The organism is Streptomyces sp. NPDC047000 (assembly GCF_040644295.1).
Lineage (GTDB): Bacteria > Actinomycetota > Actinomycetes > Streptomycetales > Streptomycetaceae > Streptomyces.
The window spans coordinates 1-57,671 of the sequence record NZ_JBEYWE010000033.1 but is presented as its reverse complement, the minus strand read 5'-3'; the positions used below and the strand labels follow the sequence as shown (position 1 = coordinate 57,671).

Here is a 57,671-nt window from a genome sequence, read left to right as displayed (position 1 = left end):
CTCCTTCGCGGTCGCGGCCACCGTCCAGAAGAGGATCAGCCCGACGATCGCGTACAGGGTGACCGTGAGCAGGAAGCCGCGGCGCTGGTTTCCGCCGCCGAGGGCGTCGACCAGCGGGGTGGTGGCGGTGGACACGACGATCAGGCCGATGCTCGCCCCGAAGAAGCGGAACGCGGACAGCTTCATCCTCATCCCGGAGTCCCGGGTCATCATCGGCATCAGCGAGCCGTACGGCACGTTCACCGCGGAGTACGCGAGGCCGACGAGGATGAAGGTGACGTACGCCCACACGATGTCGGCGCTGCCGCCGGAGCCGGGCGTGACGAAGGTCAGGACCGTCAGGACGGCGAGGACCGGCGCGCCGAACATCAGGAACGGCCGGGCCCGTCCGAAACGGGTGCGGGTACGGTCCAGCAGCATGCCGATCGACGGGTCGAACACGGCGTCGAGCACCCGGGCCACCAGCATCAGCGTGCCCGCCGTCGCCGCCGCGATCACCGCGACGTCGGTGTAGAAGAACAGCAGATAACTGGAGACGGTGGTCCAGGTGAGGTTGGACGCCAGGTCGCCGAGGCTGTAGCCGAGCCGCTCGCCGAGACCCGGCTGGTCGTGGTGCGGCGGCTGCGCCACCGGCCCGTCCGGCGCGGGCGTGGACCCGGCCGACCCGGCTGTGTCCATGACGGGGGAATCACTCATCGTTGAGATCTCCTTGATGGGTATGACCTTGCAGGTCATAGGGGGTGCCCGGCAGGCAGGAGGCAGGGCGGCGCGCCGCACGCGTAACGGGAGGTACGTACTCATAGGTCCGTATCTTCTCCGATCGCCCCTCGCGGCCTCTTCGCCGCCCTGCCCTGCCCGGTGCCGGTGCGGGTCGCGGTCAGAACGCGACCGGCTTGCCCGAGGCCGCCGACGTGTAGACGGCCTCGAGGATCTCGGTGACACGGCACGCCTGCTCCGGCAGGACCACCGGGTCCCGGTCGAATTCGATGGCGTCCAGCCAGGTACGGACCTCCCCGGCGCCCGGGTTGTCGGACGCGCCGGAGACTCCGAAGTAGCCGGCCTTCGCCTCCGGCGCGGTCTCGGTGAGCTCGCCGCCGACGACGCCGTTGATGCTGGCCACGTACGTCCCGTCGACCGAGGCGATCTCCGCGCCGCCCTCGGTGCCGCACAGGGTGGTGCAGCCCTCACGGTTGTCCGGCACGTTCAGCGCCCAGGACGCGTCGAGGGTCACCACGGCGCCGTCCTTCATCCGGACGAACCCGAAGGCCGAGTCCTCGACGGTGATCGTCGCCGGGTCCCAGGGACCGCCGAGGTTGCCGGCCGGCTTGTCGCGCAGCTTGTCGAAGGTCTGGCCGACGACGTAGTCGACCTCGTAGTTGTCCATGTACCAGAGGGTGAGGTCGAGGGCGTGGCCGCCGAGGTCGATCAGCGGGCCGCCGCCCTGCTTCTCCTTGTCACGAAAGACACCCCAGGTCGGCACACCGCGGCGGCGCACCGCGTAGGCGCGGCCCACGTAGATCTCGCCGAGGCGGCCCTCGTCGACGGCGTGCCGGACGAACTGGGCGTCCTTGCGGAAACGGTTCTGGTAGCCGACGGTCAGCTTCTTGCCGGTGCGCCGCGCCGCCTCGGTCATCGCGCGGGCGTCCTCGCCGGTGATCGCCATCGGCTTCTCGACGAGGACGTGCTTGCCGCCCTCCAGCGCCGCGACGGTGATCTCGCGGTGGGAGTTGTTCGGGGTGCAGACGTGGATGACGTCGATGTCCGGGTCGTCGACCAGGCGCTTGTAGTCGGCGGTGACGTACGCCGCCTCCAGGCCGTACTTCTCCTTCGCCCGCTCCGCGCGGCCGGGTTCGATGTCGCACACGGCGGTGATCACGGCGCGCTCCGGGACGTCGAGGAGCGAGGGGAAGTGCTTGAGGTCGGCGATGAAGCCGCATCCGACGATGCCTACGCGGAGTGTCATGGGGGTCTTCCGATCTTCGTACAGGGGGGTGGGGGTGGGGCGGGAGGCCGAGGGGTGGGCCGGGGAGGGAGGAGTCAGGCGCCTGCGGCCACAGGCCGGACAGCAGACCCGGCAGCGGTCTCGGCAGCGGTCTCGGCAGCAGGCTCGAAGACGACGGCCGTGCCGGTCTCGTGGGACTCGCGGATCGCCTCCAGCACCCGCAGCGTGCGGATCACCTGGTCGTTGCGGACGGTCTGCCCGACCACGACCGTGCCGTCTATGCCGTCGATGCCGTCGATCACGGCGAGGGCGTTGCGGTACCAGTCGTCGATGTCCGGGGCGACGTCCGGCAGCGGCAGCACGCTGACGGAGTCCTGGATCCGGGCGAGCGCCTTGAAGTCGATCAGGCGGGGCGCCATCGTCTTCGTCATCCCGGCGCCGGCCTGGATCGGGGTCGCGTCGGCCTCGTCCTCGTCCTCCAGGACGACGACCTTGCCGTGCATCTCCCAGTCCTCGACCACGGCCGTACCGCGGGCGGACTGGAGGTACCACTTGGGCAGGGTGACGAAGCTGGACGTACTGACGTCGACCAGTGCCCGTACACCGTTGGCGAAGGTGAGGTACGCCTTGACGCCGTCCTCGACCTCCTTGCCGAGGTCGTGGCTGAGCGAGCCGTAGACGGTGGTCAGCGGGGCGCCGACCATGAGGAGCAGCCGGTCGACGAGGTGGACGCCCCAGTCGAGCAGCATGCCGCCGCCGCGGGCGGCCTCGCCGCGCCAGTCGCCGGGGATGCCGCGCGAGCCGTGGATGCGCGTCTCGACGTAGGTGACCGGGCCGATGGTGCCCTCGTCGTAGACGCGCTTCATGGCGGCGTAGTCGGGGTCCCAGCGGCGGTTCTGGTGAACCATGAACAACCGGCCCTGGCGTTCCGCCAGTTCGGCGACCTTGGTCATCTCCTGGCTGTCGAGCATGGCCGGCTTCTCGCACAGCACGTGCTTGCCGGCCCCGAGCGCGGCGACGGCGATCGGGAAGTGGTCGTCGTTGGGGGTGGCGATCAGGACGATGTCCACGGTGTCGTCGGCCAGTGCCGCGGCGAGGTCCGGGTAGACGTGCAGTCCGTCCTCGCGGGCCGCCTCCTGCCGATAGGAGTTGGTGTCCACCGCGCCGGTCACGTCGAGACCTTCGACACCGGTGATCTTGCGGGTGTGGGTCACGCCCATCGTGCCGTAGCCGACCACCACTACTGACTTGCTGCTGCTCATGCTGCTTGTTCCTCCGGATCACCAGGCTCGACGTCGGGCCTGGGAAGGCCGGCCGTCCGCGCATCCGCCTTCGAGATGCGCTTCGCCCTGCCGACGCCGGGGACGATACGCACGGATAATGCAAAACACAAGAGGTTCGACAGAAGCCCCACGACGGCAACTCCCACCCCAGCAGCCGCCGCCACCATCACCTCATCCATCACCGACCAAAGGTTTGACTAATGCACATCGCGGGCTAAAGTGCGGGAGGACGTTCGGGGGAGCGAGCCGCGCGCACCGCACAGCCCCGCGCAGCGGGCGGCCCGCTCCCCCGGCATCCGCCACCGCCCGTCCCGGTCACCGGGCCGGCACGTCATCGCACGAAGGAGTGTTCGGTGCTCGAGCGCGACATCATCCAGAACTGGGGCTTCGCCAACGTCGCGGAGAACGGCCGCACGACCGGCTTCCGCATCCACCTGCGCAACCCCAACTACCGCGGCCTGTCGAGCAGTCTCGTCGACGGCGTCGGAGTGACGGTCGACGGGCGCAGCTGGTCGTACGAGGAGACCGCCGTCGAGTTGCAGGGCAGGCGCTTCCCGCTCGCCGAGCTGCGCGCGTCGACCGGTGCCCGCTGGAACCTCGACGAGCCGGCGTCGGTGTTCGTCCCGCTGGAAGGCGGGCTCGAGCGCGGCGTGCACCGGGTCGCGGTCGACGTACGGCTGCGTGCCCCGTACTACCCCGTCGAGTTCCAGCCCAACGTGTTCCGTGCCGAACGCCCGCTGACCCTCGTCGGCGGCACGGACGGCACCTTCAAGTACGGCGTGTCGACGTACTCGTACACCGGGGACATGAACACCTCCATGACCCTCGAGGACGTCATGGCAGAGATCCACGACATCGGCGCGACGGGCATCGAGATCCTCGGCGAGGGCAACATCCCCGGATATCCGGCGCCTTCCGCGGAGTGGATCGACTCCTGGCACCGGAACATCGCCAAGTACGGCCTGACGCCCACGAATTACGGCTCCTGGATCGACAGCCGCATGTGGCTGGACCGCGATCTGACCGCGCAGGAGGGCCACGAGGCACTGGCCCGCGACATCCGGCTGGCCGCCGAACTCGGCTTCTCCTTCGTCCGTCCGAAGATCGGCGTCGTGTCCCTCGACCTCCAGCCCCACCCCATCTGGGAGGAGGCGGTGGAGCGCACCCTCGACCTGGCGGCCGAGAAGAACATCGTCATCTGCCCGGAGATCCATGCCCCGACGCCGATCAGGCACCCCGTCGTCGACGACTACATCTCCTTCGTCGAGCGCACCGGCACGAAGAACTTCGGCCTGCTGATCGACACCGGCGTCTTCATGACGAAGCCGTCCCTGGACGGCCTGGACGGCAAGGTCCCGGAGTCCGAGGAGGACCTCCCGGTCCCGCTGCGCCCGCTGCGCGTACCGGCGTCCGACCTGCTCGACGTCCTGCCGTACGTGGTCTTCGTCCAGGCCAAGTTCTACGAGGTCGACGAGCACCTCGAGGACCTGCACATCCCGTGGACCGACGTGCTGCGCACCCTCAAGCAGGGCGGCTACGAGGGCTGGCTGTCCTCGGAGTACGAGGGCCGCCGCGAGCCGTACCGGGGCAGCGTGATGGTCCGCCGCCAGCACGCCATGTTCCGCCGTCTGGAGGCCGGGCTGTGAGCGCCGGCAGCAGCACGGGCACAGAGAACACAGAGAGCGCAGCGAGCGCCGTGCGGAACCGGTCGTCGCGTCTGCCGGTGACCCTCTTCACCGGCCAGTGGGCGGACCTGCCCTTCGAGGAGGTGGCGCGCCACGCGGCCGAATGGGGCTACGACGGCCTGGAGATCGCCGCCTCCGGTGACCACCTGGACCTGAAGCGCGCCGACGAGGACCCGGCGTACCTGCGGTCCCGCCTCGACGTCCTGGACCGCCACGGCCTGCGGGTGTTCGCGATCTCCAACCACCTCACCGGCCAGGCGGTCTGCGACGACCCGATCGACTTCCGCCACGAGGCGATCGTGCGCCCGTACACCTGGGGCGACGGCGACCCGGAGGGGGTACGCCGCCGCGCCGCCGAGGACATGAAGCGCTCGGCGCGGGTGGCCCGCAAGCTGGGCGCCGACACGGTCGTGGGCTTCACGGGCTCCTCCATCTGGCAGTACGTGGCGATGTTCCCGCCGGTCCCGGCGAAGGTGATCGAGGCGGGCTACGAGGACTTCGCGGCCCGCTGGAACCCGATCCTCGACGTCTTCGCCGCGGAGGGCGTGCGCTTCGCCCACGAGGTCCACCCGAGCGAGATCGCGTACGACTACTGGACCAGCGTCCGGGCGGTCGAAGCACTGGGCGGGCGGCCGGAGTTCGGCTTCAACTGGGACCCGTCGCACATGATGTGGCAGGGCGTGGACCCGGTCGGCTTCATCTGGGACTTCAAGGACCGCATCCACCACGTCGACTGCAAGGACACCCGGCTGCGTCCCGGCAACGGCCGCGCCGGCGTCCTCGGTTCCCACCTTCCCTGGGGCGACCCGCGCCGCGGCTGGGACTTCGTGTCGACCGGCCGGGGCGACGTCCCCTGGGAGGACGGCTTCCGCGCCCTCGCCGCGATCGGCTACGACGGCCCGGTGTCGGTCGAGTGGGAGGACGCCGGCATGGACCGCCTGCGCGGCGCGGCGGAGGCGGCGGCGTACGTCCGCGGCCTGCTGTGGCCGCTCCCGTCCGCGTCCTTCGACTCGGCGTTCTCGCACCAGGAGTAGAGCCGGCCGGCGGCGGGGCGGGACACCGGAAGTTCACCCTCGTGGAGGTCCGTCCTCGTGGAGGTCCCGCCCCGCCGCCGTGCACGGCAGACTGCCGCCATGACGACGACGTACGACCCGAAGGCCGACCTCCACCGTTATCTCCAGTCCGCCCGGGACGCCCTGCTGTGGAAGCTGGGGGGGCTCCCGGAGTACGACATCCGCCGCCCGCACACACCGACCGGGACGAATCTGCTGGGCCTGGTCAAGCACGTGGCGAGCATCGAACTCGGTTATCTGGGCGACACGTTCGGGCGCCCTTCCGGGGAACCGCTGCCGTGGTTCGAGGAGGGCGCCGAGGACAACGCGGACATGTGGGCCACGGCCGACGAGTCCCGTTCGTCCGTCGTCGGCCTCTACCGCCGCGCCTGGGCGCACTCGGACGCGACCCTCGCCGCACTGCCGCTGGACACGGTCGGCAGGGTGCCCTGGTGGCCCGGCGGCAAGGACGAGGTGACCCTGCACCATGCCGTCGTACGCGTCATCGCCGACACCCAGCGCCACGCCGGGCACGCCGACATCATCCGCGAACTCACCGACGGCGGGGTGGGGATGGCCCAGGACAACGACAGCATGGTGCCGGCCGACGATGCCTGGTGGGAGGCATACCGGGCCCGTCTGGAGCACGCGGCCCGGGAGGCCGGCGAACGGAACGAGTGACCACCGCCGACCGACCGAGGACGGCGGTGACGGCGGTGACGGCGGTGACGGCGGTGCAGGGCCTCAGCAGGCTTCCGGAGAACTCACCGGACGGCGCACCGGGCGGCGAAACCGGTCCGCCAGGTCGGCCACTCGGGCTGCCAGCCCCGACCGCGGGCCAGTGCGTTGAGAGCGCCGCGCTCCCACTCCTGCCGGCCCGCCACCGGGGTGGGTGCGGGCACGCCGAGGGCTTCGGCCAGGGCCGGAAGCCACTCACGGGCGGGGGCGGGCTCGTCGTCCACGATGTTGACCGGTCCCCCCGGCCAGTCGAGCGCGGCCAGCGCGGCGCCCGCCGCGTCGGAGACGTGGACGAACGAGCTCACCGCGTCGTTCGCCACGGTGCTCCCCAGGAAGGGCGCCGACGGCTCGCCCGCCAGGGCAGCCGCGAGAGCGCCGTCCGGTGCGTACCAGGTGCCGGGCCCGTACAGCAGGCCGTAGCGCAGCAGGACCGCTGTCTCCAGCTCCGCCGCCGTCTCCTCCAGGGCCCTGACAGCGGCCACCGTCCCGGCGCGGGGCTGAGCGGCCGTGCCGTCGAGCGGTACCGCCTCCCCGGCCGGACCGTCGCCCGGCGCGTACGCCCAGGAGATCGACTGGGCGACGATCCGGCCGACCCCGGCCGCCTTCGCGGCCTCCACCAGGTTCCGGGTGCCCTCCCGGCGGATGCGGCCGTTGGCGGCCCCGTCCGCGCCGGAGAGATCGGTGAGCTGGTGGATCACCACCTCCGGTGCCGCCGCGCGGACCGCGTGCCGCAGTCCCTCCGCGTCGAGCGCGTCCGCCCGGACTCCCGTGGCTCCGAGGCTTCTGATCCGCTCGGTCCCGGCCGGGGACCGGGAGGTACCGGTGACCTCGTGCCCGGCCGCGACCAGCATCGGGACGAGCAGACTGCCGACAGCGCCGGTGGCACCGGCGACGAAGACACGCATGACAACTCCAGTTCCAGAGGGAGCGGCGGTGCGAACCCAGCCTAGATCCGGAGCGATCGGGAACGACCCGCGCCTCGTCGGAACCGATGTCGGAACCGATGAGGGCCCAGGCCGTGCCGCCGCCGGAGCGGAAACCCGCGCCGGCCCGCCTGCTTCGACATATGTGAACATAGACGCATGTCGAACACGAAGGCACTACCGCTCCTCGGACCCGAGAAGCCCGAGGAGCTCAAGGAGCCCGAGACGGCCGAGACGGCCGGGGGCGGTGCGGTCTGCTGCCCACCGCTGACCGAGCGCCCCTTCACGGCGGAGGAGGCCGAGACGGCGGCGCGGATGTTCAGGGCGCTGGGCGACCCGGTACGGCTGCGCCTGTTCTCCTCGGTGGCCTCCCACGAGGGTGGCGAGGCGTGCGTGTGCGACATCTCCGACGTCGGCGTCTCCCAGCCGACGGTCTCCCACCACCTGAAGAAACTCAAGGAGGCCGGCCTGCTCTCCTCCGAGCGGCGCGGCACCTGGGTGTACTACCGGGTCGAGCCGTCGGCACTCACGGCGATGCGCGCACTCCTGTCAACCGCCTGACAGGCACCGGGGCGGCATGCCCGATCCGGGACGAGACCGGCAGCCCGGCCGAGTCCCCGATCCAGAACTCCTGCCGCGCCTAGGCCCACTTCTGGTGGTGTGTGTCCTTGCACGGCAGCACGCGCAGGCCGGCAGTGCTGTCGTCCAGACATCTCCCGGTGGCTTTGTTCCTCAGGCCGACAGCCTCGTCGTCCCCCGACGTGAAGACCCACTTCTGGGACGTGGTCCTGTCGCAGGGCAGGGCACGCAGACCGGCGCCGCCGTCGGCCAGGCAGCGTCCCGTGGCGTGCCCGCGGAGCCGGCGGGTGCCGTCGGCGGACTGACGGACGGTCCACCACTGGTAGGACATCCCGTTGCATCCGTAGGAACGCAGCCCTTGGTCGAGACTGTCGTCCAGGCATCTCCCCGTGGCCCGGCTGACGAAGATCCGTGACGACTGGGCGAGCGCCGGCGCGTTCTTGGGGATCTCACCGCCCTGCACGGACGGGTCGGGAGCCTTGGCGTCGCCCGCGGAATCGGCGGACACGGTCCACAGGCCGGGCAAGGTGAGCAGGACACCCATGAGCAGCCCGGCCGAGGTTCCGGCGGCGGCGCACACCCAGCGACCGCGGAGGCGACCGCGCGTCCTGCGCCACCACCTGAAGCCGGAGGAACCCTGCGTGTCCTCACACAGCGTGCCCACAGCCGGTTCGGGGTGTTCGGGAAGTTCGGGACCGTCGGGCTGCCCGCGGTCGGCTGCTTCCCACAGGGCCCGGTAGCCGGCGGGGTCGGCCCCCAGCGCCTGGCACAGGTCGCGGACCACGGGCCAGGGCGGGACGGTGTCGCCACGGAAGTAGCGGGACAGCGACGAGTCGCTGACGCGTACCCGCTCTTCCAGAGCCCGCAGCGTACGGCCCGACCGCTGTTGCAGACCCCGCAGTGCGGCACCCAGTTGTCGAGCCGCTGCGACATGTCCCGCTCGCCCGCGCTCGGTCATCGAGGACGTCTCCCTGCGGTCCGGCCACGGCGTCCCGCGGGCTGCTTCGCGTCCCGGGACAAGCACGTCCCAGCAGGTCAGGAATCTATTTATCCCGACATGGGCGAAGCAAGCGGGATCCGGTTGTGAAAGGTCATCAACCACCGCAAAATCGGCCCACCGACGCCGTGAATCACCTTTGCGGGTGAGCACATCGGCGTCCACGGCCGCGTCGTACCACGACTCCCGGCCGGTTCCCGTCCTTCGCCGAAAGGGCCTTCTCCATGAACCGCATGAACCGCATGAACCGAGCGAACCGAGCGAATCGCAGGAATCGCGTACGCACTGCCGCCCTGCCCGTACTCGTGGCGATCGCCATGGCCGGGCTCCGTCTGACCGCGGTGGCATCTGCCGTCTTCCTGTCCCCCGCGACACCTCCTCAGCCCCCGCCGGTGTCCGCCGCCGTCCAGCAGCCGACGGCCGACGGTCTCGATGTCCACCGCGGCTGGTACCTCAGCGTGACCAGCTGCGGGGTTGCCGACGCCGTCGGCATCGAGAGCGGACCCCAGGACCGCCGCCGCTGCACCCCACACAGCGGCGGTCTCCTGTGGCACCTGTGGAACGCCCGCTGACGACGTCGGCTCCCCATAATTCGGGGGAGGTCACCAGACCTCCCCCGCTGTCATGGCACGGCTGTACCGGCGCCCGCCACTGTTGCGGTGACCGGACACGCGCGACGCGCCTCCACGGGCCCGTCGCCGCCCGGCGCACCCGTCAGCCGTCGGTGATGCAGCCGACCCAGCCCCAAGGGACGCACCCATGCGCTCAGCAATCAAGACCGTTGCCCCCAGGACGGTTGTCGCGAAGGCCGTTTCCTTACTGACCGTGACCGCCTCGGCCGTGATCCTCACCGTCTTCCCCGGCACCGCCGCCCAGGCGTCCACCGCCTCCGTCAGCCAGGTCGACTGCGACATGATCGGGCTCGGCGGGGTCCTCCAGGCTCTGCAGACCAAGTTCATCGTGTGGTCCGGGGCCACCACGACCGATCTCAACACCGGGACACCGGCGTGCGTCCAGGGTGACGGCGCGCTCGCCGTCACCTACCCCGGCACCCTGTGGGTCTACGTCAACGCCACCGACGTACCGGCCACCATCACGTACGACTACAACGGGGTCTCGCACTCCGCCGTCCTCACCGCACAGGGGTCGTACGACTTCCTGCCCACGGGCGGGATCGTCGCCAGTGTCGTCGAGGACGGCCACGAGAAGGTACTGGTGACCCTGCGGTCCGTCACCCTCAGCTGAGCCGACCGGTGCCCGGACCGCCCCGTCGTCAGCCGACCTCCGGCGCTGACGTGCCGTACGTGAAGTCGTACAGGACCCAGTCGGTGACCCGGCGGTAACCGAGGCGCTGGTAGAGGGCGTTGCTGGTGGGGTTGGCCGCGTTCGTGTACAGCACGACCTCCTTGGCGCCCGCCGCCCGCGCGGCCCGGCTCACCTCGACCGTCACGGCAGCCGCGTAGCCGCGACCGCGCAGGTGGGCCGGGGTGTAGACGGGGTCCACCCGGACCTGGCCGCCGACCAGCGGGTTCACGCCCGCCATGGACACGGGGGTGCCGTCCGGGGTCTCCCAGAAGGTGTAGCGCTTCTCCGCGAAGCGTGTCCCGGCCCAGGAAGCGGCGTCGACGACCACGTCCTCCTCGACGTCCGCTGCGAACTCCCGGCACCACCGCATGAGGTGCTCGTGGTCCCGTTCGCCCAGCAGCCGGCCCCGGCCTTCGGGGAACGGATCCGGCGGGGTGAGCGTGCCGAGGCGGTACAGGTGGAGCCGGACGCGGAGCGCCGACGTCGCGCCGGTGTGCCGCCGCCATGCCTCGGCGAAGACGCCGGCGGTCTCGTGGTCCGCGCTGACGGCGGGAAGGACGCAGCCGCCGGCGACCAGGTGGGCGGCGAGCGAGTCGGCCTCGTCGGCCGTGAGAGAGGTGACGCTCAGGCTGCCGGACGGGAAGCGGTAGAAGGCGGCGCGCACCTCGCCCCCGCGCTCCAGCCGGCCGAGCACCGGGCCTCCGGCACCGTTCGCCCCCGCCCCGCCGGTCCGCAGTTTCTCGATCAACGTCAGCAAAGTGGTGTGCAGGGCAGGCCGTGAACACAGGAAGTCTCCGGCCCGGGCGAGGAATTCGTCGACGTCTTCGGTGAGGTGCCAGCCGTCCGATCGCATGCTGCATGATCTCCGACGTGGTGTGCCTGCGGGGACACTTTCAAAGACACCAGCCGCAGCCGGGCCGTCGCACGCGGAAAATACAGTGACCCGCACGGTCCTTCGAAGAAATCATGGAACATGCACCCCGACGGCTGGCGCCTGACCGAAGACCTCGATGCTTTCCTGACCCGGACCACCCCCTTCCTCCGCTCCCGCCCGGCCCTGCACACCGTCCCGCTGACGGTGACCGGGACGCTGCGGACGCACGGGCCGAAGGCGTACGGCACCGAGGCGCCCCTCTTCGGCTGGCTGGAGCAAGGAGGCCAGGTGGAAGCCGTCCTCTTCCACACCCCGCCCCACCGGCTCAATCTCACCCCGCTCACCCCCGGGGACGCCGGTTCCCTCGCCGTCCGCCTGGCGGCCGCCGGCCACCACGTCCCCGGCGTCAGCGCGGAACACATGACCGCCACCGCGTTCGCCGCCGCATGGCGGCGTCACACCGCCGCGGCACCGGTCCTCCACGAATGCCAGCGCCTCTACCGCCTCGACGCCCTCACCCCGCCCGCACCGCTCCCACCGGGCCGCCCGAGGACCACCGGTGCCGACGACCACGAGCGACTACGGCGCTGGAAGCACGAGTTCGGCGTCGCCGTCGGAGACGTCCCGCCGACGCACAGCGCCTCCGTCTCCGCCTCGGCCTCCGCCGCCGTCTCCTGGGCCGACACGTACTTCGCGGACAGGTTCTTCACCTTCTGGGAGACCGACGACGGTACCCCCGTCTCCATGGCGGGCGTGTCCCCGATGCTCGCCGGCCAGGTCCGGGTGGCCCCCGTCTACACCCCGCCCGGACTCCGGGGCCACGGCTACGCGGGAGCGGTGACGGCCGAGGTGAGCCGGGCCGCGCGGACGGCGGGCGCGAAGGAGGTCGTCCTCTTCGCGGACCTGGCCAACCCCACCAGCAACGCCCTCTACCAGCGCATCGGCTACCGCCCGGTCACCGACTTCGCCCTGTACGACTTCCCGTCCGCGGCACCGTGACCGGGGTGGCCGGGGTGGCCATCGCGGCTTCCGCGAGGTGAGCCGCGCCGCAGGTCGCCTGAGGTGGCCTGAAATCACGCATTGAAAAATTCCTTCGCGAAGGTATTCTCCATGCTCTCGGCCTTGGTGGCGTGGTCTCTCGGAAGGACCCTGGGCGTGGACGACGTGATGGATGCTCTGCGTGACCGGTTCGGCGGCGGCGAAGGCGCCCCGTCGGAGGAGGAGTTGGTCGCCGCGCTCGCCGTCGTGGTGCACCGGCGGACGGGTGCCCGGGAGGTCGAGCTGGACGGCGCCGGGGCGCTGAGCCTGGACCCCGGGACGACGTTCCGCGAGGTCACCGCGCGGGTGAGGGCGCTCGGAGCGGGACTCGGGGTGGTCGCGGCGGCCGACCTCGACCTCGATCCCCGGCTCGGCCCCGACCGGTTCGCCTCGCTCGTCGAGCAGCTCGTCGCACGTCCCGACGAGCCCGTGGGCTCCGGCAGGCCCGCGGATCCCACAGATCCCACAGATCCCACAGATCCCACAGATCCCGCGGATCCCGCGGGGCAGTCCTCCCCGGCCGCGCCCAAGGAGCTGGAGCAGCTGCGCGCCTGGAACGACACCGCGCATCCCCTGCCCGCGACCACCCTGGTGCGCCTCGCCGAGGAGCAGGCCGCGCGCACCCCCGACGCCCCCGCCCTGCGGGACGAGCACACCACGCTGACCTTCGCCGACGTCGAGCGGGAGGCCGGCCGGCTCGCCGGGCTGCTGGCCGCCCGGGGCGCCGGTCGCGGGCGCATGGTCGCGGTGGCACTGCACCGGTCCGTACGGCTCCCGGTGGCACTGCTCGCCGTCCTGAAGACGGGGGCCGCCTACGTACCCCTCGACCTCGACCACCCGGTGGGACGGCTGACCGCGGTCCTGGAGGACACCCGGCCCGTCGCCGTGATCACCGAATCGCGCCCCGGAAGCGGAGAGGAGCAGGACACCGAGCGCCACGGCGGAACCGTCCTGGACGCCGTCCACGCGGCCGGTCTCACCAGCTCCTGCGGCCTCCTCGACCTCTCCTCCGCGGCCACGGCCCTCTCCCGTCTCACGGACCCCGCCCCCTCCATCCCCACCGCCCCCTCCGACGCCTCCCGGCTCGTCCCGCCCACCCCGCAGGACCCCGCCTACGTCATCCACACCTCCGGCACCACCGGCCGCCCCAAGGGCGTCGTCGTCCCGCACTCGGCGATCTGCAACCGGCTGCTGTGGATGCGGGACGCGTTCGGTGCCGACGGCCGGGAGCGGGTGCTGCACAAGACGCCGGTCGGTTTCGACGTGTCCGTGTGGGAACTGTTCCTGCCCCTGATCAGCGGCGCGCTGATGGTGGTCGCCCCGCCCGGCGCGCACCGGGACCCGGGCCGGCTGGCCGCGCTGGTGCGGCGCGAGCGCGTCACGCTGGCGCACTTCGTGCCGTCGGTGCTGCGGGCCTGCCTGGACGACCCGGCGCCCTGGCGGGCCACGGGGCTGCGCCGGATCGTGTGCAGCGGCGAGGCCCTGCCCACCGCCCTCGCCGCACGGACGGTCGAGGTGACCGGCGCCGAGGTGCACAACCTGTACGGCCCGACCGAGGCGGCGGTGGACGTCACCGCCTGGGCGTACTCGCCGCACGACACCACTCCCACGGTGCCCATCGGCCGACCGGTGTGGAACACCCGCACACATGTGCTGGACGAGGCGCTGCGGCCGGTACCGCCGGGTGCGGTCGGCGAGCTGTACCTGGCGGGCGACCAGCTGGCGCTGGGCTACCTGGGGCGGCCGGAGCTGACGGCCGAACGGTTCGTCGACGACCCGTTCGGCGAACCCGGCGCGCGGATGTACCGGACCGGTGATCTCGTACGTCATCTGCCGGGCGGCGAGCTGGAGTTCCTGGGCCGCGCCGACACGCAGATCAAGGTGAACGGGGTACGCGTCGAACCGGCCGAGATCGAGACCGCGCTGACCGGCCACCCCGGGGTACGGGCCGCGGCCGTACTGCTGCGCGAGGACCGGCCGGGACACCCCTGCCTCACCGCGTACGTCGTCCCGGCGACGGACCACGGCACAGGCGACGGCGACGGCGACGGCGACGGCGACGGCGACGGCGACGGCGACAACAGCAAAAACGCCAGTGGTCCGGGAGACGCCACCGGCCCCGCCGACTGGCGCGCGCACCTCGCCCGTCTGCTGCCCGAAGCCATGGTCCCCGCCGCCTTCGTCACCGTGGACCGGCTGCCGACCACCGTCAACGGCAAGCTGGACCGTGCCGCCCTGCCCGCCCCCGGCCTCCGTGCGGGCGGCGGCCGCGCACCCGGCAGCGCCGCCGAGCGCACCCTGTGCGAACTGTTCGCGCGCTGCCTCGGGTTGACCCGCGTCGGACCCGACGACGACTTCCTCGCCCTCGGCGGCCATTCGCTGACCGCGGTCCGCCTCACCGCGCTGGTGCGCGGAGCACTGGGCGTCGAACTGTCCGTCCGTGAGGTGTACGCGCACCCCACCCCGGCCGCGCTCGCCGAGCGGGTCGCCGCCGCCCCGGCGGCCCGGCCCGCGCTGACCGCGCGGCAGCGGCCCGCGCGGGTGCCGCTGTCCGCGGCGCAGTCGAGCCTGTGGTTCCTGGACCGGCTGGAGGGCGGCGGGGCGACGTACAACATGCCGCTCGTACTCCGGCCCGAACGCCCGCTGGACGTCGGTACGTTACGGGCGGCGCTCACCGATCTCGCCGACCGGCACGAGGTGCTGCGCACCCGGCTGCCGCTGGGCGGCGACGGCAGGCCGTACCAGGAGATCGGCGCGGTGGGTTCCGTACGGCCCCCGCTGACCGTGCTCGCCTGCCCCGAGGCGGAGACCGAGGCCCAGGTCGCGGCGCTCGCCCATCACCGCTTCGACCTCGCGCGGGACACCCCGTTGTGGGGTGCCGTCGTCGCCGGGCCCGAGCGGCAGACCGTCGTCCTCGTACTGCATCATGTCGCCGGGGACGGCTGGTCGTTGCTGCCGCTGGCCCGGGACCTGGGGCACGCGTACGCCGCGCGGGCGGCGGGACGGGCCCCGGAGTGGGAGCCGCTGCCCGTCCAGTACGCCGACTACGCACTCCAGCAGCAGCAGCTGCTCGCCGACCCCCAGCTCACCGAACGCCAACTCGCCTTCTGGCGGGAGACACTGCTCGGCCTGCCCGCCGAACTGCCCCTGCCCTACGACCGGCCGCGCACCGCGAGCCACGGGGTCCGAGCGCAGGCCGGCCCCGCCGCGGGCAGCCTCACCGTGCACGTGGACACCGAACTGCACTCCGCCCTGAGGCAGTTCACCGAACGTAGCGGCACAAGCCTGTTCATGCTGCTGCACGCGGCGCTCGCGGCGCTGCTCACCCGGCTCGGCGCGGGCACCGACATCGCCGTCGGCACCCCCGTCGCCGGCCGTACGGACACCGCGCTGGACGGGCTGATCGGGCACTTCGCCAACACCCTCGTGCTGCGCCTGGACACCTCGGGCGACCCCGCCTTCGACGCTCTGCTCGCCCGCGCCAAGGAGGCGGACCTCGCCGCCTACGACCACCAGGACATGCCGTTCGAGCGGGTGGTCGAAGAGGTCAACCCCGCCCGGGTGCCCGGACGTCACCCCCTGTTCCAGGTGATGCTCGCCCTCCAGAACAACGCCGAGGCAGAACTGCGGCTCGGCGACGAGACACTGCGGCTGGCGCCCCGGGCCACCGACACGACCAAGTTCGACCTGTACGTCGACGCGGTCGAGCGGCACACGGACACCGGCGCACCGGACGGCATCGGCTTCCGCTTCGACTACGACGCCGCCCTGTTCGACGCGGGCACGGTCGAGCGGCTGGCGGCGGCCTGGTGCGCGCTGCTGGCGGCCGTGGCCGCCGACCCGGGGACACGGCTCGGCGCACTGCCCGGGCCCGCGCCCCGCGAACGGTCCCGCGCCTACGCCGGGTGCGAGCGGATCGTGGCCGCCGTGGACGGCATCCGCGAGGCCGCCGCTGTCGACGGGCCCGACTACGGGCCCGAAGGACCCGGCGGCTCCGGCGACCCTCACGGCGGCCCGGTCGTCCTGGCCGTACCGGAGCGGGAGGGCGCGGTCCGCGCCGCGGTGGCGGCACTGCGCGAGGCGTACGGCGCTCCCAGCGCACCCCGGGTCGTCGCCGTATCGGCACTGCCCCGCACACCGGACGGCACCCTCGACCGCCCGGCCCTGGCGGCGCTGCCCCTCGTCGACGACGTGCTGGCCCGGCGCTGGCGCGAGGCGCTCACCGCGCAGCCCGGGGTGCTGGACGCCGAGGTGACGACCGAGGCGGCCGCCCCGAAGCGGGAGCCCCTGCGGTTCGCCCCGCCCACCAGAACCCCACGCACCACGGAAATCACAGAGACCGCACAGACCGCACAGACCCCGCGGACCGCAGGAGACCCACCCGCCGCACCGCCCTCCCTCAGCGAAGGCCCCCGCCTCGCCGAACCCGTCGTCACCACACTCCCCGACGCCCTGCGCCGGGCCGCCCGCTCCGGTGCGCGTGCCGAGATCGTGCACGTCCGGGCCGACGGCACCGAGGTGCGCCGCAGCTGCGCGAGCCTGTACGCGGAGGCCACCCGGGTACTGGGCGGTCTGCGCGCCCGGGGGCTGGTCCCCGGGGACAGCGTGATCCTCCAGTGCGACGACAACGAGGACTTCCTCGCCGCGCTCTGGGGCTGCCTGCTCGGCGGCTTCGTCACCGTCCCGCTGACCGTCCCGCCGTCGTACGACGCTCCGTCCGCGGCCCGCGCCAAGCTGGCCGGGGTCCACGGAATGCTCGGCCGCCCCTGGGTGATCGCCTCCGGGCACCGTCTGGACGGACTGCGCAAAGTACTCGGCACCGACCCCGCGGACACCGGTGCCCACAGCCGGACCCGCACCGATACCGCCCACGCCCCCGCCCCCGCCCCCGTCCGGCTGGTGTCGGCGCAGGCGCTGCGCGAGGCCGAGCCGGACACCGACGTCCATCCGGCCCGCCCCGAGGACGTCGCGCTGATGCTGCTGACCTCCGGCAGCACCGGCCTGCCCAAGGCGGTACGGCTGACCCACCGCAACATCCTCACCCGCTCCGCCGCCACCGCCCAGGTCAACTCCCTCACCCCGGACGACGTCACGCTCAACTGGATCCCGATGGACCATGTCACCGGCGTGGTGATGTTCCATCTGCGGGACGTGTACGTCGGCTGCCGGCAGGTGCACGCGCCCACCGGGTGGGTGCTCGCCGACCCGCTGCGCTGGCTGGACCTCGCCGACCGGCACCGGGCCACCGTCAGCTGGGCGCCGAACTTCGCCTTCGGACTGGTCGCCGAGCACGCGCACCGGATGCGGGAGCGCGGCTGGGACCTGTCGCCGCTGCGGTTGTTCACCAACGCGGGCGAGGTCGTCGTGGCGGCCGTCGCGCGCCGCTTCCTGGAGCTGCTCGCGCCGTACGGGCTGCCGCAGTCGGCCATGCACCCCGGCTGGGGCATGTCGGAGACGTCCTCGGTGGTCACCGACGCCGAACTGCCCGCGCGGCCGGACCCGGACGAGGGACCGGTCGTCAGCTGCGGGCTGCCCTACCCCGGGTTCGCCATGCGGGTCGTCGACGCGGACGACGAGGTCGTGCCCGAGGGCGTCCAGGGACGGCTCCAGGTGCGCGGCACCTCGGTGACCGGCGGATACCACGACAACCCGGAGCACAACGCGGAGGCGTTCACCGCCGAGGGCTGGTTCGAGACCGGCGATCTGGCCTTCCTGCGCGGCGGCGAGCTGTATCTGACCGGGCGCGCCAAGGACGTCATCATCGTCAACGGCGTCAACCACTACAGCCATGAGATCGAGGCCGTCGCCGAGGAACTCCCCTTTGTGGAGCGGTCGTTCACCGCGGCTTGCGCGGTGCGCACCGATCCGGCGGCGACCACCGACTCCCTCGCGCTGTTCGTCAGCCTCGTTCCCGGCACCGACGAGGCGGCGGCGCTGCGCGAACTGCGCGGCAAGATCACCCGCGAGACCGGTGTCGCGCCCGCCCATGTACTGCCCCTCGCACCCGGTGACATCCCCAAGACCGAGATCGGCAAGATCCAGCGCACCCTGCTGCGCCGCCGCTTCGAGGAGGGCGCGTACGACGCCGTCGTGGAGCGGACGGAGCAACTGCTGGGCAGCGCGCGGACGGTGCCCGACTGGTTCCTGCGGCCGGTGTGGCGCCGGACGGCGCCGCCAAAGGGCGAGCCACACCGCCCGGTGCCCACCGCGCTGGTCGTCGCCGGGCGGTCGGCCGCGGCGGGCGAGCGGTTCGCCGAGCTGTGGCGGGCCGCGGGCGGGATGTGCACGGTGGTGGCCTGGGGCGAGGGGTACGAGCGGCACGGCGCCGCCGGCCACCGGGTGCGCCCGGACTCCGAGGCGGACTGGACACGGCTGCTGGAGCTGCTGGCCGCGGACGAGCGGACACCCGACGTCGTCGTCCACCTCGCACCGTGCGCCACCGACCCGCACCACTCCCACGAGGTAGCGCAACTCGACGGCGCCGAGAGCCTGTTGCTGCTGACGAAGGCGCTCGCCGGACGAGCGCGGCCGGTCGCCGTCCATCTGGTGACGGCGAACGCCTGGGCGGTACGGGACGAGGACCGCCCCCGCACCACCCACGCGACGGCGGGCCCGCTCCTCAAGAGCCTGCGGGAGGAACTGCCCTGGCTCGGCGGACGCCACATCGATCTGGAGCAGCCGGACGACGTCTCCCTCCTGCTGCCCGAACTCCTCGGCCACACCGCCGATTCCGGGGGCGCCGATCCCGAGGTCGCCTACCGCGACGGGCGGCGTCTGGTGCGGCGCCTCGCCCCCGTCACCGGACCGCTGCCGTCCGCCCCGGGCCGACCGCCCGGTGTGCCGGGGATGCCCGGGGTGCCCGGCGGGTTCCAGGTCGTGAGCGGCGGGCTCGGCGGGCTGGCCTGCGAGGTCGCGGCGCATCTGCTGACCGTGCCCGGCACCCGGCTGCTGCTCCTGGGCCGCACCCGACTGCCGGACGCCGCCGAGTGGGACGCGCACATCGCCGCGGGCTCCCCGCTGGGCCGCCGACTGGCCGCGCACCGGCGGCTGAGCGCGCTCGGCACGGTGCGCTACGAGAGCGCCGACGTCACCGACGAGGCGCAGGTGCGCGCCGCCGTCGAGCGGGCGGCGCTGGACTGGGGCGCGCCGCTCGGCGGTGTCCTCCATCTCGCCGGCGGCTTCGACCAGCGGCCCGCGCTGGAGTACGACCTGCCCGCCTGGCGGGCCGCGCTCGCCGCGGAGGTCACCGGCGGGCTGGTGCTGGCACGGCTGGCGGCGGGGCAGGCGGGGGCGTCGTTCGTGGCGTTCTCCTCCGTGAACGGCACCTTCGGCGGGGCGCTGAGCGGGGCGTACTCGGCGGCCAACGGCTTCCTCGACGCGCTCGCCGTGCACCTGCGCCGGTCCGCCGGCATCGATGCGCGCAGCCTCGCCTGGAGCCGCTGGGACGAACTGGGCATGAGCCGCGGCTACGGTCTCGCGGCGCTCACCGAGGCACGCGGCTACCGCACGGTGGGGCTGGAGGCCGGGCTGCGCAGCCTGGACGCGGCCCTGGCACTGGCCGAGCCGCATCTGCTGATCGGCGCGGACCGTGACGCGCCGTGGGTCGGCAGCCACGTGGACGACACCGCCCGCCCGTTGCGCCGGCTAGCGGCCCGGGTCGCCCTCGCCGAGGGCACCGACCTGGGCGCGCTGCACCACGCCGCCGCCGGGGCGGCGAGCCGGCTGGGCGCCGGGGACGCGTGGGTACTGCGGTCGGCGGGCACCGCACGCTCCGCCCCCACGCCGGCACCGGCCACCGCCGACGCCCCGGACGAGACACGGCAGCGCGGGCTGGAGGAACAGCTCTCCGCCATCTGGCGCGAGGTGCTGGGCACGGACGTGGTCGGCCCGCTCGACAGCTTCTTCGACCTCGGCGGCACGTCGCTGCTGCTGGTCCGGGTGCAGGCGCTGACCGCGCAGCGGCTGGGCCACGAACTGACGGTCGTGGACCTCTTCGACCACCCCACCGTACGGGCCCTCGCCACCCACCTGACAACCCGCCCCGCACCCGATCCCGCCACCCCCGCCGCCTGCGCAGCCTCCGACACCGCGTCCCCCGCCCTGCTCCGCGCCCGGGCCCGAGCCGCCGCCCAGCGCCGCACCGGCCGCCCGGCCCGGCCGGCCCGCCACCCGCTGACGGCCCCCGAAGGAGCCCCCCGCCATGCCTGAGCCCTACCGGAACGACAGCACCGCGGACGACGCGGGCACCGAGTCGTTCGACATAGCCGTCGTGGGGATGGCCGGGCGGTTTCCCGGAGCCGCGGACATCGAGGAGTTCTGGCGGCTGCTCGCCGAGGGGCGGGAAGGGGTCCGGGACGTCGGCGAGGAGGAGTTCCTCGCCGCCGGCGGTGACCGGACCGACCTCGCCGACCCCTCCCTGGTGCGGAAGGTCGCCGCGCCCGACGGTATCGACCTGTTCGACGCTGCCTTCTTCGGCTACAGCCCCGCCGACGCCGAACTCCTCGACCCGCAGCAGCGGTTGCTCCTCGAGTGCGCCTACCACGCCCTGGAGGACGCGGGCTGCGCCGTACTGCCCGAGGGACATGTCGTGGGGGTCTACGCGGGGGCGGACGACAGCCAGTACTACCCCGGGCACATCCACCCGCGGTTCGCCGGCGTGCCGTACTCCATGGCCCAGACCCACGCCGCCGTCAGCAACTCGCTGGGCGCGGTCGCCACCCGCATCTCCTACGAACTGGGGCTGACCGGGCCGAGTGTGAGCGTGCAGACGACCTGCTCCACCGGGCTCGTCGCCGTGCACACCGCCTGCCAGGAACTGCTCGGCCTCAAGTGCGACATCGCGCTGGCCGCCGCCGCGAGCATCAACCCGGCCGGCCCGCTGGGCTACCGCCACGTGCCCGACGGGCCGTTCGCGCCGGACGGCCGGATCAGGGCCTTCGACGCGGACGCCGGGGGCACGGTGTCCGGGAGCGGCGCGGGTGTCGTCGTCCTGAAGCGGCTCGAGGACGCGCTGGCCGCGGGCGACCGGATCCGGGCCGTGGTCAAGGGCACCGCGATCAACAACGACGGCCGCCGCAAGATGGGCTTCACCGCGCCCAGTGCCGAGGGGCAGACGGAGGTGATCCTGGAGGCGCAGGCGGCGGCCGGGGTGGCCGCGGACTCCGTCACCTACGTCGAGGCGCACGGCACCGGCACCCGGATCGGCGACCCCATCGAGGTCGCCGCGCTGACCAGGGCGTTCCGCGAGACCACCGGCCGGCGGCAGTACTGCGCCCTGGGTTCCGTGAAGACCAACGTCGGCCATCTGGGCGCCGCCGCGGGCATCACCGGGTTCATCAAGACGGTGCTGGCCCTGGAGCACCGGGCGATCCCGGCGAACCTGCACTTCGACACCCCGAACCCGCTGATCGACTTCGCGTCGAGCCCGTTCCGGGTGCCGACCCGGCTCGAACCGTGGGTGAGCCCGCACGGCCCGCGCCGGGCGGCGGTGAGCGCCTTCGGGGTGGGCGGCACGAACGCGCACGCCGTACTGGAGGAAGCACCGGAACCGGCCGCCGCACCCCCGGCACCGGAGGCGGACCGCCCCGTCGTCCTCCCCCTCTCCGCCCGCACCCCCGACGCCCTCGACAGCCTGCGCACCCGCCTCGGCACCCACCTCACCGACACCGGGGCCGGAGCCGACTCCGCAACCGAAAACAGCTCCCCCGCCCTCACCGACGTCGCCCACACCCTGGTCACCGAGCGGCCCGCGATGCCGTACCGGGGCTTCGTGGTCGCCTCCGACCGCGCGGAGGCGGCGTCCGTGCTCGCGGCTCCCGGCCCGGACGCGGAGCACGTGGCACCCGGGCAGGTGCCGTCCGTCGCGTTCCTGCTGCCGGGCGGCGGAACGCAGTACGTCGGCATGGGCGCCGGTCTCTACCGGGCCCTGCCCGTCTACCGCGACGCCATCGACGCCTGCGCCCGCGTCCTGCGTCCGCACCTCGGCCACGATCTGCGGACCGACCTGTACGAGCGCACCGAGCCGGGCGGTGCGGGCGAGTTCCTGGCCCTGGTCGCCACGCAGTACGCGCTGGCGGCCACCCTGCGCGAGCACGGGGTGCGGCCCGCCGCGTTCATCGGGCACTCGCTCGGCGAGTACACCGCCGCCTGCCTGGCCGGGGCGCTGACCCTGGAGGAGATGCTGCCGCTGGTCGCCCTGCGGGTGCGGCTGATCATCGCCGCCGGGGGCGCCACCACGGGCGTCGCGCTCGGGGAGGCGGAGCTGCGCGGACGGCTCGGCGACGACGTGTCGCTGGCCGCCGTCAACGGCCCCGCCGCCTGCACCGTCGCGGGCCCGACCGGTGCCGTCGCGGCGCTGGAGGCGCGGCTCGCCGCCGACGGGGTGTCCTTCCGGCGGCTGCGGATGCCCGCCGCCGCGCACTCGGCGGTGCTCGATCCGGTGCTGGACACCTTCGCCGCCGCGCTGAAGGAGGTCTCCTTCCGGTCCCCGCACACCCCGTACGTCACCAACGTCACCGGCACCTGGATCACCGGCGAGCAGGTCACCGACCCCGCGCACTGGCTCGCCCAGACCCGGCGGACGGTGCGTTTCGCCGACGGCGTCAGGACGCTGTGGGAGCGCGGCGCCCCGCTGCTGGTGGAGGTCGGGCCCGGCCGGGTCCTCGGCACGCTCGCCGAGAGCGTCCTCACCGCATCCGAGGCCGAGGCACCACGCCCCGGCACCGCCCCCCGCATGCCCCACGCCCCCCGTACGGTCCCCACCCTGCGCCACGCGAAGGCCGCCCAGCCCGACATCCCGCTGTTCGCGCACACCCTCGGGCAGCTGTGGAGCGCGGGCGTGCCGGCCGATCTGGCCCGCTGGAACGGCCCCTCCGCCACCGGCCGCGGGGTGCCGCTGCCGCCGTACCCCTTCGAACGGCAGCGCCACTGGATCCCGGCGCCCGGTGCCACCGCCCCCTCCCCCGGCTCGGCGTCGCCGCGGCCCGTACGGCGCCCCGCCCGCACCCCGCGGCCCCGGCAGGCGGCGCCGTACACGGCGCCGCGCACCGAGCTGGAGCGGACCGTGACGGCGTACTGGGAGGAGGCGCTCGGCATCGACGGCATCGGGGTCGAGGACAACTTCTTCGACCTCGGCGGCGACTCCCTGCGCGCGGTGCTGCTCACCGCCCGGCTGCGTACGGCCGGGGTGCTGGACGTGCCGGTGACCCGGCTGCTGGCCGCGCCGACCGTCGCCGCGCTGGTGGCCGACGCCGCCGTGGACGCCCTCGCCCCGCTGCTCACCCTGCGCGCGGGCACCGCACGGCGGCCGCTGTTCTGTGTGCACCCCAGCATCGGTACCGCTTGGTGCTACACCGCGCTGCTGCCCCGGCTGGGGGCCGGCCAGCCGGTCTACGGCCTCCAGGCGGACGGACTCGACGGACGGCCCGTCGCCGCCGACGCCGCCCGGATGACCGCCGCCTGCCTCGAGCGGGTGCGCGCCGTGCAGCCGCACGGGCCGTACCGCCTGCTCGGCGGGTCGTACGGCGGCATGGTCGTGCACGCCATGGCCACCGAACTGCGACGCGCGGGCGAGGAGGTGGAGTTGCTGGCGATGCTCGACTCGCCGCTGCCCGCCCAGCTGGCGGACCTTCCGGTACCGGACGCGCGGCAGGCCGAGCGGCAGGTCGCAGCGATCCTGCGGGGCGACGGCTCCGACGTGCCGGTGACCGACGACGACATGCGCGCGATGGGCCGGGTCTTCGCCAACAACCTCCGGATCGCGCCCGGTTTCCGGCTCGGCCGCTTCGACGGCGACCTGCTGTTCTTCACCGCCGACGGCCCGGGAACCGTCCCGGAGGGCCTGCCGCGCCCGGCGGACGGCGGCCCGCTGACCGCACGCTGGCAGCCGCACATCGGCGGCACCGTGCGCGAGCACCGACTGCCCTGCGGCCACTACGAGATGACCCGCCCCGAACACATCGCACACGTCGGCGACGTACTCGCCGAAACCCTCACCGCCCTGGACGCCCGGGACGCTCCGCACGCCCGACCGACGCCCGAAGCAACGCAGTTCGAGACCCCGGTCCCGGTCCCGGTCCCGGTGCCGTGACCCACTCTGCCCCCGCTCCCCGCCCCCATTCCCCGAAGGGAACCCCACGATGACCGTGACGACGATGCCGCCCGCCCCGGCCGGAGGACTCCGCGGACTCCAGGTCCCGCGCGGCCCGCAGGAGCCGTACGCCCTCGGGGACGCGCCGCCGCTCGGCGAGATCCCGGCACTGATGCACGCCTCGCTGATCCGCCCGGAGCGCTACGGCCGCCCCGCCGACGCGTTCCGCACGGAGACCGTGGCGACCCCGCGGCCGGGCCGCGGCCAGGTACTGATCAAGATGATGGCGGCCGGGGTCAACTACAACAACGTGTGGGCGGCGCTCGGCCGTCCGCTGGACGTGATCGCCGCACGGCGGCGGCGCGGCGCGGCGGAGGACTTCCACATCGGGGGCTCCGACGGCGCGGGCGTGGTGTGGGCGGTCGGCGAGGACGTCCGCACCCTGCGGCCGGGCGACGAGGTGGTGGTGCTCGGCAACCAGTGGGACGAGCACGCCGAGGACATCCGGCTGGGCGCCGACCCGGCGACCTCGTCGTCGCAGTCGGTGTGGGGGTACGAGGAGAACTTCGGCTCGTTCGCGCAGTTCGCGGTGGCCGACGAGTACATGTGTCACCCCAAGCCGGCCCGGCTGAGCTGGGCGGAGGCCGCCTGCTACATGGTCACGGCGGCCACCGCCTACCGGCAGCTGTTCGGCTGGGAGCCGCACACCGTGCGCCCCGGCGACCCGGTGCTGATCTGGGGCGGGGCGGGCGGTCTGGGCTGCATGGCGATCCAGCTGGTGCGCTGGGCGGGCGGTACGCCGGTCGCGGTGGTCTCCAGCGAGGAGCGCGGCGCGGAGTGCGTACGGCTCGGCGCGAAAGGGTGGATCGACCGGCGGGAATTCGGCCACTGGGGGCGGCTGCCGCACACGGACGACCAGGAGGCGATGGCGCGCTGGACGGAGGGGGCGCGGGGGTTCGGGCGGCGGCTGTGGGAGGTGCTCGGGGAGCGCCGGGCGCCGCGGCTGGTGCTGGAGCACTCGGGCGCGGACACCGTCCCGACGTCGATGTACGTCTGCGACAACGCGGGGATGGTCGTCATCTGCGGCGGCAGCACCGGCTACAACGGCGATGTCGACCTGCGGTTCCTGTGGATGCGGCAGAAACGTCTCCAGGGTTCCCACGCGGCCAACGCCCGCCAGGCCCGCGAGGTGACGGAGCTGATCGCCCGGGGTGTCCTGGACCCCTGCCTCTCCCGGACCTACCCCTTCGACCGCATCGGCGAGGCCCATCAGCTCCTGCACGACAACGAGCACCCGCCCGGCAACCTGGCGGTACTGATCGGGGCACGGACGCCGCGGGAGGGAACGGTCTGACCGCACCGGGGCGGTCTGGAACCCGGCGGATGACCCGCCGGATTCCGGACCGCCCCGCCGGATCCGCACCACGGCACACCAGGCGCTACGCCGGGACCAGCGCCGTGAGGATCTCCTGCACCCGGTCCGCCACATCGGCACGGTCGTTGAGGACCCAGGAGATGTGCTGGGCGCCGAAGAAGGCGGAGACCAGCACCCGGGCGGTGGCCTCGGGCGACGGGCCAGCGAGGAGGACTCCCTCCTCCTGGGCCTGCCGCAGCCACCTGGTCAGGGCCTCGGTGTAGCCCAGGTACGGCATCGGCATCTCGGCGCCGATCAGGGAGCGCTCGATCTGGAGCCGGGCCCCGGCCTGGATCATCGTGTTGTCGCGGAAGGCCACCGCGGTGCGCACCAGCAGCTCGGTCACCGACTCCAGCGGAGGCAGCCCGGCCTCCTCGACCTCCTGCCCGACGGCCCCGATGAGGTGGTAGAACTCCTCGGCGACGGCCTGGGCGAGGGCCTCCTTGTTGGCGAAGTGGAAGTAGACGGCGCCCTTGGTCACCCCGGCGAGCGCGGCCACGTCCTGCACGGTCACGGCGGGGAAGCCCCTGGTGGCGAACGCCTCCGCCGCCGCGTCGAGCACCTGCTCCCGAGTGCGGACGGCACGCTCCTGCTTGAGGCCCGTGTCCCGGTGACGGGGGGCGGTGCCGCGGCCGAGCCGGGGCGTCGTAGGGGCGCTGCGTTCGACGGCCATGCTGTCCATCCTCTGGCACTCCTTGAAATATACCTTCGGGAATGTATTGTAAGTGGCGGCTCGAGCGGAAGCCTCTCGTGCCGGTGTTGCTGTCTGCGTGAATACATTCACTGGGGGTTCAGACCATGCATCTGCCTGCCGCCACATCTGCTGACACGGCCAAGGCCTCCGTCAGGAGCACGAGCACCGCCCCGCGCCTCCTCGCCGCCGTCCCCGCGCCCCCCGTACGCGCCGGGCACCCGCAGCTCAGCTATCTCCAGCCCGTGCCGCGGCACATGGTGCACCGCGCCGCGATCACCGAGGTCTTCCTGACCGATGCCGTCCGCACGGACGAGGACAGCTTCCTGGTCGCCGCCCAGTGGCCGCGCGACCACGCGCTCTACTCCCCCGGCAGCGACGGCACCACCGACCCGCTCCTCTTCATGGAGACGATCCGCCAGGCCCTGGTCTATCTGGCACACGCCTACTACGACGTGCCGCTCACCCACCGCTTCATCGGCTTCGGCTCGGAGTTCGAGATAACCGATCCGGCCGCGCTGCGCATCGGCGGCGAGCCGGTCCCGGTGGTGCTGGAGGCCCGGTGGGTGTGGGTCGGCAACCGTCCGCCGAATCGGTTCGGCATGCGTCTGGACGTGGTGCTCACGGTCGCCGGCCGGCCCTGCGGCCACGGCTCGCTGCATGTGGTCGCCGTGGACGACAAGCGGTACGCGATGCTGCGCGGCCGGGGGGCCAAGCCGCGCGGTGTCGCCGTCACCGGTCCCGAACCGCGCCCGGTGGAGCGGGTGCACGCCTCGGCGGTCGGCAGACTGCGTGCCAAGGACAGCGTGCTGGTGCGCGAACGCACCGACGGCCCCTGGCAGCTGCTCATCGACGTGGCGCACCCGATCTTCTTCGACCACCCCAGCGACCATGTGCCGCTGATGGTCACCCTGGAAGGCTTCCGCCAGCTCGGCCATCTGCTGCTGCACCCCGGCACCGACCCGCTGGCCACCGAGCACACCCTGCTCGGGATGCAGGTCGACTGCCTGGCCTTCGGCGAACTCGACGCACCGATCGACCTGACCGTGCGCGAGCGGCACCCCGGCCCGGTCCCCGGAACCGAACTGCTGACCCTGGACGCCGTGCAGAACGGCACCGTGCTCGCCTCCTGCCGGACCACCTGGGCCACCGCGGGACCGGCCGCGGCCACCGGCGGAGCGCCGACGGGGGCCGTCACCAGGGCCGGGGCCGGGGCCAGGGCCCTGGCCGGGGCCGGGGCGGGTCACCGGGTCACCGTGCCGCGTACGGCCTGACCGGCGTCCGGCATCGCGTCCCACAGATCACGCACCCGCCCCGCCAGACCCCGCCGCTCCAGATCGGGCGCCGTGTAGTAGGCACCCACCAGGATCACGGTGGCCAGGTCGGCGAGCGACGCGGTCGGCGGCCGCTCCCCCAGGGCGCCCTCGGTCCTGGCGCTCTCCACCACCTCGGCGGCCAGGGTGCGCAGCCCCGCCAGCAGCTTCGGCGGCTCGGCGGCCGTGGGGGCCTCGTCCATCACCAGCCGGAGCGCGGCGTTGATGCGTACGTCCGACTCGATGTGCTCGGCCAGCGCGCAGCACAGGGCGCGCAGCCGCTGCAAGGCCGGCAGGTCCGCCGCGGCCCGCTCCGCGAAGAGCTTGTCCACCACGGTGTCGAGATGCTCGGTCAGCGCTCTGGCCAGGTGTTCCTTGGAGGCGAAGTGGCCGTACAGGGCCCCCTTGGTCAGCCCGGTACGGGCCGCCACGTGCTGGAGGTTGGCACGCGGATAGCCGTGCTCGACGAACTCGGCGGCGGCGGCGTCGAGGACCAAATCGTGAGTGCGGCGGGAGCGCGCCTGCTTCGCCATCGGGTGTCCCTTCCGGTGGTGGCCGAGAACGGGGAACGGCCACTCTCCAAATAATACCTTCTTGAACGCACTTTTTTACCTCCCGGATGCGGCTTCCGTTCCGCTCACGTTTCACACGAACGGCAAATCAACCCCTTCCACCCATTTCCCTTTGCCTCTCGGGCAATCGGACAAGGAGCAGCCCCGTGCAGACCACGCTCACCCCCGGCACGCTCGCCCCCGCCCCGGCCGAAAACCGCACAACCGGCACCCGTGCGCCCGGCGTTCCCGCGCCGGGCACCCCTGCCCCCAGCGGTTCCACTCCGTCGCCGTCGTTACCCGGCACGTTCCCCGCGGCCGCCGAGCACGCCCCCGCCGCCGACCGCGACCGCGGGCTCGCCGGGGCGGTCGTGGCCGAGGTGACCTCCGCCGGGTTCGCCCGGCACTTCGTGCCCCGCCGCCACGGCGGCGCGGAGGGCGGCTTCGAGGCCCTGCTCACCGGGGTCACGGCGCTCGGGGAGGCGTGCACCTCGGCCGCCTGGCTCGGCATGCTCTGGGCGGCGCACGGGCGGTTCGCCGCGCTGCTGCCCGAGGAGGGGCAGCGGGACCTGTGGGGCGGCTCGCCCGACGTACGGATCTCGGCCGCGCTGATGCCGCCCGCCGGGCTCGCCGAACCGGCCGAGGACGGCTGGCGGGTGACCGGCACCTGGGGCTGCGTCAGCGGCGTCGAGTGCGCCGACTGGCTGCTGGTCGCCGCTCCGGAGGCGGGCGGGGACAACCGCCGGGTACGGGTGTTCGCGCTGCCGGCCGGGGCGGCGGAGGTGACGGACACCTGGGACGCCACGGGGCTGCGCGGCACCGGCAGCCACACCGCCGCGGTGCACGACGTGTTCGTACCGCACCACCGCACCTTCGACCGGGCGACGCTGCTGCACGGCAGCGACACGCCCGGCCTGGCCCGCTGCCACACCGCGCCCGCCCAGCTGGTCGGCGGCCTGCTGTTCTGTGCCCCCGCGCTGGGCGCCGCCCGCCGGGCACTGGAGGTGTGGTCCGGCTGGGCGGCGTCGAAGGCACCCCACGGGCGCCCCCCGTACGACAGCGCGGCGGTGCGCGAGACGCTCGCGGTGGCCTCGGCGCACATCGACGCGGCGGGGCTGCTGCTGCACCGGGCGGCCCGCCGCGCCGACTCCGACCCCGTCACCGCGGACCTGGTGGCCGTCAACCAGCGGGACGCCGCCGTGGCGGCCGGGCTGCTCGCCGACGCGGTGGACCGCATGTTCCGCACCGGCGGCGCGCACCTGCGTGAGGGCGGCGGCACGCTCGCCCGCCTGTGGCGGGACGTGCACACCGCCGCCTCCCACGGAGTGCTGCGGCTGGAACCGGTGGCCGCCGCCTACGCCTCGGCCGTGCTCGGCGAGGGTACGGCGGCCCGCGCCAGCGCGGTCTCCCGCTCCAGGTAGAAGCCGATCTTCCAGTCCAGGTAGCGCAGTGTGGCACCGCAGTCCCGGGCCAGCTCACGCACCCGCTCCCGGTGCGCCTCGAGCAGTTCGCGGCGGGCGGCGACGGTCGAGTCGCCCGCCCGGTACAGCTCGACGTAGCGGTTCATCTCGGCCGGGGACATCCCGGTGCTGCGCAGGTGGTTGAGGAACTCCAGCCAGCGCAGATGGACGGGGCTGTACGCGCGGACGCCGTAGGGGTCCTCCCCGGCGCTCTCGATCAGCCCCTGGTCCTCGTACCAACCCAGGGTGTCGGCGTCGAGGCCGCTGATACGGACGACCTCCTCGAGCGAGTAGGTCTCCACACGGGGCGTCCGGGGCACCCCGGTCGGCGGGCGCTCCGGCGGCGCGGTCGCCGGGGTGTCGTGGGTCGTGGTTCCGGTCACGGGCATGGTGATCCTCGCTGTCGGCGGGAAGACGGTGGGAAATCGTCCGACCGGGCCGGGTCGGGCCGGCCGGGTCAGCCGCGCCACGAGGTGGCGGCGCGGTGCGTGGTCAGGGCGGGGCGGTGCCAGGTGGCGGTGCGCCGGGCGGGAGCGGCCCCGCCGTCCTCGGGGACGCGGCGGACCAGCTCCAGCAGGACCGCCGTGGCCGCCGCGAGTTCCTCCGGGGTCGGCGCGCCGCGCAGGACGCGCAGCAGGACCCCCTCGTCGTCGTTCCCGGCGCTCACAGCGGCGGGTTCCCGTGCTTGCGGGAGGGCACGTCGGCGTGTTTGGCGCGCAGCATGGCCAGTGAGCGGATGAGCACGGCCCGGGTGTCGCGCGGGTCGACGACGTCGTCGACCAGGCCCCGCTCGGCCGCGTAGTAGGGGTGCATCAGCTCGGACCGGTACTGCTCGATACGCCGGGCGCGGACCGCCCCAGGGTCGTCGGCGGCGGCGATCTCCCGCCGGAAGACGACGTTCGCGGCACCCTCCGCGCCCATCACGGCGATCTCGTTGGTGGGCCAGGCCAGTGCCAGGTCGGCGCCGATCGAGCGGGAGTCCATCACGATGTACGCGCCGCCGTACGCCTTGCGCAGCACCACGGAGACACGCGGGACGGTCGCCTCGCAGTACGCGTACAGGAGCTTGGCGCCGTGCCGGATGATCCCGGCGTGCTCCTGGCCGACGCCGGGCAGGAAGCCGGGTACGTCGACGAGGGTCACCAGCGGGATGTTGAAGGCGTCGCAGAACCGCACGAACCGGGCGCCCTTCTCCGCGGCGTCGATGTCGAGCACGCCCGCCATGGCCGCGGGCTGGTTGGCGACCACGCCCGTGACATGGCCGTCGAGCCGGACCAGCGCACACACGAGGTTGGCCGCCCAGTCCGGCTGCACCTCGAAGTACTCGCCGTCGTCGGCGATCTCCTCGATCACCCGGCGTATGTCGTACGAGCGGTTCGGCTCGGCCGGCACCAGGTCGAGCAGGGCCTCGCAGCGCCGCTCCGGATCGTCCGACGGGGTTTCGTGGGGCGGCAGTTCGCGGTTGTTGGACGGCAGCAGGGACAGCAGGTGCCGTACGTCCTCCAGGCAGGCCGCCTCGTCGTCGTAGGCCGCGGCGGCCACGCCGGAGACGGCGGCGTGCACGTCGGCGCCGCCGAGCGCCTCGTGCGTGACCTGCTCGCCGGTCACCGTCCGGACCACGTCGGGGCCGGTGACGAACATCTGGGAGATGCCGCGCACCATGAAGACGAAGTCGGTGAGCGCGGGCGAGTAGGCGGCGCCGCCCGCGCAGGGGCCGAGCATCACGCTGATCTGCGGGGTGACCCCGGAGGCGGCGACGTTGCGGGTGAAGATCCCGCCGTAGCCGGCGAGCGCGGAGACGCCTTCCTGGATCCGGGCGCCGGCCCCGTCGTTCAGGCTGACCAGCGGCGCTCCGGCGGCCAGCGCGAGATCCATCACCTTGTGGATCTTGGCCGCGTGGGCCTCGCCGAGGGCGCCGCCGAAGATGCGGAAGTCATGGGCGTAGGTGAAGACCGTACGGCCGTGGACGGTTCCCCAGCCGGTGACCACACCGTCGGTGTACGGCCGCCTCGCCTCCAGGCCGAAGCCGGTGGCGCGGTGCCGGCGCAGCGGCTCGATCTCGGTGAACGAGCCCGCGTCCAGCAGGAGTTCGATGCGTTCCCGGGCGGTGAGACGGCCACGGGCGTGCTGCTGCGCGGTGGCGCCGGGCGCGGGCCCGTCATGGGCAAGCCGCCGGATCGCGCCGAGTTCCGCGAGCCGGGAGCGGGTGGTGACGGAAGGCGGGGCGGCGGGCGGGACTGCGGGCGGGGGGTGCGCGGAGGTGCGTTCTTCCAGAACAGTCATGACAGACACCGGCTTTCGGTGTGGTGGACAACGGCAGAGGAACGGATGTTCACGACCATCATGGACCTTTTACATTCCTTCGTGAAGGTATTTTATGTGCTCTTTGCCGAGTGCGTGGTGCCCGGTACCCGGTGCCGAGTGCCGGGCACCACGCACCGGGTACGGAGCCGGGCAGCCGGAAGGCCCGGGGACCGGGTCTCCCCCGGCCTCCGGGCCTTGTGCCCCCGGACCTCGCTCCCGCCCCGCCTCAGTCGGCGGACCGCGCCGGGCGCGGCAGCAGGAACGCCGTGGTGAGGGCGGTCGCCAGCAGCATCACGACACTGATCACGAAGCTGGTGTCCATGCCGTGCCGGAAGTGCGCGGTGTCCGCGATCATCGCGCCGAACGCCGCCACCGCGATGCAACTGCCGACCTGACGCGAGGTGTTGAGTACCGCGGCTGCGGTCCCCGCCCGCTCGGCGTCGACGTTCTCCAGGATCGCGGCCGTCAGCGACGGCACCGCGAACCCGCCGCCCAGGCCGATCGGGACCAGCAGCAGCACCGGGATCAGATACGCCGTGTGCGAGGAGACCGTGAGCATCAGCAGCGAACCGCCCGCCATCACGAGCTGGCCGATGGTCATCGGCAGCCAGGCCCCGCGGCGCGCCGCGAGCTTGACACCTGCCATGTTGACGATGGAGATGAGCGCGCACATCGGGATGAACATCGCGCCGGTGCTCACCGGGGAGGCCCCGCGCACCTGCTGGAAGTACATGCCGAGGACGAAGATGGCGCCGTAGAAGACCGCGTTGATGGTGAAGCCGGCCGCCAGGCAGACCAGCACGGTACGGGACTTGAAGACGCTCAGCGGCACCATCGGGTGCTCGCGCCGCGACTGTGTGAAGACGAAGACCACCGCCGCGACGGCGGCGAGGACCAGCGTGCCCAGCACGTTCGTGCTGCCCCAGCCCGCGCGGCCGCCCTCGATGACGGCGTACGTGAGACCGGCCAGGGCCGCGACCACCGACAGCTGGCCGAGCAGGTCGACGGGAGCCGCCCGGCGCGCCGAGGGGGCGATACGGGTCAGCAGGGCGAGGCCGATCGCGCCCACCGGGAGGTTCAGGTAGAACACGGCCCGCCAGCTCAGCCCGCTGGTGAGCATGCCGCCGATCACGGGGCCGACGGCGACGGCGACGGAACCGGCGGCGGTCCAGATGGCGATGGCCCGCGCCCGCTTGCCGGGGTCGTTGTAGTTCTGCCGGATCAGCGCCAGCGAGGCCGGCACCATCAGCGCGGCGGCACCGCCCTGCACCATGCGGGCGCCGATCAGCGTGCCCAGGTTGGGGGCGACACCGCAGGCCAGGGAGGCCACGGTGAAGGCGGCGAGTCCCCAGGCGTAGGCCCGGCTGGCCCCGATCCGGTCGGAGAAGGTGCCGGCCGACAGCATGAACGCCGCGAACATCAGCGTGTAACCGTCGACGATCCACTGGAGGTCGGCCATCGAGCCGCTGAGGCTGTGGGAGATGGCCGGCAGGGCCACGTTGACGACCGAGCCGTCGAGGGAGATGACGAAGAAGGCGAGCAGCGCCGCCACGAGCACGAGGGTGGACGAACTGCCTTGCGGTGCGGCGGATCCGGCGGCCGGTGCGACCGGGCCACGGTCGGTCCGCGCGGACCGGGTCAGGATGGCCATGGGAACTCTCCTTGGAAAAGGCCAGGTTGACGGGGGGGAGGGCGAGGAGTGCGGGTACGGGCGGAAGGACGGCGCGCGCGGGGCGTGCCGGTGCGGTCAGGCGTCCGCCGGCGCGGCGCGGCGGCGGCTGAGCGCGGCGAACTCGGGGTCGGTGCCGAGCACCCCGCCCTCGCCCCAGCGGTTCTGCGGGATCTCCTGGATGTAGACGGTGATCTTGTCGAGGGGTGCGCCGATGACGCGGTGCACCGTGGCGGTGAGCTCCTCGATGAGCTCCTGGCACTTCTCGTCGGTCTGGTTGGGCCAGGTGGTCATGGAGAGAATGGGCATGGCGAAGCTCCTCGGGGCACGGGGCGGTGGCAGGTGGGCGGGGGGTACGGGAGGGGCGCGGGCGCGGCTGCGTCACGTCCGGGTCCGGGGGAGGCACCGGGCCCCGCGAGGCACCGGACCGTACGGGCCCTGGGCCGGAGCGGGTCGAGGACGGGAGCGGGCCGAGGACCGCCGCGGGTTCTAGAGCCCGGCGGTGGCGCCGCCGTCCAGGGTGATCGCGGTACCGGCAATGTGCCGGGCCGCGGGCGAGAGCAGGAAGGCGACCAGCCGGGCGACGTCGGCCGGGGCCGCGAGGGTGCCGAGCGGGGTCTGACCGGCGACCTGGGCGGTGACCTCCTCGGCGGTGGCGCCGGTGCGGTCGCCGAGCGCCTTGGCGATCTCGTCCCACAGCGGGGTGCGCACCGCGCCGGGGTCGATCACGTTGACCCGGATGCCGGAGCGTCCGAGGTCCTTGGAGACCGCCTTGGCGAAGGCGGCGACGGCGGCGTTGACGGCGCTGTTCACCGGGAACAGCGGGTCGGGGTCCTTGCGGAAGATTCCGCTGACCAGGACGACCGAGCCGCCACCGGCCGCGGCCATGGGGCGGGCCACCGCGCGGGTGAGCCGTACCGCGCCCAGGAGCTTGCCGTTGAAGGTGGCCTGCCACATGTCGTCGGTGGTCTCCTCCAGCGGAGCCATCGGGCCGTCGCCCGCGGTGTGCACCAGGCCGTCCACCCGGCCGAGTTCCGCGGTCAGGGCGGCCACCGCGGTGTCGACCGAGGCGGTGTCGTTGATGTCGGTCTCGTACGTGACGAGCCGGCCGGCACCACCGGTGCGGGCGTCGATCTGCTCCCGGGTGCGCTCCAGGCGGGCCGCGTTCCGGCCGAGCAGGACGACGGTGGCGTCGGACCGGGCGAGTTCCTCGACCACGGCCGCGCCCATGCCACCGGTGGCACCGCTGACGAGGACGACCGGGGCGGTGGCGGAGCTGATGGCGTCGGAGGCGGGGGCGTCCACGGTGTCCTCACTTTCCGGGGCTTGGGCCCCCGGTCTGGATGGAGTGCAGGGGAAACGGCAACTGGGATCACCACAACTCGCTTGCATTGCAAGCAACATGACGGAACATCAGAGTGCGGCGGAGGGTCCGGACGAAGTGCGTCCGGCCTCGTGATGAAGAAGGTAGCGAGGTTCGGCGACGAGTGCAACCATCCAGTTGGTTTTCTGGCTGGACGGGTGGCCCGCCAGGGCCGCGACCAGCGGGAACGGCCGACAAAAAAGGGAGTCCGGAACCCGGACTCCCTGGCAGGAAAGGCGATGTGACAGGACATCAGCAGGCGCGGCCGCCCGCGGCGAAGGACGTCAGACGGTCCCCTGCCGCACGTTGTCGATGATCGAGTGCCCATGGGCGACGATGCTGGCCCGCAGCAGCGCCCACCCGGACTCCGTGTCGCCGTCGGGACCCAGCATCAGCCGGCGCTGCTGCGGGACGATGAACGGCCAGGACGCGATCCCGATCAGGGCGAGCAGTACCCGGGCCGAGACGGCGGGGTCGTCGACCCCGAGGGCGAGACTGAGCGCGGCGGTCTTCTGGACGTAGTACGCCTCGCGTTCCTTCTCGTCCGGGATGGGCCTGTCCCGGTAGTGCAGGCCCTCCGAGGCCAGCAGTCGCACCAGGTCGGACTTGCGGTGGTAGTCGAAGACCTCACCGACGTAGGCACGCAGCCCCTCCTCCGTGGTGGGGATGGGGACCACCGCGGACATGTGCGCGTAGACCTTCGTCATGACGGCGGCGAACAGGTCTTCCTTGCTGCCGAAGTAGGCGTAGATGCGCTGCTTGTTGACGCCGGAGCGTTCCGCGATGCGATCCACGCGCGCACCCGCGAGACCGTGCTCGGAGAACTCCGCCTCGGCGGCGTCCAGAAGCTTGGCGCGGGTCTGCTGTCCCTTGGGTGTCTCAGCCATGGGAAGAGCGTAGTCGACGATGCAACCAACTGGATAGTTATGGAAAACCAACTAGATGGTTGCATCTTTGCCCGGCGTCCCCTACGGTCTTCTCATCGGCCCCGCCACCCCGGACAACGCTCCGGTGCGGAAGAGGCGGCAGGCCCCGTAATGCGCACGGCAGCTGTATCCGTTCCGTACTCCTCCCGTCCGCGGCCCGCCCCCCGGGTGAACAGGCCGCCCCGCCAAGGAGAAACGCATGTCAGCCAAAGCCACGTTCCGCACCTTGCTGATCGTCGGGGACCGCTTCGCCGGTTTCGCCGCCCAGAAGGGCGTCCTGACCGTCAGCCGGTTCATCGAGGAGATGCGTCTGGGGGTGTTCTCCTGGGACGACCAGCCGATCCGGGTGCGCGCCGGTCAGGGCGTCACCGCCGAGGACTGGGAGCACGTCTGCGACCAGGCACGGCTCTTCGGACTCACCGAGCGGCTGGACTTCGACTTCACGGCGCCGGAGCTCGCCGGCCGCGGTGAGGCCCACAAGCACCGCAGCTGCAACACCCTGATCGCGGACCTGAAGCGGGAGAACGACGACCTCTTCTCCGCCCGGCTGCGGGTGCACAACGACAACGAGCTGCTCATCGACCACCAGACCGGCGAACACGTCCAGGGCATGGTGGCCGTCGAGGCCGCCCGGCAGATGTTCCTCGCCGTCAGCGAGCGCTACCACGCCTCCCGGTACCTGGCCCGGTCGTACTACTACGTCATCGAGTCGATGAACACCGACTTCGAGAACTTCCTCTTCCCGCTGGACGCCACCGTCGAGTACCGCACGCTGCGCGCCGACATCGACGACCCCGAGCGGCTGGCGCTCACCGCGGAGATCTCCCTGTACCAGGCCGGGCGCCGCGCCTCGGTGACCACCGTGACCTACACGGCGTTCCACGAGGCGGCCCTGGTGACCAAGGAGCACCGCCGGGCGCGCGCCGCGGTGGAGCACGCGGTCCGCACCGCGGAGGAGACGGCCACGGCGGCGGGGGCCGCGACCGGTACGACGTCGGTGACGACGGCCGAGAAGACGGCGCCCCGGCCCACGGCACCCGAGGTGACGGCCCCGGCCACACCGGAGACCGACACCGGGACCGGGACCGCCGAGCGGCCGGTACTGGTCGGCGCCTGAGGACTCCGCCGCACGGCACCCGCACGCCACCACCACGCATCCGCACACCCCACCACCCCATACGTCACGTACATCACGCACCCGAGGAGACCTCCCGATGTCCGCTTCCGCCGCCCTCATCACCGCCACCGAGCTCTTCGCCAAGCCCGAGCAGATCGACGCCGTCACCGAGGCCTGGCAGCAGCACAACGACGCCTCCGGTTTCGCGGGCCGCATCCTCTACCGCGGCCTGGAGAGCAACTCCGTCCTGGAGCTCGCCCCGCTGGACGGCTTCGACCGGATGGAGGAGCTGCGCGCCGACTGGTGGAAGCTGTGGGAGGCCGTCGGCCCGCTGGCCGAGGGCGACTTCCGCCGCCAGTTCCTCCAGTTCGTCGAGGCGCCCAAGCCCGCCGCCGGCGCCCTGCCGGACACCCGGTACGTCCAGATGCGGCACGTCGAGGTCGTACCGCGCGTCTACCGGCAGTACCGCGCCTGGCGCGACGAGACCATCTTCGACGTCGTACGCACCTCGGAGGAGGTCGTCAGCTTCCAGGCGTTCCACTCGCTGGCCAGCACCGAGCCCGGCGTGATGTTCGTGTCCGGCTTCGACGCGGACCCGGCCACGTACATGGAGGCGTTCACCTCCCCGCGCTACCAGCAGATCGTCCGCGAGGCCGGGGACACCTACATCACCGGCGGCGACAACGGTCTCTACACCCGTATCTACGAGCGCTGCACCGCCCGCTGAGAACACCGATCCCGCCCGCCGACCCCGCGGGGCCTCCCCCCGGGCCCCGCCTCCCCGCGGCCGGCCGCGGACCCTCCCGACAAGGCGTCCCGCGGCCGGCCGCTCCTCCCGTACCGGCCCGCCGGTCCCCACCCTCTCGGTCCCGGTCCGCCTGGCACCGGCTAAGGAGCACCCCATGACCGTCTCACCCGTGGCCGCCCCCACCGCGCCGGCCGCACCGACGACCCGCACCTACGACCTGAGCGTCACCACCCAGGGCCCGCTCTACCCGCCGAGCGAGATCGTGGACGAGAACGGCGACTTCGTCGTCATCGGACGCGTCAACCGGCCCGGCCCGGACGGCACCACCCGCTCCGAGTGGGGCGGGGCCGTGGTCTCCCCCGACAGCCCGCTGCCCCCGCTGGGCCGCAATCTGCCGTACGGCATCGTCCGTGAGCTCGACCTCACCGACCCCACTGGCCCCGACGCCCAAGTGCAGCTGTACACCCTGCCGCTGCCGCTGCCCTGCAACAACTACCCCATGCTCTTCGCCCCCGAGCAGCGCCCGGACGCCCACGAGGTGCGGCGGCCGAGCTACCCGCTGCACGGCGCGCCCATCCCCGACCTGCGCGAGGAGGACGGCCCCAAGGTGCGCGCACCGATCACGCTGGGCCAGTGGGTGAAGGCACGCGGCCAGCTGGAGGTGCACGTCCCGGCGCACCGGCGCGCCGCCGACTTCTCGTTCGCCTTCACCGGCCTGATCCCGGACAGCCTCTACACGGTGATGTCGCTGCGGGAGCACGACCTCGACCCGGCGGGCCCCACCCGGCCGGGACCGCTGGGGGTGCCCAACGCGTTCATCAGCGACAGCAACGGCATGGCCCACTACCGGGCCACCCTGCCCAACCCCTTCCCGGCACCCGGCACCCCCGGCACCAACCGGGTGATCAACGTGGTCGTGCTGTGGATGAGCTACCAGCAGAACTACGGCGGCGCCATCGGCCACTTCGGGCTCGGCGGCGACATCCACGCACAGCTGAAGCTCCAGGGCCCGAGCTTCGGCGAGTTCACCACGGTCCCGGCGGCCTGAGACGTTCCCCGCCCACCGCGCACCCGCCCCACCCACTTCATGAGGAGTGAAGCACCCATGAGCAGCGCAGCACCGACACCCATCGGCATCGTCGCCACCGGCTCCTATCTTCCCTCGACCGTGGTGGACAACCACGAGGTCGGCAACGCCGCGGGGGTGAGCGCGGAGTGGATCGAACGCAAGACCGGCATACGCCGCCGACGGCGCGCCGCCCCGCACGAGGCGACGTCGGACCTCGCCGCCCACGCCGCCCGCAGCGCCCTGCGGCAGGCCGGCCTGACCCCCGACCAGCTGTCCTACGTCGTCGTGGCGACCTCCACCCCCGACCAGCCGCAGCCCGCCACCGCGGCGATCGTCCAGGACCTCATCGGGGCCCGCCGGGCCGCCGCCTTCGACGTCAACTCGGTGTGCAGCGGCTTCATGTTCGCGTTGACGGCCGCGGACCGCATGCTGCGCGCCGAGGCGGCCGAGGAGACCCGTCCGGGTGTCCGGGGCCCGTACGCCGTGGTGATCGGCGCGGACGTCTACTCCCGCATCCTGGACCCCGCCGACCGCAGGACGGCCATCCTGTTCGGCGACGGTGCCGGAGCGGTGGTCCTCGGCCCGGTCCCGGCCGGCACCGGAGGCATCACCACCAGTCTGACCACCCGCGGCGACCAGCACCGGCTGATCGGCGTACCGGCGGGCGGCAGCAGGCGGCCGGCGTCGGCGGACACCCTGGCCGAGGGGGCGCACTACTTCACGATGGACGGACGCGGCGTACGGGGCTTCGTGCAGGACAACCTGCCCGGCGCGATCCACGAGCTGCTGGCCAAGGCGGGGGTGCCCGGCCGCACCGTGCGGCACTTCGTGCCGCACCAGGCGAACGGGGTGATGCTCGCCGAGGTCTGGCCGCTGCTCGGCCTGGACGCGGCCCGGATGCATCTGGCGCTGGCCCACCACGGCAACACGGGCGCCGCGTCCGTACCCGTCACCCTCGACCTGGCACACCGGCGCGGGCTCTTCACCGCGGGCGACACGACGGTGCTGTCCGCCTTCGGAGGCGGCATGTCGGTCGGCTCGGCCCTGCTGCGCTGGGCCCCGACCCGGCACGCCCGTCCGGCACGCACCCGCACCGACAGCACCCACCTGCCCGTACCCGCGCCCCGCCCCCGGGAGGACGCCCTGGCCGGGGCGAGGTGAGAGCACGGCCCGCACGACACGTACGCGACAGCGGACACAGGACACGGCACGCACGACGGGAAGCACCAGCCGCAAAGACGAAGACCACCTGATCGACACCACCGCCACCGGCCCCGGGAGAAGCAATGACGACAACGCCGACCACCACCGCCCCGAGATACCACGTCCTCGCCAACGGCACGCTCGTCTCCGTGCAGCGCGACGGCCGCTGGTACCTGCTCGACACCGCCTCCGGAGCCAAGGCACCCGTACTGCGCCTCGCCGGCGACCCCGACGACACGGGCCTGGAACCGCACATCTGCCGGAGCATCGACTGACCGGCACGGCTGCGCCGGGGGAGCCGGGTCCACGCCCCGCTCCCCCGGCGCACGCGTACGGGTACGGCGGACCGGCTCAGCCCAGCGGCAGCGCGCAGTCCGCCGAGCAGCCCTCGGAGTGCTCGTCCCGCCCCATGGACCAGCAGGCGAGCGCGCACCCGGGAAGGGCTCCCGCGCCGGGCTCGGCCCGGCGGGCGAGATACCGGTGCACGGCGGGATCGTCACCGACGGCACGCGGACGGCCGACGCAGTCCAGCATCGGGAGGTCGGAGAGGTGGTCGCCGTAGGCGAAGCAGTCACGCGGGTTGACACCGGGGTGCTCGGCGAGTGCCCGCAGCACCGCCGCCCGTTTCCCCTCGCCGATCACGGGCTCGACCACCTCCCCGGTGTAACGGCCGCCCGCCACCAGGGGCGAGGTGCACAGCACGTGCCCGGCACCCACGTGTGCGGCGATGGGCTCGAGGCAGGGTGCGAAGGACCCGGAGACGAGCACCACCTCCGCACCCAGCGCCCGGTGCCGGTCCAGCTCGGCCACGGTCGACCCGATGAAGAAGCCGGGATCCGCCGAGGCCAGGGCGAACCACTCCCGGCCGAGGGCGGTGATCCCGGCCGCGCTCTCACCGGCGTAGGCGCGGTAGTAGGCCCGGTTGACGACCTCGCGCGGAGCGCCCTCGGCGGACCTCTTCCGCAGCTCCCCCGCGAGATCCCGGTACCGCTCCTCCCCGGCACCGCCGTGGCGCCGTACCAGCTGGAAACGGAGGAACTCGAACATGCTCTTGCAGTCGATCAGCGTCTCGTCGACGTCGCAGAAGACGAGATACGCGGGCCGGTGCGCGTCCTGCGCCCGGGTACCCGTCTCCACAGCTGCCGTCACGGTCATCGTCCGGACCTCCCCCTCAGGGCCCGGCACGGCACCGGACCGGTAACATTCCTTCGCGAAGGTATCACTTCAGGGCCGGTGCGGCCACACTTCCCCGGCACACACGGAGGGGCGGGCTATTACGTCGTAATAGCCCGCCCCTCCGGCCCGCAGCCGTTCTACTCCCCCGGCCCGTCCCCCAACGGCACCAGGACGTCGTAGTACTCGACGATCCCGCCGGCCTCGTCGAAGCGGAGCTCACCCAGCAACGTCCAGCTCGCGCGTTCCGTACGGGCGGTGACCCGCAGCGCGACCCGGTCGCCGTCGGCGACGACGCTCTCGCAGGTGAGCCGGAGCCCGCTGTCGTCACCCCAGTAGCGGGTGAGCCGGTTGGTCCCGCCCCGGTTGGCCGCCGTGATCAGCGCCAGGGCGAGCTCCTTGTTGCGTTCCTGCGCGCAGTGCGCGGTGAGGAGTTCGTGCAACGCTCCGCTGAGGGGCGTGGTCAACGCAGGAACCATGGCCGTACGTCCTTCCTGCCTCGTACGCCGTCTGGGTCCGCAGTGTGACCGCAGCGGATGGAGGCCCGGTAAAGGACCGGTGAAACCCGGACCGGTGAAACCGGATCAGCCGGCGCGTTCCTCGTGAGCGAGCCGCTCGCTCTCCGGGCCGACCTCGGCCGCGCGTTCGGCCCGGATGTCCAGTCGGCTCAGCACCGCGGGTACCGCGACGGCCGGCAGCAGATGCTGCAGAAGTGCCGCCACCCGCTCCTCCAGATCGGCGCGGTCGTCCAGGCTGTGGGAGTAGACCTGCACCCCGGTCCAGGAGGCCGAGAAGAGCCACGCCGTCTCGGCGGGATCCACGTGCGGCAGCAGTTCCCCCTGTGCCTTGGCCTCGGTGAGGATCTTCTGCGTGGCGGCGATCCACTCACCGATCATCCGAGGACCGAACTGCGAGCCCATCTCTCCTTCCAGGGAGAGCCTGGTGGCCGCGCTGACCACCGGGTCCCGGCGCATGTGGTAGGCGGTCACCAGGCCCAGGTCCACCAGTTGCTGCAGCTTGCACACCCTGGATGCGACCGTCAGGACCGAGAACTGCTCGCCGAGCACTCCTTCGGCCAGCGCCTGCTTGGAGGGGAAGTGGAAGTACAGCGCCCCCTTGGTGACACCCGCCCGGTTGAGGATCTCCCCGATCGTGGCGGCCTCGTACCCCCGGTCGTCGAAGACGGATGCGGCAGCTTTCAAGATCGCGTGCCGGGTGCGGATCGCACGCTCCTGCTGTGCCACGAAACCCTCCTGCGGTCACCTTCACCAACCTGCGGAAACCAAACCAGGGAGTCCGTATTTTCACAACCCACCCCGCCTCAAGCCCCTACGGCGCTTGAGAACAAGGCCCTTTCAGGGCCGAAAGGCGGGTCCGGGAGGCAGTCTCCCGGGGGCGGAACGGGAAGGGGCCGCGGGGGCGAAACCTTTTGCCTGCCCTGCACCGCCACCCACCCTCACACCATCCACCCGGAACAGCCCGTACGGTCTGTTCCCGTCACCGCCGGGCACCGGGAACCCGCGGCCCCGCCGCACTCCACGCATCGCACCCCACGGACACCGACGCCGCACCCCCGCCGAGGACTCACAACGGCAGCGAAAGTCCCCGGGGCCGTACCTGGTCCGACGGCGGCCCGCCCTCCGACCGCTCGGTCTTGCGTCCCTTGCTGCCGGGTGCCAGCGTGCGCGGGTCCACGGCCTCGGCCGGCGCGCCGGTGGCGTACAGCCCGTCGGGGACGCTGTCCCGGTCGTGCGGCAGCAGCCAGAACACCCGGCGCCGGAAGGTGCCCGAGGAGCGGGACGGCTTGGCGCCGGGCCCGAGCAGGGCGTATCCCACCATGCGTCCGTCCCGGTGATAGGCGGGCCTGCCCCGCCGGGTGGGCAACCGGTCCAGGCTCTGGCGCACGTAGTCCAGCTCGCCGACGTCCTCGAGCCAGACGAGATCGACCTCGTGGCTGATCTCGTCCTCGTCGATGAGGGCACTCATGCTCTCTCCTCGTCGGCGACCAGTCCGATGCCCGGGTAGTACTTGCGCTGGTTGGACAGAATCATCTCCTTGGGCGATGCCAGCCCCACCACCTCTCGCACCCGTGCCGCGAAGGCCCGGGACGAGATCGCAGGAGCACCGTCATTCTGACACCAGGTCTTGTACTCCGCGTAGAGCTGTGCCTGTTCCGCCCTCAGATCGGGCGCCAGACGGCACGACTCGGACAGGAAACGACCGGTGTGGTCCTCCGTCTCCGCGTACGCCGTCGTGGCGATCCGGACGCGCTCGGGGCCGGTGAGGTCCTTCTGCCCGCTCAGATAGCGCCGTGCGCCCAGGATGAGCCAGTTGAGGATGCCGGGGCCCTCCTCGGTGACGAGGATGTCCGCCAGGTTGTCGATCTTGCGGTCGTCCGGGACGACCCGCTCGAAAGGGATCAGCCGCATCCGGCGCCAGAACGCGAAACCGCCCGTCCCCACCTCGGGCCGGTGGTTGCCCAGCAGCCACAGCTTGTGGGTCGGCTGGAAGCTGAAGAAGTCCTGCCGCATCCGCCGCGCCTTGATCCGGTCGCCGCCGGTCAGCAGCTTCACCCGCGCCTCGTCGAACCGGTCCCCCGGTTTGACCTCGCTGCACACGATGACGCGCCGCCCGTGCAGCTCGGCGAGGTCGGTGGGGTGGCCCTCGTAGGGGCGGGCCATGAGGAACCCGGGCGGCGCGGCGTCGGCGTAGTCGCCGACCAGCTTCATCACCACGTCCAGCAGCACGGACTTGCCGTTCTTGCCGGAGCCGAACAGGAACGGCATCACCTGGCCGCCCACGTCGCCGGTGATGGAGTAGCCCAGCAGCAGATGCAGGAAGTCGATCATCTCGGCACCCTCGGGACCGCCGCCGAAGGTGTCGGTCAGGAACCGGTCCCAGCGCGGGGTGGGCATCGTCTGGGGAGCGGCCGTGGTGGAACGCGAGTGAAAGTCCTTGTCCGGGTCCGGGGTACGGATCAGCCCGGTCCGCAGGTCCACGATGCCGGCCGGGGTGCACAGCGCGTACGGGTCGGCGTCCAGGCGGGCCGCGTTGAGGACCATTCCGGGCGCGGACCTGGCCTGGGTGAGCATGGCGTTGATGCCGCTGGTGCTCAGGGCGCGGCGGCGGTGCTGCTGGAGCGCCGCCGAGTTGAACACCCCGCGCGGGTCGTTGCCGGCGATGGACTCGGCCAGGTCGCCGGCCGCCCACAGCACCGTGTCGTCCTCGTCGATCTGCCAGCGGGTGCTGTCCCAGCGGAACCAGCCCAGGCCGGGCACGTGACGGTAGTCGTTGGAGTACAGCTTGACGAACAGCTTGGCGTTGCCGCGGTCGGTGAGGGTGTCCGGCAGCAGCCCGTCCGCGGTCGCGACGTCGGGCCCCTGCGGAGCGGCGCCGCGTACCCCGTCGGTGCCCGGGTCACCGGCCTGCCGGGGCAGCGTCGGCTGCGCGGGCGGGGCGCTGTGCTGCGCGAGGATCTGCGCGGCGACGGCCTGGGCGTCGAACAGCGCGTTGTCGTCGGTCGTCACGCGCGGCCTCCCGCTCCCGGGTAGAGGGGGCTCTTCCGGCCCGCGCTCAGCCCGCCGCGGATGATGGCGCCGTAGCGCCGTTCCTGCCCCGGGCGGGCGTGCTCGGCCGCCTGTCTGAGGGCCAGTTCGGCCTCGGCGTGGCCGAGGTGTCCCGCGGCGACCAGACCGCCCGCGGTGTACGAGGCCCGATTGAGCTTCTCGGAGAACGCCGCTCCCTCGGGTACGGCGGCGCAGGCGACCACCTCGGCCAGTACCGCGGCCAGGGCGCGCCCTGCGGCGTCACGGCCGCCCCCGGCGGCGATGACGGCCTGCCGGGCCCTGGGGGGCACCGGACGCGGTACGGGCACGTGGGCGGGCGGCAGATGCCCGGTGCGCTGGAGTTCGCGGGCCAGCCAGGCGGGCAGCGGCGCGGGCTCCCGGACCGGGCCCACGGGGGTGTAGACGCCGGCGGCGGTCACAGTGCCCGGCGCGACGATGTACCCGCCGTGTGCGCGTACGTCCACCTGCCAGGCCAGCGCGCGCCCGGTGCTCGATCCCGCGGAGCACTGCCAGCGGTGCCCGCTGTGAGCCCGGTACCAGACGTGGAGACCCCCTGAGGGCGTCCGCACGCGCAAGGTGGTCTCGTCGTCCGCCGGGCTGCCCGCGTCCCGCAGAGCGGCCAGCACGCCGATGGTGTGGAACCCGTTGGCAAGGCCGGTCAGGTCGACCGTCTCGGAGATCTCGATGCCCGGAAGCAGTCGGTCCCTCCCGGGCAGTTGCTGGGCGTGGGCGTCGACGTCGATGACGACCAGCCCGGCGGGGCCGCACGCGATACCGACGCCGAAGCCCGGATTGGCGCCCCACCACTGCTCGATCCTGGCGTAGTCCAGTGTCGCGGCGTGAAATCCGTGGCACCAGCGGCCCGAGGCGAGACACTGGCACCCGTGGTGGGTGTGCCCGGGTTGCCGGCACGCCTCACAGTTGCCCGCGGGGGTCTTACGGCCCGGAGCGAGCGGATGCACCGGCCAGCCCCGGCTCGCGCACCAGCGGGCGGTCGCGAGGGAGTGCCCGCCGTCCAGTTGAACGGAGACCGGCGGCGTTGAGTCGCTGCGTGAAACCCGCAGCTCAGAAGCCATTCACATCCCCCATCAGCGACCGAAGCGACTCAACGATTGGGACAGAGTAGCGAACCCGGGGGACTGAGGGGCACACGTGTGGAGACAAACGTCTGCGTGTCGCGCCGGGCCTCCAGCGACTCAGCGGAAATCCCGCAGCGACTTACGGTTCTTCGGTCGCTGGCTCGGTAGCTGGACAAAACCGCAGGTCAAACGTCTTGCAGTTCCCTAAAAAGCGACTGAAGCGACTGAAGACGTCTATATATGACGCACACACACGCACGCACACACGCGCCAATGTCTCCATATACCCGGACCTTGGGTCGCTTGAGTCGCTGAACACCCCCCACACCCGTCTTGACCAGGCAGTTCTTGCAGCGACCAAGAGCGACCGAGCGTGTTCTGAGTCGCTTTTCCTCAGTCGCTGCCCTGTCACACGGACGTCGGCCCGCAGCGACCGACCCCTGCGGGACCCCGCCCCGGCGACCGCAGCGACTCAAGCGACCCTTCAGCGAAACTGAACCCGCGGACCCGCCTCTTTGCAGGTCACAGCCCTGCTCCGGCACTTGGACCCGACTCTACGGTCGCTTCGGTCGCTGCCTCTCCCCCGACCACGCCCCCCACCTTGCCAGGCGTATGTCCTACAAACGAGCGCTCCCCCACATGAATGGCTGAATAGTGCACGTAGTTGACGAATCGTCAATCGGGCACACCACCCTGCTGTTCTGAGGAGTGAACGACCCGGACCGATGGTCACACCGGCAGCCGCCCGGCTGAACCCCCACCGACACCCGCCAGATCCCCCCGCGCAGGCTACCTCTCGAAGAAACGCCCGATTCATCAGATTCAGTAGAAAAGACACCCGCAGCAGGCAGATCCCCCGCCCCGGTGGACACCTGACGTCACAAACTTTGCCTAACTAACGTGTCGGCGATGATTCTGATCATGCACGTTAGTAAGGTATCCGCATGAGTTCTCCAGCCACCTCCAGCGACCGCGAGAAGGTCGTCTCCAAACTGCCGGGATGGCTCCGGCAGAACCTCAAAGTCAGAGCGGCCCAGCACGGCCTGGACATCCAGACCGCCGTGGAACAGGGAGTCGCCGCCTGGTGCGGTCTGGCCTCCGCCCTGGAGCCCGTCGACACCTCGGGCGCCGACTCCTTCGCGACCTTCCTCCCCCAGGGCCAGTGGGACGAGTTCAAGCAGACCGCCAAGGACCGCGGTGTCTCCCTCATCCAGGGACTCGCCCAGTCGGTCGTGCTCTGGCTCGACACGCACCACGCCCCGGACATCGTGCGCCCGGCCGTCACCCGGCGCATCGTCGTCTGCAACCAGAAGGGCGGCGTGGGCAAGACCGCGATCGCCGCCGGCACCGGCGAGGCGATGGCCGAGGACCCCAACAGGCTCCACCCGGTGCGGGTGGCCAAGCAGCTGGTCGCCGCCCTGCGCGCCGTCGACCAGGACGGCACGCCCGCCGCCGAGGACAGCGACCCCATGGACGTGGAGAACCTGCCGGGCCTCGGCATGCGCGTCCTGCTGGTCGACTTCGACCCGCAGTGCCACCTCACCAACCAACTCGGCGGCACGCCCGTTCCGATGAACGGCGACAGCCTCACCAACCACATGGCCGGCGACCCCAAGGGCGATCTGCGCGATCTGATCCTCTCCATCGACGACGAGCACTTCGACGGCCGCCTGCATCTCCTGCCGGGCTGCAACGACGCCTTCCTCCTCGACGTCCGCCTCTCCGCCGTACGGGCCCGCGAAGCCGCCCTGGAGCGCGCACTGGCACCGCTGGAGGCGGACTACGACGTCATCATCATCGACTGCCCTCCGAGCCTCGGCCTCAGCATGGACGCCGCCGCCTACTACGGCCGGCGGCGCGACGCCGAAGGCCCGGGCCAGTCGGGGGCCCTGATCGTCGTCCAGGCCGAGGACAGTTCGGCCGACGCCTACGAACTCCTCACCACCCAGATCGAGGACCTCCGGGGTGACCTCGCCCTGGAGATCGACTACCTGGGCATCGTGGTGAACCTCTACGACGGTCGCCGCGGCTATATCGCCACGTCCTCGCTGCAGGGCTGGGTCGACATAAAGGATCCGAGGGTCGTGGGTCTCGTAGGCGATCTCAAGGAGCAGAAGGAAGCGGTCCGCATGAAGCAGCCCCTCCTCTCCTACGCTCCCAAGTCCCAGCAGGCCGTCAGCATGCGCGCGCTGGCCCGGGAGATCTCATGACCAAGAAAGCCGACCAGCTGGGCGCCGGCCGCTTCGGAGGCGCGGCGAAACCGGTCAGCGCCCGCCGAGCAGCGGTGGCCGCCGCGACAGGCGTCCCCACCGAGGGCGTGGCGCCGCCCACCGAACTCCCCACCAACCGTGTCAGCCTGAACCCCGACAACCCGCGGTCCAGTCTCGGAGACCTGACCGACCTCGCGGGCAGCCTCAGGACCCACGGCCAGAAGCAGGCGATCACGGTCATGAACCGTGACCGCTATGTGAAAGCCAACCCGGACCACGAGTCCGAGCTGGAACCCGACACCCATTACGTCGTCGTCGACGGCAGCAGTCGGCTCGCCGCCGCCCGCGAGGCCGGCCTCGCCACGGTCAAGGTGATGGTGAGCGACGACCAGGGCAGTACCTCCGAAGAGCTTCTCGAGTCGGCGCTGGTGGCCAACATCCACCGCCAGGACCTCGACGAGCTCGACGAGGCGAAGGCCCTCAACCGTCTGCTCGCCATCCACGGAAGCCAGACCGCCCTCGCGAAACGACTGCACCGCTCCCAGGGCTGGGTCTCCCAGCGCCTTGCCCTCCTCAACCTCACCCCCGGCCTCCAGTCCCGCATCGGCCAGGACCCCATCGATCTGCTGCGCGCGGTGGGCAACAAGCCTGCCGCCGATCAGGAGACGGCCCTGGAGGAACTGAAGGCGGAGCGGGCGCGCAAGGAGGCCGAGAAGCCCGCTCAGAAGCCGGGCAAGCGCCCCAAGCCCCCGCAGCCCGACCCGGACCCCGGGCTTCTCTCCCCGTCGCTCGCCCATTACGACGTAATAGACCCCACTCCGCCCCCCGCCGAGGAACCACTCCCCGTTCCCGAGCCCGAACCGGCAGCCGTCGGCTCGTCCCCCGTTCCGGAACCCCGGACGGACTCCCCCGTCCCACCCCCCAAGCTCCCCTACGACGACGGCGCCTTCCTGGCGCTGCACCTCATCCGCAAGATGACGGACACCGAGTTCGACAAGATGCTCCGCATCCTCAACGACCACCAGGCCCAGCGACCGGCGGCGGACATCACCACCGACGTCTGATCCTCACCACCTCCACCCGGGGCTCCCTCTCACCCAGAGACGGAGCCCCGCCGCTATTACGGCGTAATAGACAACCCCACCAGGGCCCCCAGGACGTCTCCACCCAGTCCACGAAACCCGTGATCGCCAGACGGCTCCCTTCCCCCGAGAGCAGCACGTTCCCGGGATGAAAGTCCCGGTGCAGAAAACAACCCCGGTACTCCGGAGCAGGACGCCGGATCACTTCCCCTGCCCGCTCCCCCACCTCCGGGTCCAGGGCCCCTCCGGGAACCCGCACCTGTCCATGCCTGATACCTCTGCGGCCGCCGGTCCCCGGCAACCACGACATCAGCAACGAGGGGTGATCACAGAACTCGGCCGAGGCATCAAGACCATGAAGCCGGGCAACCGGGATCTCCGTGGTCGCGAGCAGCTCAAGCGCATCGGCTTCCCGGGTCAGCAGCCCTTCCGAATCTGCGTCCTGGTCCAATCCGGGTCAGCAGAACGCTCCACCTCGCCCACGGGCTTCTTGCTGTCCGCCATGACAGCACCCTGGGAACCACCCCCCCCCACACCATCCAAGTTTCGTGGAACCTATTACGCCGTAATGGACCTCCCGCAGCCGGTACGCATCCTCACAGAGAAGGTGACGTGGCTGGGCCGGGTGGGTGGCCGAGGTGCCTCCGTTCGCCGGTGGGAGAGCGCGGCACCGCTGTGGCTGACTTTCGGTGGTACCGGTGCAAGAGGGGTGGAAAGGGCTAAAAGGTCGAGTGGGGGAGTGTCGGGTCCGTCGTGCTCTTTAATAAGAGGCGCCCGCCGACAAACAGCCTCTGACCTGCAATTTTCTCGGAACGATAGTGTCCTGGGGAGCACATTCCGACCCTCCGGATGTAGCTCTGGCGGACACATTTCACCCGGTGGATCAACCACTGCTTGATTTACCGGCACGATCACCGCCTCCCGCAAACCTCCAGGTCAGCGAGATGCCCCACCACCCGACACCTCATCCCGCGCTGTACCCCTGGTAATCGAAAAGTGCCGAGATAAAGACACCAAAACTCAAGCACAGATTGATTAAGCGTCGGATTGAGCCCCGGAAGTCAACCCCTGATTGACTTTCACCACCCCGCCGCGCCCCCGCTCCCCATCACCCCGTCCCGGCCCCCTCCTCGACGCGCCGCAGTACCAAAAACAAGCCCTGCTTGATTTTTCGACTACTGTCTGGAGCGCCTGAGTACAAGGAGGTCCCGTGACATCTGACCCACCAGCACGCCGCCGCCCCCGTGCGGTCCCTGACGCCGCATCGGACGACGTCGGCTTCGACGACCTTCTGCAGGTCCTCGGAGAACAGCTCGGGCAGGCCACCGACGGCAGCCCCGATCCCCGCTCCCGCCGCAAGCTGAAGAACGTCACCCTCGAGTTCGAGGCCGACCACACGGCCGTACACGACATGGCGGGCGACGCCGGCTACAGCCTGGCCTCCAACTGGTTCACCCAGCTCCTCGCCCAGCTGGCCGTCGCCAACTCCATCACCAAGTCCCAGCTGTGCGTGTTCCTGTACGTGGCGGGAGGCCAGGAACGCGGCACCGGCGTCGCCCAGTACACCCAGCAGGAGATCACCGACGGCCTCAACAGACTGGCGGTGAAGAAGGGCGGAAAGCGCATCACCCGCTCCACGGTGAACCGCGCCGTCCGAGCCCTGGTCGGCTACAAGTGGGTCGAGCAGCTCGGCAACGGCATGATCCAGCTGAACGTACGCCTGTGGTTCCACGGCAACAGCACGGCGCAGCATGCCGTCCTCGAACAGATCGCCGTCCGGCACGACCGGGACCCCGGGGCATTCCCGCACACCATCGGCCCGGAGCCGCACCAAGAGGAACTCGACCTCGGCTTCACCGGGCATCCGCAGTACGGCACGGGAAGGCGCACCGGGTGATACTCGTCCAGGAACCGCAGCACAGCACCTCACGAGGAAGGAGTACCGATGGCTGAGGTCATGTCACCGGTCGTGTCCGAGCGCATCTGGGCACTGCCGGTTTCCGGAGCTTCGGTGAAGTTCCTCCAGTACCTGCTCTACCGCTCGGAGTTCGGCGGCCGCCTGCCCATACGGCAGAAGGACATGGCACGCGAGTACCGGGTGACCCCGCAGGCGGTCAGCAACCTCATCGCCCCGCTGTGCGAGCTGAACATCGTGCTGCGTCCCCAGAACGAGGACGGAGGCAAGGGCAACTCCTACCGCCTCCACCCCCTGGCGGCCAAGTACGCCGGCCTGGAGGAGATGGAGTCCGCCTTCCGGGCCGCCATCACCAGCATCAAGACCGGCACTCTGCCCCACCTCAAACTCCCGGCCTACGCCGCGGTCCCGCCCGCCGAAGGCCGCCCCGACCTTCAGGTGGCCTGACGACACGCACCGCCCTCCACACATGCAGGGGCCCCGCCGACGAATCGGCGGGGCCCCTGCGCCTGAGTAAGAGGTAGTGCGCCAACTATACCCACCCACCACCCTGCCCGCCCGCCCGAGCCAACCGCTATTACGGCGTAATACCCCGGGCGCAACACCACCGGGACACAGCCAACCGCTCCCATGGCCACCCTCTGCGCACCCCCACTGACGGGCCGCGAGCCACGCCGAACCGGCCTTCTTAAGTACGAGTTAAACGCGTCTTAAACATACTTCGGACTGACGCGATTTCCCGAATAACAGCAGGTCAGAGGCATTTAAGGGCTTCACCTTCCGGTTGGCGGAGGCAACGATCGTGCGTATCGTCTGGCCCACCGGTGGCGCCCGCCGTGCACGGAGAGAGCGCTCTCAGATCCCCGTCTGCCCGAGCACTCCGCGTGTACCTCCGGCGCCCGACCCGGAAGTTCCCCGAAGACAAGGTGTTCCCCCATGGCCGCTCACCGCGCACGCAGATGGTCGCTCGGAGGGCTGGCGGTCCTGATGTCCGCCGCTCTCGGCTCCGCCATCCTCATCAACACGTCCGACTCGGCGACGAACCGCGCGAGCGCCGCCACCACGACGACCTGGTCCGACGACTTCAGCGGAGCCGCCGGCACCGCGCCCAGCTCGTCGAAGTGGACCCTGGAGACGGGCGGCGGCGGCAACGGCAACCACGAGCTGCAGTACTACACGAACAGCACCAACAACGCCGCCCTGGACGGCAACGGCAACCTGGTCATCACCGCCCGCAAGAACAGCGACTCCGGCCTGCGGTGCTGGTACGGCACCTGCCAGTACACCTCGGCGCGGATGAACACGGCGAAGACCTTCACCCAGAAGTACGGCCACTTCGAGTCCCGTATCAAGGTCCCCCGGGGCCAGGGAGTCTGGCCCGCGTTCTGGATGCTGGGCGACGACCTCGGCAGCGCCGGCTGGCCCAACAGCGGCGAGATCGACGCCATGGAGAACATCGGCAAGGAGCCCGGCACCGTCCACGGCACCATCCACGGTCCCGGCTACTCCGGTTCCGGCGGTCTCGGCGCCGCGTACACCCTGCCGAACGGCAAGTCCTTCGCCGACGACTTCCACGTCTTCGCCGTGGACTGGAGCCCTTCCAAGATCACCTGGTCCGTGGACGGCCAGGCCTACGAGACCCGCACCCCGTCCGACGCCAACGGCAACAAGTGGGTCTTCGACCACCCGTTCTTCATCATCCTGAACTTCGCCGTCGGTGGTGACTGGCCCGGCAGCCCGGACTCCAGCACCTCCTTCCCGCAGACGATGACCGTGGACTACGTCCACGTCACCACCTCGGACTCCGGCTCCGACACCGGTTCCGGCTCCGGCGGCACCACCCGCACCGGCTCCATCAAGGGCATCGGCGACATGTGCGTGGACGTCGCGGGCGGCAGCAGCGCCGACAGCACCCCGATCCAGCTGCACAACTGCACCGGCAACGACGCCCAGAAGTGGACCCTGGGCAGTGACGGCACCGTGCGCGCCCTCGGCAAGTGTCTGGACGTCAAGGCCGGTTCGCACGACGACGGAGCAGTGGTCCAGCTCTACACCTGCAACGGCACCAAGGCCCAGCAGTGGACCTACACCGCCGCCAAGGACCTGACCAACGTCGGCGCCGACAAGTGCCTCGACGCCAAGGACAACTCCTCGGCCGACGGCACCCGCCTGCAGACCTGGACGTGCTCGGGCAACGCCAACCAGAAGTGGACCATCGCCTAAGCCCCCACCACGGCGCCCCCCCCGACCCCCTTTCTCCCCTCCCTCTCCCCCCGAGTGTCCCGGCACCCCCCAAGGCCAGGCACCCGAGGCAGGGAATTCCTAGGAGCACCCCTCATGGCATCCCGTCACCAGCGCAACCTCACCCGCCGCAAGATGCTGTTCGCCCTCGGCGGCGCGGCCGTGGCCGTCCCGGCGATCGCCACGATCGCCCCGCACGCCCTGGCCGGCCAGAGCGGAAGCTCGGCGACCGCGGCGAACGGCTCGCTTCCGGTGACCATCGTCAACACCAGCGGTTCGTTCAGCAACACCTCCGTACACCTGTACGTCGTCGGCAACGTCGACGGAAAGCAGGTCCGTCTCACCCCGGACGGCACGGTCGCCTCCATCGCCCTGTCGGACAACGGCGCCGACGGCTACACCGACTACGCCATCCCGCTCGCGGGAAGCGGCGACACGAAGCTGTCTCTCCCCTACATGTCGGGCCGTATCTACCTCTCGCTCGGCGAGAAGCTGAAGTTCAAGGCCGTCACCGACGGCAACGGCAACGCCGCACTCCAGTACCCGGCGGGCTGGGTCAAGTCGGACCCCAACTACGGCATCCTGCACGACTGCGCCGAGTTCACGCACAACGCGGCGGGCATGTTCTGCAACACCACGATGGTCGACATGTTCAGCATCCCGATGAGCATCCGCCTCACCGGTGACAAGGACCAGACGGCGGGCACCCTGCGCGACGGCGGCCGCGCCGCCGCCTTCGCCGCGGTCAAGCAGGTCGAGGAGTTCGCCCAGCTGGTCGTCGACGACACCCGCATCATCGCCCCCGGCCACGGCCTGGACGCGGGCATCTTCTCCAAGGACTACTTCGCCCCGTACATCGACGAGGTGTGGAGCACCTACACCGGCAAGGACCTCAAGGTCACCACGAACGTCGGCACCTTCACCGGCCGCGTCCGCGGCGAGCGCTTCACCTTCGACGGCCCGGCCTCGGTGTCCTTCGCCAAGCCCTCCACCCGCGACGTCCTCTTCTGCGACGGCAACCTCGCCGCCCCCAACGACGGCACCACCGGCCCCGTAGCCGCAGTCCTGGGCGCAGGCTTCAACCGCTCCACCCTCCTGAGCAACCCCGCCCAGCCGACCACGGACCCCGCCACCTTCTACCAGACCGCCCTGACCAACCACTACGCGAAGGCCATCCACGCAGCCACCAAGGACGGCAAGGCCTACGGCTTCGCCTTCGACGACGTGGCCGACTTCGCCTCCTACATCCAGGACACCAGCCCCACAGCCTTCACCCTCACCCTGACCGCCTTCTGACCCCCACCCCCTCCCCACAGGCCGACCAGAGCCCCCACCCCGGGCTCTGGTCGGCTTTCGCGTGGGCGGGGTTGTTGCTCCAGCACAGGGGATCGCGCGGACTTCCTCACGGAGGACGTGGTGTCGAGCGCAGCCTTATGTGTTCGGGCATGGCGTACAAGGTGTCAGGAGGGAACGGGAGTTCGCATTGTTCCGTAACGTCGTGATCCCGTGGCACGGCGGTGGTGGGCGCGCCATGCTGGCCTCTGTTCCTGACTGCGCCCCAGCACCGTTGGCGGGAGCAACTGTTGACATGCTTCCTGCTCACAGAAACAGAGAAAAATGTCGAGTACGAAGGTGGTGACCGTCTGCGCCCTGACGGCGGTCCTCGCTGCCAGTTCCTCCGCCGCTTTCGAAGAAGGCGGGCAGCGGTGACCCGGTCCTCCGATGCGGAGCATCCCTTCTCCGACGCCGGAGGGAAGCGGGGCCGCAAGCCAGGCCCGATCGCCGGCACGGCGGGTCCGTCGCACCGTGCGTGGCTCGAGCCGGTCCGCAGCGTCCTCTTCGCCAGTGGCCTGACCCTCAATGATCTCGTCGATCGTTCCGGCTACTCCAAGACCCGTATCAGCGAACTGCTGCGGGGCAACGGTTACTACCCCGCCTGGGAGATCACCTTCAGCGTGATCCGTGCCCTGGGACTGCCCGTGCAGCCGATGCGCCGGCTGTGGACCGCAGCCGCGCGTGAGGCGCAGAAGGAATCCAGCTGGATCAGCCAGTGCGTGCGACAGGTCGCGCCCGGAGAACCGGAGCAGCCGCCCATACCCCACCAAGCGTTCACCGACGCCATGCGCGCCCCTTACACCGCGTATGCGCGTGCTCTCCTGCTGACCGATCACCGCGCCCGCCGGGCGGTGGCGGAGACCTTCGACATCCTGTGGCTGTGCTGGAAGGATGCCAGCAGCAGCGAGGACATCCGCCGCTATGCCTGGCACTTGCTGCGTTCACGGGTCATGGACCGCGTCGAACGTCATGACGAGGGGCACCCCGACCTGCGGGCGGCTGTCTTCTCCACCCAGGAGGCTCACACCGGCCCGTCCGGCCGTCTGGCCGTCCCCACCGACCTCGTCGATCTCTTCGACGCGATCGGCCGTCTGCCGAACGACCAGATGGACATCGCGGTACTGCACCACCTGTGCGGTATGGCCCTCGAAGACATCCCCGCCGTCATAGGCCTCTCCGAAGCCCTCACCCACGCCATCGAGCACCACGCCCGTGCGGCCCTCGAAGGCATGGTCCACCACCCGCACAGCCCCCGGGAGTGAAACCGCCTGCCATGACTGTCGACCAGCTCCTCGCCCGCGCCCGCCTGCACCACAACCCCGCCGTTCCCGACGACACCGTCGCCTACGAAGACTGCGCCTACCCCGTTCCCGCACCGGACGGCGCTCTCCCCGGCGCCGGCGCCGATCCGGCAGTTGACGCGACGGCTGCCGGCGACCTGAACGCCCTGTGTGAAGCCGTCGTCAACTCCGCCGTGCCCGCCACGGTCGAGTTCCTCACCGAACAGCTTCCTGAGCCCCCCAGCGCGTGGCTGCTCGGGTGTGCCCTCAACCTCGCCGCTGTCGAGGACGGAGCCCGTTTCTGGTGGCAGTTCGCGGCCGGCGCCGGGCATGTTCCTGCCGCGTACTGTTTGGCGCTGCATCATCTGGCCCGCGGAGAAGTCCACGCGGCTGCCTTCTGGTACGACCAGGTCGGACTGGACGATCCGGTCGAGAGTGACTCCTTCACCGTGTCCGGTGTCCGCCCGCCCCTGCAGCAGTTCCGCTTCGATGCCAGCGTTCCCACCGTCCTGCGCATCCTCAGCTACCTCGCTCCGCCGGAACATCGCCCACGCACCCACCGGGCGGACGCCATCACCAACTACGTCGCCTACGCCGTCACTGACGGCTACACCCATCACCCCAACGTCGAAATCCCCTTGCCGGGACCCCGCTTCGCCGACCGTGTCACTTTCATCCTGACCAGCACCCCACCGTGGACCCGGCGTGCTTCCCGGACCTTCAAGCCCGCCCTGCCCAGCCGCCCCCCTGTGGTGGGCGCTCACTGCCCACGGTCCCAAGACGCTTCCGCCAAAGGCTGAGCGGTGGACGATCCGGCCCGGCATGCCCGTCATCGAGAGGAACTCCGCATGAAGGACGACAACGCGAAGCGCCGAACCCGGACCGTCCGGCACCTGCTTCCATGGATCCGGCAGCAAGGGCGAGATGTCCCCGGCGAGTTCCTGCGGGGCATCGCGTACAAGCTCGGCAGCGGCGCTGTCACCCTGATCATCCTGTGGTGGCAGACCCACCACTGACCGGGCGGGTGGACCGCTTCTTCGTCCCTCGCTCCGCCTGCTATGATTGATCTTGCGCTGGTGGGTGGAAGACACACTCGCCCGTGATGCGTTGGTGGTCCAAGGAAAGATGCCCCGCTTCCTGCGGGGAGATGCAGGTGCAAGGCCTGCCCGGCGCTCTGCCGAAACCCTGTCCCGTGTTGTGCGGGGCAGGGTTTCTTGTTGTTCGGATGACTGCCTGCCTACCGTTTCCGCACCCCTGCCGATCTCCGCGAAGGCGGGAGCCCGTGATGTGTCCCGGTGAGGTGGTTTGGACCCTTGGTGGAGCGGGGCCCCATTCCCGGCCTGCGGATTCTGGTGTCTTGAAGCCCGAGTTCGACAGTTCGCGGGCATGTAAGCGCTGGTGATCATGGCGTTGAGCTGCGGGAGCGGGCATGGCTGGGGTGAGGGGGCGTGTGCCCAC

49 protein-coding genes (1 of these 49 running past the window's edge) are annotated in these 57,671 nt (G+C 71.7%); 26 read left to right on the top strand and 23 right to left on the bottom strand.

Features of this window, described 5'->3' with window-relative positions; translation table 11 throughout:
- From ABZ862_RS33625 to ABZ862_RS33610, 4 genes are all read right to left on the bottom strand, one after another.
- On the bottom strand, positions 1-696 hold the 5' end (the start) of the coding sequence (locus ABZ862_RS33625) for an MFS transporter (RefSeq protein WP_360966728.1). The gene continues 732 nt to the left of window position 1, outside the view; the window shows 696 of its 1,428 coding nt (coding positions 1-696); it begins with the start codon at positions 694-696; its stop codon lies off the left edge, out of view.
- 181 nt (positions 697-877) lie between these two features.
- Positions 878-1,963, bottom strand: coding sequence for a Gfo/Idh/MocA family oxidoreductase (locus ABZ862_RS33620; RefSeq protein ID WP_360966725.1), 1,086 nt, complete (start codon positions 1,961-1,963; stop codon positions 878-880).
- Positions 1,964-2,037: 74 nt separating this feature from the next.
- Entirely contained in the window at positions 2,038-3,204 is a 1,167-nt protein-coding gene (locus tag ABZ862_RS33615) for a Gfo/Idh/MocA family oxidoreductase (RefSeq protein WP_360966722.1), read from the bottom strand.
- On the bottom strand, positions 3,201-3,407 hold the full coding sequence (locus ABZ862_RS33610) for a hypothetical protein (protein WP_360966719.1): 207 nt from the start codon (positions 3,405-3,407) through the stop codon (positions 3,201-3,203). Before ABZ862_RS33610 ends, ABZ862_RS33615 begins: the two co-directional genes overlap by 4 nt.
- 171 nt (positions 3,408-3,578) lie before the next feature.
- Between ABZ862_RS33610 and ABZ862_RS33605 the strand changes: the two genes are divergently transcribed.
- The 3 genes from ABZ862_RS33605 (at position 3,579) to ABZ862_RS33595 (ending at position 6,643) form a co-directional block, all read left to right on the top strand.
- Positions 3,579-4,871 (top strand): DUF6379 domain-containing protein, encoded by a 1,293-nt coding sequence (locus ABZ862_RS33605; protein ID WP_360966716.1) that lies wholly within the window; start codon positions 3,579-3,581, stop codon positions 4,869-4,871.
- Between the two features lie 71 nt (positions 4,872-4,942).
- Positions 4,943-5,944: a sugar phosphate isomerase/epimerase gene (locus tag ABZ862_RS33600; RefSeq protein WP_360966792.1), complete on the top strand. Its 1,002-nt coding sequence runs from the start codon at positions 4,943-4,945 to the stop codon at positions 5,942-5,944.
- Positions 5,945-6,043: 99 nt separating this feature from the next.
- Positions 6,044-6,643 carry a DinB family protein gene (locus ABZ862_RS33595; protein WP_360966714.1) on the top strand — a complete coding sequence of 200 codons (600 nt, stop codon included), beginning with the start codon at positions 6,044-6,046 and terminating at the stop codon, positions 6,641-6,643.
- Between the two features lie 83 nt (positions 6,644-6,726).
- On the opposite strand, the gene ABZ862_RS33590 is transcribed toward ABZ862_RS33595, so the two are convergent.
- Entirely contained in the window at positions 6,727-7,605 is an 879-nt protein-coding gene (locus ABZ862_RS33590; RefSeq protein ID WP_360966711.1) for an NAD(P)-dependent oxidoreductase, read from the bottom strand.
- A 177-nt stretch (positions 7,606-7,782) separates the two neighbouring features.
- On the opposite strand from ABZ862_RS33590, the gene ABZ862_RS33585 reads away from it, so the two are divergent.
- Positions 7,783-8,184 (top strand): metalloregulator ArsR/SmtB family transcription factor, encoded by a 402-nt coding sequence (locus ABZ862_RS33585; protein WP_360966709.1) that lies wholly within the window; start codon positions 7,783-7,785, stop codon positions 8,182-8,184.
- Between the two features lie 79 nt (positions 8,185-8,263).
- Here ABZ862_RS33585 and ABZ862_RS33580 read toward each other — a convergent pair whose 3' ends face one another.
- Positions 8,264-9,160, bottom strand: a complete 897-nt coding sequence (locus ABZ862_RS33580; RefSeq protein ID WP_360966706.1) for a helix-turn-helix domain-containing protein — start codon at positions 9,158-9,160, stop codon at positions 8,264-8,266.
- 356 nt (positions 9,161-9,516) lie between these two features.
- Here ABZ862_RS33580 and ABZ862_RS33575 point away from each other — a divergent pair, with 356 nt between their 5' ends.
- On the top strand, positions 9,517-9,771 hold the full coding sequence (locus ABZ862_RS33575) for a hypothetical protein (protein ID WP_360966703.1): 255 nt from the start codon (positions 9,517-9,519) through the stop codon (positions 9,769-9,771).
- A gap of 253 nt (positions 9,772-10,024) precedes the next feature.
- Positions 10,025-10,444 (top strand): hypothetical protein, encoded by a 420-nt coding sequence (locus tag ABZ862_RS33570; RefSeq protein ID WP_360966700.1) that lies wholly within the window; start codon positions 10,025-10,027, stop codon positions 10,442-10,444.
- A 28-nt stretch (positions 10,445-10,472) separates the two neighbouring features.
- On the opposite strand, the gene ABZ862_RS33565 is transcribed toward ABZ862_RS33570, so the two are convergent.
- Positions 10,473-11,357 carry a GNAT family N-acetyltransferase gene (locus tag ABZ862_RS33565; protein ID WP_360966696.1) on the bottom strand — a complete coding sequence of 295 codons (885 nt, stop codon included), beginning with the start codon at positions 11,355-11,357 and terminating at the stop codon, positions 10,473-10,475.
- 120 nt (positions 11,358-11,477) lie between these two features.
- Here ABZ862_RS33565 and ABZ862_RS33560 point away from each other — a divergent pair, with 120 nt between their 5' ends.
- From ABZ862_RS33560 to ccrA, 4 genes are all read left to right on the top strand, one after another.
- Positions 11,478-12,377, top strand: coding sequence for a GNAT family N-acetyltransferase (locus ABZ862_RS33560; RefSeq protein WP_360966693.1), 900 nt, complete (start codon positions 11,478-11,480; stop codon positions 12,375-12,377).
- Positions 12,378-12,533: 156 nt separating this feature from the next.
- Complete coding sequence (locus ABZ862_RS33555; RefSeq protein ID WP_360966690.1) at positions 12,534-20,624, top strand: amino acid adenylation domain-containing protein; 8,091 nt, start codon at positions 12,534-12,536, stop codon at positions 20,622-20,624.
- Positions 20,617-24,504 (top strand): beta-ketoacyl synthase N-terminal-like domain-containing protein, encoded by a 3,888-nt coding sequence (locus tag ABZ862_RS33550; protein WP_360966687.1) that lies wholly within the window; start codon positions 20,617-20,619, stop codon positions 24,502-24,504. The genes ABZ862_RS33555 and ABZ862_RS33550 overlap by 8 nt, the downstream gene beginning before the upstream one ends.
- Positions 24,505-24,568: 64 nt before the next feature.
- Positions 24,569-25,858 carry a crotonyl-CoA carboxylase/reductase gene (gene ccrA / locus ABZ862_RS33545; protein ID WP_360966789.1) on the top strand — a complete coding sequence of 430 codons (1,290 nt, stop codon included), beginning with the start codon at positions 24,569-24,571 and terminating at the stop codon, positions 25,856-25,858.
- 85 nt (positions 25,859-25,943) lie between these two features.
- Here the strand turns inward: ccrA and ABZ862_RS33540 are convergent, their stop codons facing one another.
- Positions 25,944-26,600, bottom strand: coding sequence for a ScbR family autoregulator-binding transcription factor (locus ABZ862_RS33540; RefSeq protein ID WP_360966684.1), 657 nt, complete (start codon positions 26,598-26,600; stop codon positions 25,944-25,946).
- Between the two features lie 116 nt (positions 26,601-26,716).
- Here ABZ862_RS33540 and ABZ862_RS33535 point away from each other — a divergent pair, with 116 nt between their 5' ends.
- The gene (locus tag ABZ862_RS33535) at positions 26,717-27,883 is read left to right on the top strand and encodes a ScbA/BarX family gamma-butyrolactone biosynthesis protein (protein ID WP_360966681.1); all 1,167 of its coding nucleotides are present in this window, start codon (positions 26,717-26,719) and stop codon (positions 27,881-27,883) included.
- Here ABZ862_RS33535 and ABZ862_RS33530 read toward each other — a convergent pair.
- Positions 27,853-28,455: a TetR/AcrR family transcriptional regulator gene (locus ABZ862_RS33530; RefSeq protein ID WP_360966678.1), complete on the bottom strand. Its 603-nt coding sequence runs from the start codon at positions 28,453-28,455 to the stop codon at positions 27,853-27,855. The two genes, ABZ862_RS33535 and ABZ862_RS33530, sit on opposite strands and share 31 nt — an antisense overlap.
- Positions 28,456-28,640: 185 nt before the next feature.
- On the opposite strand from ABZ862_RS33530, the gene ABZ862_RS33525 reads away from it, so the two are divergent.
- On the top strand, positions 28,641-29,894 hold the full coding sequence (locus ABZ862_RS33525; protein WP_360966675.1) for an acyl-CoA dehydrogenase family protein: 1,254 nt from the start codon (positions 28,641-28,643) through the stop codon (positions 29,892-29,894).
- Here the strand turns inward: ABZ862_RS33525 and ABZ862_RS33520 are convergent.
- The 7 genes from ABZ862_RS33520 to ABZ862_RS33490 form a co-directional block, all read right to left on the bottom strand.
- Entirely contained in the window at positions 29,828-30,316 is a 489-nt protein-coding gene (locus ABZ862_RS33520) for a MerR family transcriptional regulator (RefSeq protein ID WP_360966672.1), read from the bottom strand. The genes ABZ862_RS33525 and ABZ862_RS33520 overlap by 67 nt on opposite strands.
- 74 nt (positions 30,317-30,390) lie before the next feature.
- Positions 30,391-30,600, bottom strand: a complete 210-nt coding sequence (locus ABZ862_RS33515; protein WP_360966669.1) for an acyl-CoA carboxylase subunit epsilon — start codon at positions 30,598-30,600, stop codon at positions 30,391-30,393.
- Positions 30,597-32,216: an acyl-CoA carboxylase subunit beta gene (locus ABZ862_RS33510; protein WP_360966666.1), complete on the bottom strand. Its 1,620-nt coding sequence runs from the start codon at positions 32,214-32,216 to the stop codon at positions 30,597-30,599. Before ABZ862_RS33510 ends, ABZ862_RS33515 begins: the two co-directional genes overlap by 4 nt.
- Positions 32,217-32,463: 247 nt before the next feature.
- Positions 32,464-33,888 (bottom strand): MFS transporter, encoded by a 1,425-nt coding sequence (locus tag ABZ862_RS33505; protein WP_360966663.1) that lies wholly within the window; start codon positions 33,886-33,888, stop codon positions 32,464-32,466.
- 96 nt (positions 33,889-33,984) lie between these two features.
- Complete coding sequence (locus ABZ862_RS33500) at positions 33,985-34,215, bottom strand: tautomerase family protein (protein ID WP_360966660.1); 231 nt, start codon at positions 34,213-34,215, stop codon at positions 33,985-33,987.
- Between the two features lie 180 nt (positions 34,216-34,395).
- A complete protein-coding gene (locus ABZ862_RS33495; RefSeq protein ID WP_360966657.1) occupies positions 34,396-35,211 on the bottom strand; it encodes an SDR family oxidoreductase in 816 nt (271 codons plus the stop codon).
- Positions 35,212-35,553: 342 nt separating this feature from the next.
- Positions 35,554-36,156, bottom strand: a complete 603-nt coding sequence (locus ABZ862_RS33490) for a TetR/AcrR family transcriptional regulator (RefSeq protein WP_360966654.1) — start codon at positions 36,154-36,156, stop codon at positions 35,554-35,556.
- Positions 36,157-36,394: 238 nt separating this feature from the next.
- On the opposite strand from ABZ862_RS33490, the gene ABZ862_RS33485 reads away from it, so the two are divergent.
- The 5 genes from ABZ862_RS33485 (at position 36,395) to ABZ862_RS33465 (ending at position 40,607) form a co-directional block, all read left to right on the top strand.
- Positions 36,395-37,312, top strand: a complete 918-nt coding sequence (locus ABZ862_RS33485; RefSeq protein ID WP_360966652.1) for an AfsA-related hotdog domain-containing protein — start codon at positions 36,395-36,397, stop codon at positions 37,310-37,312.
- 97 nt (positions 37,313-37,409) lie between these two features.
- The gene (locus ABZ862_RS33480; protein WP_360966649.1) at positions 37,410-38,039 is read left to right on the top strand and encodes a hypothetical protein; all 630 of its coding nucleotides are present in this window, start codon (positions 37,410-37,412) and stop codon (positions 38,037-38,039) included.
- A 175-nt stretch (positions 38,040-38,214) separates the two neighbouring features.
- Positions 38,215-39,108, top strand: a complete 894-nt coding sequence (locus ABZ862_RS33475) for a hypothetical protein (protein ID WP_360966646.1) — start codon at positions 38,215-38,217, stop codon at positions 39,106-39,108.
- Positions 39,109-39,165: 57 nt separating this feature from the next.
- Positions 39,166-40,290: a ketoacyl-ACP synthase III gene (locus tag ABZ862_RS33470; RefSeq protein ID WP_360966643.1), complete on the top strand. Its 1,125-nt coding sequence runs from the start codon at positions 39,166-39,168 to the stop codon at positions 40,288-40,290.
- 125 nt (positions 40,291-40,415) lie between these two features.
- Positions 40,416-40,607, top strand: a complete 192-nt coding sequence (locus ABZ862_RS33465) for a hypothetical protein (protein WP_360966640.1) — start codon at positions 40,416-40,418, stop codon at positions 40,605-40,607.
- 76 nt (positions 40,608-40,683) lie between these two features.
- On the opposite strand, the gene ABZ862_RS33460 is transcribed toward ABZ862_RS33465, so the two are convergent.
- The 6 genes from ABZ862_RS33460 to ABZ862_RS33435 all read right to left on the bottom strand — a co-directional run bounded on the left by ABZ862_RS33460 (position 40,684) and on the right by ABZ862_RS33435 (position 46,147).
- A complete protein-coding gene (locus ABZ862_RS33460) occupies positions 40,684-41,487 on the bottom strand; it encodes an HAD-IB family hydrolase (protein WP_360966636.1) in 804 nt (267 codons plus the stop codon).
- Positions 41,488-41,645: 158 nt separating this feature from the next.
- Positions 41,646-41,972 (bottom strand): hypothetical protein, encoded by a 327-nt coding sequence (locus ABZ862_RS33455; protein WP_360966633.1) that lies wholly within the window; start codon positions 41,970-41,972, stop codon positions 41,646-41,648.
- Positions 41,973-42,089: 117 nt separating this feature from the next.
- Positions 42,090-42,749: a ScbR family autoregulator-binding transcription factor gene (locus ABZ862_RS33450; protein WP_360966630.1), complete on the bottom strand. Its 660-nt coding sequence runs from the start codon at positions 42,747-42,749 to the stop codon at positions 42,090-42,092.
- A 340-nt stretch (positions 42,750-43,089) separates the two neighbouring features.
- Positions 43,090-43,491, bottom strand: coding sequence for a DUF6009 family protein (locus ABZ862_RS33445; RefSeq protein WP_360966627.1), 402 nt, complete (start codon positions 43,489-43,491; stop codon positions 43,090-43,092).
- Positions 43,488-45,032: a phage/plasmid primase, P4 family gene (locus tag ABZ862_RS33440; RefSeq protein WP_360966624.1), complete on the bottom strand. Its 1,545-nt coding sequence runs from the start codon at positions 45,030-45,032 to the stop codon at positions 43,488-43,490. The genes ABZ862_RS33445 and ABZ862_RS33440 overlap by 4 nt, the downstream gene beginning before the upstream one ends.
- The gene (locus tag ABZ862_RS33435) at positions 45,029-46,147 is read right to left on the bottom strand and encodes a bifunctional DNA primase/polymerase (RefSeq protein WP_360966621.1); all 1,119 of its coding nucleotides are present in this window, start codon (positions 46,145-46,147) and stop codon (positions 45,029-45,031) included. Before ABZ862_RS33435 ends, ABZ862_RS33440 begins: the two co-directional genes overlap by 4 nt.
- A 947-nt stretch (positions 46,148-47,094) precedes the next feature.
- On the opposite strand from ABZ862_RS33435, the gene ABZ862_RS33430 reads away from it, so the two are divergent.
- Together ABZ862_RS33430 and ABZ862_RS33425 are read left to right on the top strand one after the other, a co-directional pair.
- Positions 47,095-48,360: an AAA family ATPase gene (locus tag ABZ862_RS33430; protein WP_360966618.1), complete on the top strand. Its 1,266-nt coding sequence runs from the start codon at positions 47,095-47,097 to the stop codon at positions 48,358-48,360.
- On the top strand, positions 48,357-49,424 hold the full coding sequence (locus ABZ862_RS33425) for a ParB/RepB/Spo0J family partition protein (protein WP_360966615.1): 1,068 nt from the start codon (positions 48,357-48,359) through the stop codon (positions 49,422-49,424). The genes ABZ862_RS33430 and ABZ862_RS33425 overlap by 4 nt, the downstream gene beginning before the upstream one ends.
- On the opposite strand, the gene ABZ862_RS33420 is transcribed toward ABZ862_RS33425, so the two are convergent.
- On the bottom strand, positions 49,408-49,893 hold the full coding sequence (locus ABZ862_RS33420; protein ID WP_360966612.1) for a phosphotransferase: 486 nt from the start codon (positions 49,891-49,893) through the stop codon (positions 49,408-49,410). The two genes, ABZ862_RS33425 and ABZ862_RS33420, sit on opposite strands and share 17 nt — an antisense overlap.
- Positions 49,894-50,652: 759 nt before the next feature.
- On the opposite strand from ABZ862_RS33420, the gene ABZ862_RS33415 reads away from it, so the two are divergent.
- The 7 genes from ABZ862_RS33415 (at position 50,653) to ABZ862_RS33385 (ending at position 57,229) form a co-directional block, all read left to right on the top strand.
- The gene (locus ABZ862_RS33415) at positions 50,653-51,339 is read left to right on the top strand and encodes a hypothetical protein (RefSeq protein ID WP_360966609.1); all 687 of its coding nucleotides are present in this window, start codon (positions 50,653-50,655) and stop codon (positions 51,337-51,339) included.
- 48 nt (positions 51,340-51,387) lie between these two features.
- Positions 51,388-51,804, top strand: a complete 417-nt coding sequence (locus ABZ862_RS33410) for a hypothetical protein (RefSeq protein WP_360966606.1) — start codon at positions 51,388-51,390, stop codon at positions 51,802-51,804.
- A gap of 489 nt (positions 51,805-52,293) precedes the next feature.
- Complete coding sequence (locus ABZ862_RS33405) at positions 52,294-53,580, top strand: family 16 glycosylhydrolase (RefSeq protein WP_359504823.1); 1,287 nt, start codon at positions 52,294-52,296, stop codon at positions 53,578-53,580.
- A 114-nt stretch (positions 53,581-53,694) separates the two neighbouring features.
- Complete coding sequence (locus tag ABZ862_RS33400; RefSeq protein ID WP_360966603.1) at positions 53,695-54,894, top strand: glycoside hydrolase family 64 protein; 1,200 nt, start codon at positions 53,695-53,697, stop codon at positions 54,892-54,894.
- A gap of 410 nt (positions 54,895-55,304) precedes the next feature.
- The gene (locus tag ABZ862_RS33395; protein ID WP_360966600.1) at positions 55,305-56,195 is read left to right on the top strand and encodes a sigma-70 family RNA polymerase sigma factor; all 891 of its coding nucleotides are present in this window, start codon (positions 55,305-55,307) and stop codon (positions 56,193-56,195) included.
- Positions 56,196-56,206: 11 nt separating this feature from the next.
- Entirely contained in the window at positions 56,207-57,013 is an 807-nt protein-coding gene (locus ABZ862_RS33390; RefSeq protein ID WP_360966598.1) for a hypothetical protein, read from the top strand.
- Positions 57,014-57,061: 48 nt separating this feature from the next.
- Positions 57,062-57,229: a hypothetical protein gene (locus tag ABZ862_RS33385; protein ID WP_360966595.1), complete on the top strand. Its 168-nt coding sequence runs from the start codon at positions 57,062-57,064 to the stop codon at positions 57,227-57,229.
- Positions 57,230-57,671: the final 442 nt, after the last annotated feature.

Coding starts and splice junctions, on each gene's coding strand:
- ABZ862_RS33510 (WP_360966666.1), bottom strand. CDS start 32,216: ATGACTGTTCTGGAAGAACGCACCTCCGCGCACCCCCCGCCCGCAGTC.
- ABZ862_RS33615 (WP_360966722.1), bottom strand. CDS start 3,204: ATGAGCAGCAGCAAGTCAGTAGTGGTGGTCGGCTACGGCACGATGGGC.
- ABZ862_RS33550 (WP_360966687.1), top strand. CDS start 20,617: ATGCCTGAGCCCTACCGGAACGACAGCACCGCGGACGACGCGGGCACC.
- ABZ862_RS33575 (WP_360966703.1), top strand. CDS start 9,517: ATGGCCGGGCTCCGTCTGACCGCGGTGGCATCTGCCGTCTTCCTGTCC.
- ABZ862_RS33445 (WP_360966627.1), bottom strand. CDS start 43,491: ATGAGTGCCCTCATCGACGAGGACGAGATCAGCCACGAGGTCGATCTC.
- ABZ862_RS33535 (WP_360966681.1), top strand. CDS start 26,717: ATGCATCTGCCTGCCGCCACATCTGCTGACACGGCCAAGGCCTCCGTC.
- ABZ862_RS33405 (WP_359504823.1), top strand. CDS start 52,294: ATGGCCGCTCACCGCGCACGCAGATGGTCGCTCGGAGGGCTGGCGGTC.
- ABZ862_RS33480 (WP_360966649.1), top strand. CDS start 37,410: ATGTCCGCTTCCGCCGCCCTCATCACCGCCACCGAGCTCTTCGCCAAG.
- ABZ862_RS33590 (WP_360966711.1), bottom strand. CDS start 7,605: ATGCGTGTCTTCGTCGCCGGTGCCACCGGCGCTGTCGGCAGTCTGCTC.
- ABZ862_RS33490 (WP_360966654.1), bottom strand. CDS start 36,156: ATGGCTGAGACACCCAAGGGACAGCAGACCCGCGCCAAGCTTCTGGAC.
- ABZ862_RS33595 (WP_360966714.1), top strand. CDS start 6,044: ATGACGACGACGTACGACCCGAAGGCCGACCTCCACCGTTATCTCCAG.
- ABZ862_RS33400 (WP_360966603.1), top strand. CDS start 53,695: ATGGCATCCCGTCACCAGCGCAACCTCACCCGCCGCAAGATGCTGTTC.
- ABZ862_RS33580 (WP_360966706.1), bottom strand. CDS start 9,160: ATGACCGAGCGCGGGCGAGCGGGACATGTCGCAGCGGCTCGACAACTG.
- ABZ862_RS33560 (WP_360966693.1), top strand. CDS start 11,478: ATGCACCCCGACGGCTGGCGCCTGACCGAAGACCTCGATGCTTTCCTG.
- ABZ862_RS33505 (WP_360966663.1), bottom strand. CDS start 33,888: ATGGCCATCCTGACCCGGTCCGCGCGGACCGACCGTGGCCCGGTCGCA.
- ABZ862_RS33485 (WP_360966652.1), top strand. CDS start 36,395: ATGTCAGCCAAAGCCACGTTCCGCACCTTGCTGATCGTCGGGGACCGC.
- ABZ862_RS33475 (WP_360966646.1), top strand. CDS start 38,215: ATGACCGTCTCACCCGTGGCCGCCCCCACCGCGCCGGCCGCACCGACG.
- ABZ862_RS33470 (WP_360966643.1), top strand. CDS start 39,166: ATGAGCAGCGCAGCACCGACACCCATCGGCATCGTCGCCACCGGCTCC.
- ABZ862_RS33390 (WP_360966598.1), top strand. CDS start 56,207: ATGACTGTCGACCAGCTCCTCGCCCGCGCCCGCCTGCACCACAACCCC.
- ABZ862_RS33410 (WP_360966606.1), top strand. CDS start 51,388: ATGGCTGAGGTCATGTCACCGGTCGTGTCCGAGCGCATCTGGGCACTG.
- ABZ862_RS33620 (WP_360966725.1), bottom strand. CDS start 1,963: ATGACACTCCGCGTAGGCATCGTCGGATGCGGCTTCATCGCCGACCTC.
- ABZ862_RS33465 (WP_360966640.1), top strand. CDS start 40,416: ATGACGACAACGCCGACCACCACCGCCCCGAGATACCACGTCCTCGCC.
- ABZ862_RS33425 (WP_360966615.1), top strand. CDS start 48,357: ATGACCAAGAAAGCCGACCAGCTGGGCGCCGGCCGCTTCGGAGGCGCG.
- ccrA (WP_360966789.1), top strand. CDS start 24,569: ATGCCGCCCGCCCCGGCCGGAGGACTCCGCGGACTCCAGGTCCCGCGC.
- ABZ862_RS33385 (WP_360966595.1), top strand. CDS start 57,062: ATGAAGGACGACAACGCGAAGCGCCGAACCCGGACCGTCCGGCACCTG.
- ABZ862_RS33540 (WP_360966684.1), bottom strand. CDS start 26,600: ATGGACAGCATGGCCGTCGAACGCAGCGCCCCTACGACGCCCCGGCTC.
- ABZ862_RS33460 (WP_360966636.1), bottom strand. CDS start 41,487: ATGACCGTGACGGCAGCTGTGGAGACGGGTACCCGGGCGCAGGACGCG.
- ABZ862_RS33585 (WP_360966709.1), top strand. CDS start 7,783: ATGTCGAACACGAAGGCACTACCGCTCCTCGGACCCGAGAAGCCCGAG.
- ABZ862_RS33435 (WP_360966621.1), bottom strand. CDS start 46,147: ATGGCTTCTGAGCTGCGGGTTTCACGCAGCGACTCAACGCCGCCGGTC.
- ABZ862_RS33430 (WP_360966618.1), top strand. CDS start 47,095: ATGAGTTCTCCAGCCACCTCCAGCGACCGCGAGAAGGTCGTCTCCAAA.
- ABZ862_RS33500 (WP_360966660.1), bottom strand. CDS start 34,215: ATGCCCATTCTCTCCATGACCACCTGGCCCAACCAGACCGACGAGAAG.
- ABZ862_RS33565 (WP_360966696.1), bottom strand. CDS start 11,357: ATGCGATCGGACGGCTGGCACCTCACCGAAGACGTCGACGAATTCCTC.
- ABZ862_RS33530 (WP_360966678.1), bottom strand. CDS start 28,455: ATGGCGAAGCAGGCGCGCTCCCGCCGCACTCACGATTTGGTCCTCGAC.